We start from the raw sequence: 57,671 nt of genomic DNA on the forward strand, positions 1-57,671 counted from the left end.
GCATTTAATAGTACTAGCAATATGTACTACCACACTGTCCCTCACCCTGTCATAATCATCAAGGCCCGATAAACTAAACTCTTTCTTAATAAAATCATTAACATCTCTAATGTAATTTTCAGAAAAATCATTATCTCGCAATATATCTTCTATTTTCAAGATTGTCGGATGATTAACTTCCTCCTTCTTATGAGCAAGCTCACTCTTAAGAGATTTAACCTCCTTAAGCACATCTTCAATTGAAGACCCTTCTTCTTTCTTGATGCTTTGAAGTATTTTACGCTTTTCTTCCTCTACATTTATTTGTTGCTGCCCAATGTCATATCTAACATAACCTGATACCTCAATCCAATCCTTGCTAAATAAACCAAAAATTCCCCCGTAAGGTACGGTCTTATAGGTCATAACCCTAGCGTTCTTTCCATACTTTTTCTTAATAGTTTCTATGACCTCATTATAGGTTGGACCTCTTTCTGTAAAATATTGAACCATTATTCCTCAACCTCTACTGTCTTAAGCACATTAACCTTAACATTTTTGGGAACCTCTAACACAGAAATAACAACAATATCTGAAAGATCCCTACTTACTAAAACCCTTATTATAGGTCGTGCAGACTCACTTGAAAGTACAACAGGATAATACCCTTGTGATTGAACTTCATTTATAAGTTTAAAAAGCTCATAAATAAACTTCGTCCTCAAATTAGGATCAAGAGAGCTTATAAGGTCATTATTAGATTCAAACCTTGATTCAATTATTTTTTGTTCAAACTCTGGGTTTACTGTTATTACATTGAGCTCTGAATTAGAATCCAAATATCCACTAACTATTTGCCTTCCAATTGCTTGTCTGCATTTTTCAATCAAAAAGAACGTATCCTTGGTAATGCTTGTAAAGTCTGCTATTGTTTCAAAAATTGTAACTAAATTGCGAATTGAAACTTGTTCCTTTAAGAGACCCTGAAGTACTCTTTGAATTTCTCCGACTGAAAAATCCTTTAAAACTTCCTCAACAATTGCTCCATAGTCCTTCTTAAACACATCAAGAATATTCTGCACATCTTGACGAGTTAAGATTTCAAAAGCATGCCTCTTAATAAGCTCTGTCATATGGGTAGCGATAATGGAAGGTGGATCAACTACGGTATAACCCAACTTTTCAGCCTCCTCTCTTCCATCATCATTTACCCAAAGAGAAGGCAGTCCAAACGAAGGGTCTTTTGTAAGCTCTCCCTCTATACCAGAATCAGAACTCACATTGATAACCAAAAATTTACCAAGCTTAATCTCCCCATGCCCAACTTCCACTCCTCTAAGTTTAAATGAATACTCATTAGACCTAAGGCGCATATTATCAACTATTCTAATCCTAGGTACAACTATTCCAAATTCAAGCGCAACCTCACGACGTATTTTTACGATACGATCAAGAAGTTCTGATGTTTTTGTATCATCCACTATCGGAACAAGATTATATCCGATCTCTAAAGATAGCGGATCCAGTGGGACAACAGGGGTAACTTCTCTTTCAGCATAACTTGATATCTTATCTTCTTCTGCCTTCTGCCTTTCATAAAATTCTTTATCTTTGGCTAGATTAGAAAGTGAATAAGCTAAAAATGCTATAGCTAAACTCAACAAAATTAGTATTAATGTAGGAAACCCCGGAAGAAATGCCAAAAATAATAAAAATCCAGATACAATCCAATAAATTCCTAAATAAGAAGTAAACTGCTCAATGACTTCTCCCCCGAAACTATCTTTAGCTATTGATCTAGTGACAATAAGTCCTGTTGCTGTTGAAATTAATAGCGCTGGTAGCTGAGACACAAGCCCATCTCCAACAGTTAAAGACACATAATTGTTGATAGCATCATTAAAATCAAGCCCTTGAAGAGTAACCCCTATTAAAAGCCCCCCAACAATATTTATAAGAGTTATTAAAAAACCAACCTTAACATTCCCTGAAACAAACTTAGAAGCACCATCCATAGCTCCATAAAAATTTACCTCTGCCTGTAAATCATTTTTCTGTCTTGTAGCTTCCTCTTCCGTTAAATTTCCAGAACTGTATGCAGAATCAATAGCCATCTGTTTCCCAGGAAGAGCATCAAGTGCAAAACGAGCAGCTACCTCCGCAACTCTCGTAGCGCCCTTAGTAATAACAATAAATTGGACCGCAATTATTATAAGAAATATTATAAATCCAACAACAAGACCTTGAGTCCCAGTACTCCCAATAACAAATGTTCCAAAAGCTCTTATCATTTGCCCATTAAAACCCACACCTTTCGTTAAAATTAATCTAGTAGAAGAAATATTTAAAACAAGACCAAAAATAGTCATGACAAGCAAAAGTGTTGGAAAAACCGAAAAATCAAGTGAACGCTTAGAATAAAGTACAATAAGAATAATTAAAAGACTCACCACCAAATTAACCGCAATCAAAGCATCCAAAACAAACGCAGGAAGCGGTAAAATAAACCCAACAACAACAAGTATTAAACCAACCGAAACTACTAGGTCCGACTTATTAGCCAAACCCAAATACCCCAATACAGTATTCCTTCTAGCATCCAATAATTCAACCCCTACTTAAATTTTTAGTAATAGAATATACTTTCACAAGTATCTTTGAAACAATTTCCCAATATTCTCTTGGAATTTCTTCATTAACCTTAACCTTAACATAAAGAGCTCTAGCAAGTGTTTTATTCTCTATGATAGGAATACCGCTATCTCTGGCAATTTTTTTAATTGTAAACGCAACCTCATCCTGCCCCTTTGCAAGCACCTTTGGTGCCAACATAGTATTACTATCCCATTTAATAGCAACAGAAAAATGCTCTGGATTAGTAATAACCACATCTGCCTGGGGAACCGTTACATTCAAATTAGAATTTAAAATCTCTCTCATCCTCTCCCTCATTCTAGAACGAAGTAGAGGATCACCTTCCATCTCCTTTTTCTCCTGCTTTACCTCTTCCTTAGTCATCTTCAAACTTTCAACATAACGAGTCCTTTGGAACGCATAATCTAATACACTAACAACCATTAATACCATTATTGAAAAAAAACATATTTTATAGGCAAGAGCCAAAACAACAGAAATACCACCTTCAAGACTATACTCAGACATTCTTGAAATCCTACCTACATTGCTTCTCAGAATAACGTAATATATGAAGGATATTATAACAACTTTCGATAAACTTTTAAACAAATTAAAAAAAGCATCAAATGAAGCAAACGAATTCTTTATCCACTTTGAAAACTTCGGACTCACTCTATCCCATTTAGGAGTTATAGGCTTAAAAGTAATTAAAAACCCAACTTGAACAACATTAACAAAAAAATTCACTACGAATGCTATTAAAAGAAATACCATTGCATACCCAAGCATTGCCTTAAAATACGCAAAATTTAGCGAATAAATACTCAAAGACATTATCTCTGGAAGTTTACTGGCTTGCCATCCGAATACGCTTATTAGGTCTTGCGCCACATAGGGCAGCATAAAAAAGAACGCTGCTAGCATTATAAAAAGACTAATTACTGAGTTAATTTCATTTGATTTTAATACCTGTCCTTCTTCCCTTGCTTTCTGCTTCTTCTGGTCAGTAGGTAATTCCGTCCTACCATCATCTTCTGAAGCAAAAAAATTAAGAGGAATATACCAACTTTTACCTAATAATTTTTCTCTGGAACTCATTTTAAAACCCCAGAAAATAAATTTAAAACATTCCCCATAGATTCTATAGCAAGCTCAATTACTCTCTTAACAGATATTGCCAAGCTTGGAAAACTGACATATAAAATAAGAAGCCCTAAGCACAAAGAAATTGAAAAGCTAAGCATTAATAAATTCATCTGAGGAGAAGTCTTTGAAAGTATTCCCAAAATCAAATAAAGCAACAAAAGAACTCCTAATATAGGCAAAGAAATTATTAAAGCTTTTTCAAAAAGAATGGAGAAAGAAGAAAGAAGTAATGTAATAAATTCATAATTTTTCAAATTAACCAGATTCTCAATTCTAACATTTAAAACAGAATCATGAACTCCAACAAAAAAGAAACGCATCAAAATATCACTCGATAAAAATAAAAGTAAAAAAAAGTATGTAAATATCTGAGATATTACCAAACTATCCTCTTCTGCAAATACATCAAAAATATTTGCATAAGCAAGTCCCATTTGATTTGAGAAAAAAAATCCTAACAAGTGAAAAACATTAAAAATTATACTTACAAAAAAAGCCTGAATAAGACCTAGAATGGCCTCTCCTAACAATATCAAAACAAATGAAAACAAATTATCCAAAGGATAATCAACACTTATCTTACCTACAAGGATAATGGAGAGAATTAAGGAAAAGAAAAAATTTAGATAACCTACTCTTATGGTTGAAAAGAGAGGAGAAAATCTTAAAAAAAGAAAAACCCTAACGAATACGGGCAAAACAGCAAAGGACTTCAAAACTAGGAAATTCATATCCATATTCTAACTTCAATCATATATTTGGTATTTGATTAAATACCGCAAAAGTAAACTGCATAAGTTTTTTCAAGATCCAAGGGCCAAAAATAACAAGAGTTAACAATATTATGATAATTTTAGGTATAAAACTCAGGGTTTGATCTTGAATCGATGTAACTGCCTGAAAAATTGAAACCAAAAACCCAACTACAAGTGCTGTAATCAGCATCGGAGCTGATAGAATAATGATATTCTCAATAGAGATTCTAATTAGATAAATAATTTGACCAGTTGTCATTTAACCCTCATATAAAGCTTTTAATGAGCCCCCCTGTAATTAAAGTCCACCCATCTACCATGACAAAAAGAATAAGCTTAAATGGCAAAGAGATCATCACAGGGGGTAACATTATCATCCCCATTGCCATTAGGACCGAAGCCACAATAATATCTATTACTATGAATGGCAAAAATATTAAAATCCCCATTTTAAAAGCAACTCTCAGTTCATGTAAAACAAAAGCTGCAATCAAAACATGAGTTGGAACTTCACTAAAATTTTTAGGCTTTGGATAATTGCTCATACTCATAAATAACCTAATCTCTTCATGCCTACCACCAGACATCTGCTTGTACATAAAACTCCTAAGTGGAATAATTCCTTTATCATAAAACTCATGGAAAGTTATTTTAGAATCCTTAAGAGGTAAATAAGCACTCTCGTATATAATGTTAAAAGTCGGCCACATGGTAAAAAGAGTTAAAAACAAAGCTAGTCCCATTATTACCTGATTCGGGGGCGACTGCTGTAGCGACAACGCTCTTCTGATGAAATCCAATACTATTGCTATTCTTAAAAAAGAAGTCATTAGGACTAAAAAAGCTGGAGAGAGAGTCATTATAGCTAATATCAATAAAAGCTGCAAGGGAAAAACTATTCCACCACCTGTAGAGCTTCCAAAATCAACAAACGGAAAATTTAAACCAGTAGTAGTTTGCAAAGACTTAGTCTGAGCAAATGAAAAACTCGCAATTCCAAAAAATAATAAAAGAATTATTTTATTTCTCAAAAACAACCTCTAAAACTTTTTCAGCCTATCTTGTTTACTTTTCAAAGAAGTCTCAATATCTTTTTCTAATTCCGTATAATCAGCCTTATCCAGCAATTCTTCATCATCTTTCCCTGTCTTTAATATCCTGTTAAATATTGTGCTGAAAGAATTTTTATCCCTAAGATCTTCATCCTTGACAAATTCAGGTTCCAAATCATTTATCTCCTCACCCTGTCTTATCTCTCTTAATAAAACAGAAGAACTGCTAGAAACCAGAAATACGTAAACATTACCCAGTACACTAATAATCCTTATAGAACTTTTAGTATCTATCTCATAAAAAGCAAGCTCTTTGATAAAGTCTGACTTTCTATTACTCACTACTCTCCTACGACTAAAAATCACTCTCTTAAATATAAGAACACAAAAAACAAAGAAAGATAGAAACAATAATATCTTAACTAAATCCGTAATGTTAAAAAGAGATATATCTTGTATGCTGTCTCCACTAGACCTAGTCTCGTTATCTTCAAATATAGGCAAATCAGCCTCATTTTCTAAACCAGAAAAAACAACATCCGAGCCAACCCCCTCCTCCTGTGCAAACAAACCGCCGGAAAACAAAATAAAGACTAAAATCAAAAATTTAAATAAAGACTTAATCATTTTTAATTTTGATTATTTCGGTAATTCTAACCCCAAAATTCTCATCAATTACAACCACCTCTCCTTTAGCTATCACCTTTCCATTTACCAAAATATCAACAGGTTCTCCCGCAAGCTTATCAAGAGTAATAATAGTACCCTCAGACATGCCAAGTATGTCCTTAATCTTCCGCTCAGTCCTACCAAGCTCAACAGTAACCTGCATAGAAACATCCATTAAAAGTCCAAAATTACTAGGATCAACTCCCTCTGGTAAAGTATCAATCAAATCAGGAAGCTTAACTCCCTTTATCTCAGGTTTTTCCTCTTCCTTAAAGTCATTTTCACCTACACCCATAAATTACCCCTTCATTAAGCTTAATAACATCATTTATTTAAATTATTCAATTTCCTCTGTAAGTTCTTTCAATAAATCAAAATCCTTCACATCACCAACTTTTTCTGTAATCTGAACAGAAATCTTATTTCCCACAAGACCCATTCTACATCTGAACTTCTGTTTGGTTCCTACCTTTAAACTTAAATCTTTATTTATCAAAGAATTTTCAAGATTAATAACATCTCCTTTTTCCAAAGACAATATCTCTCTTACCTTAAGCCTAACCTCTCCCATCTCTGCTATTAAAGGCATTCCCGTATTCTCAAGTTTTTCCCTTAATGCATCAAGATTCTCACTAGTAGTACCCACCCCAATTAAAGAATGCCAATATCTTGTTGAAAGTTTAGAAACAATAGGCTCTATTGTAATGTAGGGCAAACAGAAATTCATAAGCCCCTCAACCTTACCTATTTTAACCTCAAGGGTCACTAAAATAATCATCTCTGTTGGGGGCACTATTTGAGCAAACTGAGGATTAACTTCTATATGCCCAAAACGGGGCCTGAGATCAACCACCTGAGACCAAGCCTCTCGCATATTAGCAAGTATACGAATAATAACACTCTCCATCACGGACTGTTCTATCTCAGTCAAATCCCTACTTTTATCCTTAATAGTATCTCCATCTCCACCAAAAAGCCTATCAACTATTGCAAATGCAATAGTTGGATCAACCTCAAATATAGCGGATCCCTTTAAAGGATCCATATTAATTATTGCCAAAGTAGTAGGATTTGGAATAGACCTAATAAACTCCTCATAAGTCAGCTGATCAACGGAGGCAACATGCACATGCACCATTTTCCTTAAAAGAGCCGACAAGGAAGTCGTAGTATATCTCGCAAAAGCCTCATGAAAACTTGATACCGTTCTCACTTGTTCCTTAGAAAACTTATCCGGCCTCTTAAAATCATAAATCTTAACCTTCTGTTTCTTGCCCATAGGGCTAGATATAACATTAGAAAGCGCATCGTCTGATGACAAACTTTCAGATGAATTAATAGATTCTAAGAGACTATCTATATCATCTTGAGACAACGCCCCTGGATTACTCGCCATTTAAATTCCTCTTAAAATTACATATCAAATATATCGATTTGTGTTAATGCAATCTCTTTTATTTCACCATTTCTTAACACACTATTAATCCTAGCTTTAATTTCAGCTTTAATCTGACTTTCATTCTTTATCTCTTGTGCTGTTCTTTGGCTAAAATATTCCCTAATAATATCCTTTAACCTTACCTTCTGTCTTCCAAGTTCATTTAAAATATTCACATTATTCTCAGCATACCCCAAGGCAAGCTTTATCACAAAAGTCTTAGGAGGGGTATCAAGAGTAGTCCCTCTAATTTCATCTATGCTCTCATACCATATAAGCATAGGAGGTTTGCCTAAATATTCATTAGAGAAAATTGGAAAATCATTAGGCGTTCCACTTTGACTTAATACCATCTTAGACACAAAATAAGAAACTATGATCATAATCACAACAGTCAACAACCCTATCGCTATTACCTGCAAAATTTTTATTATAATATTTGGAACCAGGGCTCCCCCCCTCCCTTCCGCGCCACCCCCAACATCCATACGATCATCTTCCTTCTCAGGCATATTCCCTCCTATAAATTCCTTAATTCATTCCAATTTATCACAAATTAATACCTTTAGTGGCACTTAAAGCAGAATCACTTGTAATTAAAATATCTATTCTCCTATTGTATGCCCTACCCTCAGGTGTATCATCTGTAGCAACTGGCCTACTGCCCGCCAGCCCAGACACCTCGAATTTGCTCTCAATATTTTTCATCCTAGACTGATCAGTGTAATTCAAAATCTGCTCTAACATATTCACAGCCCTTGCCGCTGAGAGTTCCCAATTACTTTTCCAAATTTCATTCACTCCGGTATCAATGTTGTCCGTATGTCCTTCTATTTTAAAATTATATCCTTGCCCTTCTAAATACCCAATAAAAGACGCTATCTTTTGTATAGTTTCTCTATTTTCATCAAGCTTAACCTCAGCACTGGCTGTATCAAAAAAAGAATCTGCTAAAAGAGAAACAACAACTCCCCGCTCAAGACGCCTAACAATAATACTCTTGGATTGAATTTTCTCAATAAATTCAATCATAGATTTATTCTTAGCAGTCTGAGAGGCTTGCTTATTCTTAGCAGTAGAAGGCAAAGACATAAAACTGTTACTTAAATAAGAAAGCTTATCAATATCTAAGGTCTTCCCTCCCTTAAAAAAACCAGAACCCGTAAAAGAGGCCGACATTATCTTTACTATGTTTTCTTTAAAGACAACATCACTTAAAGAAAACATAGTAACAAAAAAAACAAGAAGCAGGGTAACCATATCCCCATAAGTCAACATGTAATCAGGAGCGCCCTCTTCACATTTCGAACGCTTCTTAACCCGCAATGCCATCATTCACCCCCAAGAACATTTCCAACTTGATTTCTATCTTTAGGAGTCAAGAATGTCACCAATTTTTGTTCCAGAATTCTAGGATTATCCCCTGCCTGAATTGACAAAATACCCTCTACTATCATTGTCTTAACTGCTGCCTCTTCAGAATCTATAGATTCCAATTTAATCTGGACAGGAATAAACATTAAATTTGCCATTATTGTACCATAAAGAGTTGTAATAAGAGCAACCGCCATAGAAGAACCAAGCGCAGATTTATCTTCTAAATTCCCAAGAAGGGCTATAAGACCAATAAGAGTGCCTGTCATTCCAAAAGCAGGCGCAAGCTTTGCCCAGGTTCCAAAAAGATTAGAACCCATCTTATGTCTCTCCTGCATTTGATCCAACTCAAGATAAAGCATGGTTCTAATTATTTCAGGATCAGCACCATCAACAACAAGTCTCATCCCAGACTTAAAAAATGGATCACTAATCTGTTCAAGTTCATCATCAAGAGATAAAAGCCCTTCTTTCCTAGCCTTTTCCGAAAGCTCCACCAAAGTCTTTATATTAGAAGCCTTAGCAAAAGAACTCTTCTTAAAGAAAAATCCCAAATAAGTAGGAATCCTCTTAACAGCAATAACTTCTGAAGAAGCCATAAGAGCAGAAAAGGATCCAACAACTGTAATAAAGACAGAACTTAAATCCCAAAAAACCCCTAATCCCGTCGGAGTAAATGCCATAGAAATCAGAATAGCTCCAAATCCAACCCCCCAACCAAGTATACTAGCCAAATTCACAGCCCAACTCCCTCATTTCCTTGTGTAACTTTACCCAAAAAAGTAACTTCTTTTCTATATATCTTAATTCTATCCACTACCTCTTCCACACTCTCCTTTACAACTAACTTCTTACCATTCATCAGCAAGATTGTAGTATCAGGATTAGACTCAATACTTTCAATATGATAAGGATTTAAGTAATAACCTTCCCCGTTTAATTTAGTTACATAAATCATAAGCCAAACCACTAAGCCTTAAGTCTTACAAGTTCCTGAAGCAACTGATCTGAGGTAGTAATAGTTTTAGCATTGGCCTGAAAACCCCTCTGAGTGACTATCATATCAGTAAATTGCTCAGCAAGATCAACATTAGCCATCTCCAAGACCCCTGATCTTATAACTCCCAATCCCGCAAAGCCAGTCTCTCCCACCCTAGCCTGTCCCGAATTACTCGTCTCAACAAAGTTAGTATCACCCGATTTAGCAAGTCCCCCAGGATTAACAAACGATGCAAGAGCAATTTTCCCAATGTCTCTCCTAATGCCATTCGAATAAACCCCCGTTATTACCCCATTTTGATCTATCTCATAGTTCTCCATATATCCCATACCATACCCATCCTGCACAATAGCCTTTGTTGTGCTTGCATCAGCAAACTGAGTAATAGAATTAGTATAACTGCCTACATTGCCAAGCCTAAGATTAACAGTTTGCTCCCCCCCAATCTCCCCAATATTAGCACCAGGCACAACAAAAGTTACGGGAAATTCAAGCAAATCCCCCTCCTGACCTACCTGCCCATTTAAAGAAAGCAAAGCACCCTCATTATTAAAACCTAACGAAAAGCTAGAGTTTTCCTCCCCATTGACTAAAACCGTAGCATTCCATACATTAGGAACAGCTGGATCCCTTACAACCCTAAGTTCCACAACACTAGTGTTCCCAAAGCCATCATAAACCGTCTTATTAACAACCCAAGTACCCCGAGCAACATCTAACTCACTAGCACCTTCTCCAATCACAGGTAACCTTTTATCAAGATTGCAGGCAAAAGTAATATACTCAGTAGCCCTAGCCCCTTCTTTATCCCCAATAGGGATAACTAAATCCTCAACATCAGAAGACGTATTAATAACCTGCTGCCCCCCAAGCATCCTTGACATCCATCCCTGAATCCTCATTCCATTTGCAGGATTTACAAGATTACGATCAGAATCAATATCAAATGCACCAGCCCTCGTATAAAAAGAATCATTGCCTTCTCTTAAAATAAAAAACCCATTACCACTAACCCCAAGGTCAGAAGCTTTCTGAGTACTTTGAAAAGATCCTTGAGTATGAATAGTATCTACTGTAGCAACACTCATACCAAGCCCAACTTGCTTCGGATTAGTCCCCCCTCGAACATCAGAAGGACGAGATGCCCCAGAGATACTTTGGGATATCATATCTTGAAAATTAACTCTTCCCTTCTTAAAGCCAACCGTATTCACGTTTGCAATATTATTACCAACAACATCCATCCTAGTTTGATGATTCTGAAGCCCAGAAACACCAGAATACAAAGATCTCATCATACAATTATTCCTCCAACCCTATTGATAAAATACTTTCATAAGTATAATATTTTCCATCTACCATGATTCCCGGATTTACTCCGGTTTTAACACTAGTAACCTTACCCCTAATAACCTCTCCACCAGCATGCTCAAACTCAACTACTTTGCCTAATAAATCCAAATCTTTACTCAAATTAAGCGCAGAGGAAAGCTTTTCAAAAGATTTACTCATATTCGTCATCTGTTCGAGAGTAGAAAACTGGGCCATTTGAGCTATAAATTCCTTGTCCTTCATTGGATCAGTGGGATCCTGATACCTAAGCTGCGTGATAAGAAGCTTCAAGAAATCATCCCTCCCAAGATTAACACCCTTAGAGCCCCTCTCCATACCAGGACTATTTAATCCCCCAGTCCTACTTGTACTAATCAAACCAGAAATACCATTAATCGTACTCACTCATCCCCCTAAACAACAAAATTAATATTCTTCTCTAAATCATCAGAAATTTCAATATCATCTTCAAGTCTAAACACCTTGCTTTCATTAAAAGATAATCCTCGATCCGAGCCCCCATCCTTAAACCCCGAGAAAACACCAGAATCACCCGCAAGAGAAAGACTCAAACTGGTATTAAAACCATTGTCATCCAGCATCTTACTGATCGAATACATATTCTGCTCAAAAAGAGCCCTTACATTTTGATTATCAACTATTATTCTACCCAATAGATTATTCCCAGAGTCAAGATTTAAATTAATCCGTATGCTACCAAGTTCCCTAGGCTTTATAATCAATCTAATCTCCCCCGTGTCATTCGATTTTAACACAATCTTAGCTTTATCCACAATATTGTGATTCACCTTTAAATTCCACTCTGACATTAAATCACCACCAATGTTGCCACCTAAAGACTCTTTAACATATTTTGTCGTACTAGAACCATAAAGATCACCAACGAAGTCCCCCATCCCGTTATATGCCTCTTTAAGGCTATACTTGCCAACAGAATGCTCGCCATCAACAACCCGAAATTTGGATTCCACACTAAGTAATTCTTTAAAACTGCCATTCTTCTTAAAATTCTTAACATCAACGTTAATAACACTTCCCTTCATATCTCCTCTTTCAAGATCAAAATCCCTATGCTCAGAATCAAGAGGCACACTCAGTACATCAAACCCCAAAGGAGACCCAACGCCCCCAAAAACATCAATATCAAACAAAATATTTTCAATATTCTTTATTATTTCTTTCTGATTAACAGACTCATCACCAAACAAATTTTGATCCAAAGATCTAAAATTTTCAAAATCAGACAAATTGCCCATCTTTTTTATTAAAGACTTCAAATCAGATACAAAACCATCATCACCAAGTTTCTCAAAAGCAAAAACCTTATTCAAAGACATCTTTTTAAATTTTTTATCTATAAGGCCATTGTCCTTTAAAAACCTCAAAAAATCCAAGACAGAACCCCTTACCCTATCTGCACCCTTCACCTGTGAAAAAATAAGATCTAAAAACTTAACTTTACCCTTACCCAAAGAACCCTCTAAACTTATCGGACCCAATCCCCTACTCGACAAATTAAGTCTATTTAAGTCAACTTCACCTAAAACACTCACAAATCACTCCAATGAACTCACGGACATCTTCCTCATCAATACAGCGGCCCTTTTAGCATCCATAAGGGATAACCAATAAGGAACAATAGAAGCCCTTCCATCTTTCCTAGCAATATCTTCCACTTTACGCATATAAGATATGGCGACTTCATCACCAAGCTCTTCAAGCCTTTCTACCGCATCCTCCGGCGGCATGTTTACCAAGTATAGAGCAGCCTGCACAAAATTCGCATCCTCGTCTTTATACTTATCAACAATGTCATCAATAACCTTCTGCTTCAAATCTAAATCTCTCTGCTTTTGGTTAAGCTCTGCTTCAAGCTTATTCAAGTTATCCTCTCTTATCCTCAACTCTTCTCTTAATTTTTCAACCTGTTGACTCTTAATATCAATAGCTTCCCTTTCCTTTATCATCCTGATCTCATCAAGATTAATATTTGCATCTTCAAAAGACTGTATGTCCTCTCCAAAAAGTAAATTCTTTACATACATCGGAAAATAATCCCTAGTTTTATATAATCCAAACAAATCAATCAAAAAAACCGAAAATCCCATTAAAGCAACAATCAAAAAAAGCCAAAAAAACACCCTAGATAAAAATGACAAAACACTATTCATCGCCATCCCCTAACTTCCTACAAATCTCATACCCAACATACTCATCCAAAAACGAACTCTCGCTCTTTTCCCTCCTCCTAATTATAGTATCATTTAAAATTTTTATTAATATTTTAACCTTCTTTTCCTCTCCATACTTTTCTAAATAAGTATCATAGTGTTTTTTGTACTCATGCTTAAACTTTACAAGTTTTTTTAATTCTTCTTTCTTTTTTTTGTTTAAATAATCCAAATAATCTCCCTTACAAAGAACATCCATATTGCCTAATATCTTCACATAATCAGGAATTGCATCCACAAACTTTTCTATTTTTGAAATATTAGTATTTATATCTATTAAATTAAACTCACTACGCTTCTTATCATAAGTTTTAACAACCAATATTTTTCCAAATCTTTCCTTCTTAAGTATTAAATTATTCAAGCTAATAACTCTCTTATTTCATTATCCAAATTTTCAAAATCAAATTCTTCCTGCATGCCCTGAGACACAAAATCAATAATTTTTGGATATTTTGAAATCGCCAGATCAACTTCCTTATTAGATCCCTTAAGATAAATCCCTGTTTTAATCAAATCTTCATAATTTTTATAAATTGACAACAGGTTTCTAACCTTACATATCAACTTCTGTTTCTCAAAATTTACTATTCTATGAAGAGATCTTGAAGTAGAATTTAAAATATTAACGGAAGGGTATACTCCTCTATCAGACAAATCTCTATCCAAAATAATATGCCCATCCAAGACAGCTTTCATGCCGTCAGCTATTGGTTCTGTAAGGTCATCCCCCTCAACAAGAACAGTATAAAAACCCGTAATGCTTCCCTTTCCATTAAGCCCTGAACGCTCAAGTAAAATAGGAATTTCCACAAAAACGGAAGGGGGATACCCTTTAGCAGCAGGTGGCTCTCCTATAGAAAGGCCTATTTCTCTTCTTGCATTTGCAAACCTTGTAATTGAATCAAATAGCAGAATAACATCTAAACCTCTATCCCTGAAATACTCAGCCACTAGTGTTGCAGTGTAGGCTCCCTTATATCTTGAAATAGGAGATTCATCAGACGTTGAGACAACTAAAACACTTTTCCCTAAGCGCTCTTCTCCTAACTCATATTTAATAAATTCATTAAGCTCTCGTCCCCTCTCTCCAATAAACGCAATAACATTAACATCTGCCTTTGAATTCTTGGCAATCATACCAAGCAATGTAGACTTACCCACACCAGCACCAGAGAAAATACCCACACGCTGCCCTTTAGCAATTGGTAAAAATCCATCAAGCGCCCTTACTCCGGTAATTATTTGTTCAGCAAAAACGCCCCTACTTAAGGGATTGATGCTCTTAAAGCCCAATTCTTTATAATACTTGCCACGAAAATGCCCCTTATTATCAATAGGCCTGCCAAGCGAATCAATAACTCTTCCAAGCAACTCATCACCAAGATTAATCTGGAGTCTTTTATTTAAGGAATAAACCCTATCTCCAACCTCAACCCCATCAAAGCTCTCATAAGCCATAAGACTAACCAAAGATCCATTAAAGCCCAACACCTCAGCATATATCTCCCGTCCATTTCTCTGCACAATCAGACACAAATCCCCTATTCCACACTTTGGACCTGAGCTTTCAACTAAAAGACCCTTAATCTTTCTTATCTTACCAACAAGAGAGATAGACTCCACATCATCTAATATTCTTGAATAATTCTTAAAGAATCCGTCCAACAATACATCCCCAAGAAGAGAGGCTTAAGAAAAATTCTTAAGCCTCTCTTCTATCCTGTCAAGTTGAGATGAAATACGAGCATCAATTTCTCCAAAATCAGTTTCAATAACACATCCTCCCTTGCCTATATTTATATCCTCAACAACTTCCAAATTTTCTATAAAATCAAACTTAGAAACAAACTCAGTCTTTTCATGACTAACAATATCTACATCATCAAGATTAACTCTAATAATAATATTAGTTTTATTTTTTACCTTCTTTAAAGCCTCATTCACATTTTCTATAACCACACTCTTTTGCGTATCTACAATTTTCTTAACCACTTTAACTGCAATCTGCATAACAAGTTTCATTATCTGATCCCCTGAGGATTCAAGAATTTCTTTTCTCTTTGCAACCAAAGCAGCTATCATACTGTTTAATTTTCCTACCAATTTATCAAAATCCTCACAGCCCCTACTAAATCCTACTTCATACCCCTCTTTCCTCCCCTTAGCAGTTGCAACCTCAAGCTCACCTTTCAACTTATCCTCATACTCTTTAACTATTTTTTCAATCTCAGAATTAACCTCTTTCTCAATCTCCTCTTTCCTGCCCTCAGCCTCCCTTTGCAATACCTCAGCCTTCTCATTCGCTAAGCCCACTATCCTACTAGCCTGTTCATTAGCTTCTTTAAGAATCCTAGAAGACTCCTCCTCTACTTCCCTCCTAGCAACCTCACGGCCATTACTAATCTCTTCCTGCAGTTTCACTCTCTTATTCATTAAACCCTCAAGCTCGCTTCTAAGACTAGCAACTTGATTGTCAATATTAAAAACTTCACTTTCCTTTTTTCTAACTTCCAAAGACTCAAAAACAGGATTTGCAATCTCAACAAATTCTAACTTCACCGCATTTGCAATCTCTTTTGATTTATATAAAATCTTAGGCAAACAAAGCTCCTTTGCTAAACAAGTACATCTTCTTCACCTCCTCTAGAAATTACTATTTCACCCTGTTCTTCCAATTTTCTAATCAAAGAAACGATCTTCTGTTGAGATTCTTCCACATCCTTACGCCTAGTGGGCCCCAAAAATTCCATATCTTCCTTAAGCATTCCAGCAGCTCTCTTAGACATGTTTTTAAAAATCTTCTCCTGCACAGGCACATCAACAGATTTTAAAGCCTTTGCCAATTCCTGCCCATCTATTTCCCTTAAAACCCTCTGTATTGACCTATCATCAAGAAGAACAATATCTTCAAATACAAACATCTTCTTCTTTATCTCCTCCGCAAGCTCAGGATCCTCCTCCTCAAGAGATTCAATAATAAATTTCTCTGTCTTCCTATCCGCCATATTAATTATCTCAACAACATTATCAACCCCACCAGCTGAGGTATAATCTTCTGAGGATAAAGAAGCCAGCTTTTTCTCAAGAACCCTCTCAACTTCTCTTACCACTTCAGGAGAAGTTCTATCCATCAACGCGATTCTTCTTGCAACATTAGTCTGGATTTCAGTAGGAAGACTTGACAAAATAAACGAAGCTTTTTGGGGATCAAGATACGAAAGTATTAAAGCAATCGTTTGCGGATGTTCCTGCTGTATGAAATTTAAAATATTAGCAGGATCAGCTCGCCTAATAAACTCAAAAGGTCTTGATTGTAAAGCAGAACCCAAATTATTAATAATATCTACAGCCTTCTGTGTACCAAGAGATTTCTCAAGAAGCTCCCTAGCATAATCTATACCACCCTTTTGAATAAACTCTTGGGCCATCATCAATTCTTTAAATTCCAAAAGAACGCTATCCTTAAGTTCAGAGGTAATAGTATCAAGCTTTGCTATCTCAAAAGTTAAAGATTCTATCTCTTCCTGAGAGAGATACTTAAACACCCTAGATGAAATCTCAGAACCTATTGAAACCAACAAAATAGCCGCTTTCTGTTTCCCCGTTAAAGTAGATATATCAAGTTCTTCTTTTTCACTTCTCTCTTCCATAAACCTCATTGCCCTTTATACATTCTTAAAAATCCACGTTCTAATTAGTTTAGCAACATCCTCTGGCTTCTCTCTCGCCAACAGTTCCGCATTATTCTGTAGCTCATCGCCCTCTCTAAGTCCGCCAACAACATCATCAACTCCAATATCATCTCCATCCATTAATGCCTGCTGTCGTCTTAAATGAGCCTGTTTTGCAAATTCTTCTTCTCGAAGACGCCTTCTCCTCTCAAGTTCTCTAGAAACAACAAAGAAAACCGTAAAGATTACTATCAATAATGCAATTATCACACTTAGTATATACAAAAAATACTTAAAATTTTCATTAGCAAAGTAGTCCTCATCTATTTTTCTAAATTCACTCAATCTATCAAATGCAATATTCCTAACCGTAATAGAATCACCCCTTTCGGGTTTATATTCAAAAGAACTCTGTAAAACATCTGTAATATTTTTCAAAGATTCATCGGAAATAGGCTTATATTCTCTTTTACGAATACCATTCTCTATTACAAAATTCCCAGATTTATCATAAACAAAATCCCAAATGCCATCCACAAAAATACCAAGAGAAACTCCCGCAACCCTAGCAGGCTCTTTCTCATTTAAAGATTTCTTCTCATTAAGAGCAACATTCTTTGTCTCCTTAAACTCATTCGACTTGCCAATAATATCACTTAAATCCTGATACTCAGGCGGAGTATTACCCTCCTGCCCAGGCGGCCCCCATGGACTATAACCCTGTCCCTGATACTCCCTTTTATGCACCTGGGAAGAGATCACAGTAGAATCGCTAATTTTTCTTGTATTATAAGAAACTTTTGGATCCTGAGGCTGAAGCTCAATAGGAGAATACTCTTTAGACTCCGTAGTCTGACGTGAAGTGTCCAACTTCACATTAACCCTTGCGACCATAAACCTATCAACAGACAAAACCCTACTTAATGCAAAATCAATTTCATCCCTTAACATAGATTCATACTTTAATTTAAGTTTCCTTTCCTTTTCTGCTAAATCAATTCTATCAACTCCATCCAAATTGGAAAAATCATTTAATATATTCCCCTTATTGTCAACAATAGCAATGTTATCTGATTCAAGTCCCTCAACAGCATACTGAATCAACTTAACAAGTCCCTCTACCTTCTTACGGTTAGTAACAATATCTGAACCAGGCTTGGGAGTAATTCTAACAGAAGCCTTAACTGCTTCCTGTGCTTCCTTAAAAAGAGCTTTCTCAGGCATTACAAGACTAATGCTAACAGCATCAACATCATCAAGAGCAACAATATGTTGCTCTACAGCCCTCGTAATTGATCTTCTAAGATTAATGTTTCTTTCAAAATCCGTAATGGTCCATCTATCGATATCAAAAAGAGACCAAGGGTCCATATGAACAGGTACAAGCTCCTCCCTAACAAGAATTGCCCTCATCCTCTTAGATATACCTTCATCTGTCAGGTAAATCTTTCCGTCAGCAGTAATAGTATACGCAACACCCTCCCTATCAAGTCTTTGAACTATTCTATCTAACAAATATTGATCTTTAATCCCAACGCCAAAAAGAGCAACACTCTGAGCCTTAGTAGAAAAACCCACCAAAAAAATGAATGCAAAAATTACAAATAAAGCAATAACTCCAAAGGCTATCCTTTGAATTACGCTGGCTTTTCTAAAAACCGTTCCCAAAGATGCAAAAAAATTAGTAACAAAATTGCCCAAATCGTGTAGCTCCTTAGCGAATGTTAATTATGTCTTGATAAGCCCTAATACCTTTTTCAACAACAGCCTTTGCGATACTCAAATTCATATTAGCCTTAGCCATTGCAATAATGATATCATGAACATCAACTTTGCCCGGCTCCACAATAGCCTTCTCCGTCATCCTAGAAACATCCAACTGGCTATCGTTCACCCTAGATATTGCATCAAAAAACACGTCCTTAAAAGTTCCAGGCAGCCCACCTCCTTTAACTTCAAGGCCAGTAGAATTTAATTTAAAGTGTAAAGGGTCCTTACGCACCAAATGAACCCCATTGTCATCCATAAAAAAAGAATCAACTCTCATTCTCTAACCCCCTAACTTTGCAATATTGCTAGCGCATTCCTAAACATCGACTTACTACTATTAATAACAGTAGAATTTGCCTCATAAGCACGAGAAGCGGAAATCATATCCACCATCTCTTCAACTACATTAACATTAGGAAGCTCTACATACCCCTTCCGCTCACCAAAACTTATCGCATCAGGATGCGTTGGATCATACTTCAACTTTAAAGGAGCTTTATCCTTTTCAACACCAGCGACCCTCACACCTTGCCCAATTCCATTATCAAGATACTCAGGCACAAAAGGACCCTTCCAATATGGATTTCTAACCCTTGAAGAGAAAATCACCCTCTGCCTTCTATAAGCCCCCCCTTCAGAGGTTCTAGTAGTCCCTACATTGGCAATATTATTCGAGATAACATCTATCCTTAATCTCTGTGCCGTCAAACCCGTCGAAGCAGTATTAATACTTGAAAACAACCCCATAAATTATATTCCTCAAGATAATAGCCTATTTTATTACAATATTCACACTTTTAAAATAATGAGCCTGAATATTTGTAAACAAGTTATACATCATCTGATTCTGGACAAGGCTTTTAATCTCAGAATCAATATTGACATTATTGCCGTTATTATTAAAAGTAGAAGCATAATCAAGCATTCTATGTGGCTTTATATCTAAATACCCCAACTCTCTGGCTCCTTCTAAGTGCTTTTCATTGCTCTTTGCTAGGGACAAGCTGGGAACAATTTCGTCCACAAGAGCTCGCTTAAGCTCGGCTTCAAAAGTGACCCCACTTCTCTTAAAATTTGGAGTATCCACATTCGCAATATTATCAGACACTACATCCTGCCTTAAACTGAGCACATTCAAGTATCTATGTGTCAAATCAACTGACCTTTCAAAATCAACCAAATCAATACCCTCTACTTAAAACAACCTTTACCTATATTATATAATAATTTAAGTCTTTTTTTTCCTTAATCTCTATTTTTTCATTGACATAGTTCAAGTCTATTTCAATTTTTTTCAACTTGCTACCGGGTGCCTCAAAAAAAAGATCAGCAAGAACTTTTTCCATAACTCCATGCAGTCTTCTTGCTCCAAGATTTTCACCTTCAAGATTCATATTAAAGGTAAGCTCAGCTATTCTCTCAATTGCCTCTTCACTAAACTTCAAGGTTAAGTTATATATCTTAAACATCTCAATATATTGTCTTATTAAAGAATTCTTAGTTTCCTTTAAAATATTTTTAAAGTCATCGATACTCAGGCTTTTAAGCTCAACTTTGATTGGAAATCTACCCTGAAGTTCGGGTATTAAATCAGAAGGCTTTGATAAATTAAAGGCCCCTGCTGCGATAAACAAAATATGAGAAGTGTCTACTATTCCATATCTCGTATTGACTTTAGAACCCTCGACAATTGGCAATATATCTCTTTGAACTCCCTCTCTGGAAACATCATTTCCACCTCTATTCTTAGTAGCTATCTTATCAATCTCATCAATAAAAATAATTCCCATATTCTCCACCCTCGATTTTGCAATCTCTACAATGTTCTCATTATCAACCAATTTTTCAAGCTCTTCAGATAAAATGATTTCCCTAGCTTTTTTTACTTTTACCTCCCTCTTCTTTTTCCTATCAAATATATTATTAATCAACCCCCCAAGACTCATGTCAATCTCTTCAAAATTACCACCAGAAAATATTTCTATTGTTGAAACGGGCATTTTACCTGAGACATAAATATCAATCAGATCCTCATCAAGAGATCCACTTCTTAACTGCTTTCTAAATTTATCTCTTACTTTCTCACCAATCTTCTTTTCCTCTTCATCCTCAGAATTCTCAGGCACCTTAAAAAGCTTGTCAATTATTCTCTCCTCTGCACGCTTACTTGCCTCTTCGCGCACAGAATCATACATTTCCTCTTTTACCATACTAACAGCAATACTCATTAAATCTCGAACCATAGATTCAACATCACGCCCCACATAACCTACCTCAGTATACTTAGTAGCCTCAACCTTAATAAAAGGGGCCTTAATAAGCTTAGAAAGCCTCCTTGCAATTTCAGTTTTACCAATTCCAGTTGAACCAATCATAATAATATTTTTAGGCATAACATCATCTCTTATCTCTTTGGGAAGCTTAGATCTTATGTATCTATTAACAAGAGCTATTGAAACTAATTTTTTAGCCTCAGATTGTCCTATTATGTACTTATCCAATTCTGCAACAATCTCCTTAGGAATTATATTATGCTTTTCAAATTTATCCATTAACCAATCTCCTCAAGAACAATATTTGAATTCGTGTATATACACACCCTTGCCGCCACCTTTAAAGACTTAAAAGCAATCTCAACAGCACTTAATTTTTTATCTTCCATATAAGCAAGCGCCGCCGAGTATGCAAAATTTCCTCCACTGCCTATAGAGATGACATCCTCCTCAGGCTCAACAACATCACCAGTACCCGAAATTAATAAAATATTATCAGAGTCCGCAACAAGCATCATTGCTTCAAGCTTGTGTAATATTCTGTCAGACCTCCAATCTTTTGCAAGATCTACAGCAGCTCTTTTAATATCAATAATCCCATCTTCTCTAGCTTTTATCTTCTCTTCAAATTTCTCAAAAAGAGTAATAGCATCAGAAGTTGAACCTGCAAACCCTGCCAAAATCTTACCACCAAGTAATTTTCTTATTTTTATAGCATTGGACTTTAAAACAGTATGCCCAAAAGTCACCTGCCCATCTGCAGCCACCACGGTCTTTCCCTTTCTTTTTATTGCAATCACTGTAGTTCCGTTAAAATTCATACTAAACCCCCTATTTAGATACTTCATTCAATAACTTTTTAACAAGCATACTAGATACATTCTTACACTCAAAATAATCCCCAGGGTCATCGTCGCTAACTGCAGGCTCATTGTGTTGAGCATTAAGTATCTTATAAAGATCTGGTATTCCCTTAATCTCCTGAGCTCCACTTTCATACAAAGCCTTAGAGCCCTCCCCAGAATAATCGATATTGTATACATAAACATCAAGACCTAAATCAAGTCCAATATTGGCAGTAATTAAAGCACCAGATTTTATCGGTGCGTATGTTACAAAAATAGAATCTGAGAGGCCTGATATTATTCTATTTCTCTTCGCAAAAAAATAATTTTTCATTTTTTCATAGGGTAAAGTTTCAGTAATTATTCCTCCTCCATTTTCTAAAAGCTCGGAGACATATCTTCTATTTTGCTTTGGATAAATATTATCAATGTCGGTTGCAATAACAGCGTAAGTTTTTTTCTTATTCTTTATTGCACCAAGATGAGCTTCAATATCAGCACCTATTGCAAATCCAGATATTACCTCTACATTATTTCTAGCAAGGTGATATGTCAACTCTCTGATTTTATTTGCTAAAGCCCTATTGATTCGTCTTGAACCCACTACAGCCCAGGACACAGCATCAGAATCTGGAAGGTCTCCCTTATAATAAATAACAAATGGTGGATCGTAAATTCTTTTAAGCTTTAAAGGATAGTCCCTATCTCCTAAAAAAGAGACCTTTGCGCCTGTTCTATTAATAACCCTATGTTGCAGCTCTATCAACTTCAAATCTGGGAATTTATGTACTTTCCTGAAGTCTCTAGACAAATAGCAAGAAATATCGCTTATGGTTAATTTAAAAACATCATCTAAACCAAAATTATTAAAAATCTTAAGTTTTTCTTCTCCCCTTAAAAACCTTAAACTATCTATGTAGAGTAGTTTAATCATAAATCTATTTAAAATTACTCATTACTCTGTTGACTCCCTCTATTTGCTCCTCTGTTAAAGCCTTACCTTTTGCTTTTTCATAAAACAATAAAGCATTACTAAAATCACCAAGAGAATAGTAATTTGAGCCTCTTAACATAAAAAATTCAAAGTAATTTTCTCCCATAGCTTCAAGTTTACTTAAATACCCCTTGGCATCCACTTGCTTATCAAGATCATAAACATACATAGTAGAGAGAGAAAAAAGAGCCTCTTTAAAATCATTTTTAATAGAAATCGACTTTAAAAAAGAATTTTCTGCAAGGTTTAAATATTCCCCAACCTTTTCTCCACTTTTTATTTCTTTAGCCAAGTTGTAGGAAGATACTCCTACATAAAAATGAGACAAATGATTACCCGGACTATATTCTAAATTTTTATTAAAATACTCAATGGCAGGTCCGTATTGTCCAAGTTTAATAAGTTCAAGTCCGATTAAACTAAAGAACCTAGACTTCTTATCAATAGAATTTAATATATTTAAAATATTTTTCTCTTCTCTATCAATAAATTCCTTATAAACTTCAATTTTCTCCAAAGGACTCCCTCCTGCTACCTCTATCTCTCTTATCCTAAGACCAAGATTCGTCTTCTCCTTAGATCCACTCCCACAAGAGATAACCAAAAATAACAAGAATGAAATCAACTTCTTCATTCAATCATCACCACTTTTTTTATTCAAATTTCTTAAAAATGTTGGAACATCAATGTCATCCTCAAAATAATTAACATTTTTGGACTTTGCTATAAAGCTTTCGCTCATTCCATAAGAATTTCCCGTATTGTCCTGATTCCCTGACATCAAACTATCAAATTCTTTTGAACTTAAAGTATTGTTCTCAGTAGCACCAGACAAGTCTTTTTGCTTTTTAGAAGAAAAGCCAGTGGCAACAACAGTAACGTAAATTTCATCATCAAGGTTCGAATTAATAGCATGTCCATAAATAACAGTAGCTTCATCATCAACACTAGCAGTAATGATTCCCATGATCTCCTCAAGCTCAAGCAATGAGAAATCCTCCCCCCCCGTTACATTAACAAGAAGCCCCTTAGACCCCTCAATTCTAACTTCTTCAAGTAAAGGATTACTAATAGCGGAAGTAGCTGCATCAACTGCCCTATTCTCTCCCTTGCCATAACCAATACCCATTAAAGCATCTCCCTGACCCTGCATAATACTCTTAACATCAGCAAAGTCAATATTAACCTCTCCATGCTCAATAATAAGACCAGCAATTCCCTGAACACCCATCCTTAAAACATCATCTGCTCTTTTAAAAGCATCCTTAATAGTGGTCCGCTTATCAACAACAGTTAAAAGTTTTTGATTTGGAATAATTATTAAGGTATCAACCGATTTTCTCAAATTATTTATCCCCTGCTCAGCGAGTCTCATTTTTTTAGGTCCCTCAAATTTAAAAGGCTTAGTAACAACCCCAACAGTTAAAATTCCAAGTTCTTTTGCCATCTGAGCAATTACAGGAGCCGCTCCCGTTCCAGTTCCTCCCCCCATTCCAGCAGTAATGAATACCATGTCAGCGCCGGCTAAATGATTTTTAATAATATCAATATCTTCCTCGGCCGCAGCCTGCCCAATTTCAGGTTTCCCACCAGCCCCAAGCCCCGCAGTAACTTTGGCACCAAGAGCAATTTTTATCGGAGCAATTGAAGTCTGAAGTGCTTGAAGATCAGTATTTGCCACAATAAATTCAACATCCCTTACTCCATACTCAATCATACGATTAACAGCATTACTACCGCCTCCACCTGCGCCAATTACCTTAAGGACCGTAGGACTTGCAGCAGAGTCAAATCTCCTTGAATGACTGTCAATAATATTATAATCTTTCATTAAATTTCCTCCATGGCCGGTCAAAACCACTCTTTCAAAAACCAACCTTTTAACTTTGAAGATATTTTATTTTGCTTCTTGGATTTACTATTTCCTTTCTTTAATTTATTGAATTTTTGTTGTTCGTGCTTATAAAGAACAAGCCCAAGGGCTGAAGCAAATTTAGGATCAACATACTCCTCGCTTACCCCATTAATATTCATCGGAAACCCTATTCTTGACGGGTATTTAAACACCTCTTCCATTAAATTAGAAATACCGGGAAATAATGCACCCCCACCCGTTAACACAATACCTCCATTGATCTTATTGTAAAGCCCCTTCTTCATTACTTCGACTTTAATCATTTCAAAAATCTCACTTAACCTTGAATTAATAATAATAGCCAATTCTTTCCTACTTTTCTCCTGAGGGGGCCTAGTTCCAAGGTTAGGAATAACAACGCTCTCCATCTGGCTTTCAAGTACAGAAATGTGAGCAACACCCGCTGTTATCTTAATATTCTCAGCAACATCCTCAGGTACCTTCCAAACCTGGGCAATGTCGAGAGTTACTCTATTCGCACCAATAGGCACCACACCCGTATAATAAGGAGAACCATCGACATAAAGAATTACATCTGTCGTCCCTTTGCCCATATCAATAAATAAAACTCCCATCTCCCTCTCTTCCTTAGATAAAGTGGCATATGAGGATGCTAAGCTTCCAAGAACAATCTCATCAACAGAAAATCCAGCACGATTCACACATCTAACTAAATTTTGACTTGAAGAACTAGAACCTGTAATAATATGGACTTCACCCTCAAGCCGAATTCCCATCATATCTATCGGATTCTTTATATGAGGAATCCCATCTACAATAAACTCCTGAGGAACTACATGCAAAATCTCCCTATCCATCGGGATTACAATAGCCTTAGCAGCTTCAATAACACGATCAACATCCTCTTCATTAATCTCTCTGGTTTTTGAATTTATTGCAACAACGCCGCGAGAATTAGTACCCTCAATGCTACTACCTGACATAGAAACAGAAAGATCAGAAATATCACATCCAGAGATGAGTTCTGCAGCTTCAATAGAATTAGAAATCGAATCAAGCGCAGCCTCTATGTTTATAAGAACCCCCTTCCTAACGCCCCTTGATACACTAGTGCCTATCCCTACTATTTCCAATTGGTTATTTAAATTTATCTCAGCAACAACAGTGCAAATCTTTGAAGTCCCAACATCCAACCCCACTATCAAATTCCTAGACACTAATTTTCTCCTAACAAAATGATATCACCACTTCTTAAATCAACAGTATCGGTGCTTCCTTTAAGCAAATCAGCTATCATTAATACCCTATGCATTGAACTAATTAAGTTCATATCAGCAGTTATCAATATCTTATTATATATATTTTTCATATACAAAGTTATCTTGTAATCATAGAAATTCAATTTCAAAAAATTGATCTCTGATATTAAATTATACAAAGTATTATGATTTATTTTAATATAATTAAGTTGCTTTATAACAGTAACCATCCTATCTTCTAAAAAATCACCTACTTCATTTTCACCTAGACGCAATCCACTAATTATAGGCAAATCATAAATTAAATCTTTACACTTTTCTAAAATTACACCCTCTGAGTCAATGAAATAATAAATGAAGCCACCATCAATATTTTCATAAGTAACAGCAACAGGAATCCTCTTTTCGATATTAATACTGATTTTATTAGGAAATCTAAGCTTAACCCTTGCACTCTTTACTCTTAAATCTTTCTTAATATTTGCCTCATAAGCATTAGTATCGGCTTCATAATAATAAGTATTAGGCTTAATACCTGAAATCTTTATTATATCTTCTTGAGAAATATGAATATCATCATTAAAGCTAATATACCTAATTAAAAAATAAGGCGAAACAAAAATAATAAAAACAATCTCAAGCAATATAAGAGAAACTACTATATAAATGTACCTTAACAAAAATCTTTTATAAACCATCATAGTAAAGATTGAACTAATTCTTCTATAATCCCCCCAAGATTTACCCGGTCTCAATATCTCTAGCAACATTTGCAATCAAACCAGAAAGTGCCATTGTAATAACAATAGAGGAGCCACCTGAGGAGAAAAATGGCAAATTTATTCCTGTAGGTGGCAGGAGCCCAACTGCAATTAAAATATTCATAATACTTTGAAGGAAGATTACAAGACTTGATATGAAAGCAATAAAAAACTTAAACCTAGTCTTAGCATAAATAGCAACAAAATACCCAAGATAGAAAAATAAAAAAAACAGTACAATTGCAATGCAAACTCCCAAAAACCCCAGTTCTTCTCCAAGAACTGAGAAAATGAAATCCGAGTTAGCCTCTGGTAGTTTTCCAAGCTTTATCTCTCCCATGCCAAGGCCCTTACCCCAAATACCTCCACTCTTTAAAGCATTAAAAGACGCAATTATCTGGTATCCCTTTCCCGAAGGATCTTCATAAGGATTTAGAAAAGCAAAAATTCTGGCAACTCTATAAGGCTCAAACATTAAAAAAAGAACAGAAATTGGCAAAAACGTAAACAAGATAGAAAACATATACCCAACTGCCATCTCAGAAACAAACAAGATAATAAAAAAAAGAATAGCAAAATAAATAGCCGTTGAATAATCATTTTGCAAAATTATAAGCAACCAAAAACTGGAAAAAACCAGCATGGGCTTAATCCAATAAGAAATATTGTTGTCTGATTTTAATCTAAATTTACTCAAATAACTTGAGAGATAGATTGTAAAAGATAATTTAAAAATCTCTGAAGGCTGTATACTAACTCCCCCAAAAAATATCCATCTTTTTGCACCAGAAATACTAGGAGACAGAAAGGTCGCTAAAACCAAAGCAAAGGTTATAAGCAGTACAATAGACACTGTTTTTCTTAAAAAATCTAGAGAAATTCTTTCAAAAACAAAAAATGTAACAAAACTCAAAAAAAGGTACTTAAGGCGCATTAAAAATAAAAAATTAGGCTCTCCTGTAAGCTCCAAACTTAAAAAGAAAGAAGACGTATAAAATACAATAAGCCCATAAGAAACAAGTGACCACAAAATAAGCAAATAGTAATTTTTAAGCAAACTTTTATCTATAAACATGGCAATAAATTTTAACTCATCTAATCTTAAGAGTACTTAAAGCAAGTATAGCGAATATTAAACCTATTATCCAAAATCTAATAACAACCTGCATTTCAGACCACCCAAGCTCTTCAAAATGGTGATGAAGTGGTGCCATTTTAAATATTCTTTTTCCAGTCCTCTTATACACAGCTACCTGAATAATTACAGACAAAGTCTCGACCACAAAAACCCCTGCAAGAATTGCAAAAAGAATTTCACTTTTCAAAATTAAAGCAACCATTCCAAGGATTGCCCCAATTGACAAACTACCAGTATCTCCCATCATTATTTTGGCAGGATAAGCATTAAACCATAAGAACCCAAAACTACCCCCAAGCAAAGCTCCAAGAAATATTACAAGTTCTTCAGATCCCTTAATATTTGGAATATTTAAATAAGATGCAAAATCCGCTCTACTTGCAAGATAAGCAATTATTATTAAAGCTCCTGTTATAACTATGCTAAGCCCAATGGCAAGCCCATCAAGTCCATCTGTTAAATTAAAAGAATTAGACGCAGATATTAAAACAAACATTCCAAACGGTATATACAAAAGACCTAAATCTAACTTGAAAGACTTAATAAATGGGAAATAAATTATACTGACATGCACACTTCCAAAATAATAAAGAATACTGACTGACACAAAAGAGAACAGAATTTGACCGTAAATTTTAAACCTAGCATTAAGTCCATCTGTATTTTTTCTCTTTATCTTTAAAAGATCATCCACAAACCCCAAACATGCAAAGCTAATCATTACAAAAAGAATAATTAAAAAGTAAATATTTAAAGGATTAGCCCAAAATAACAAAGAAGCTAAAACACAAGAAAAAATGAGAATACCCCCCATGGTAGGAATTCCCACCTTTTCATTCAAATGGCGCTTTGGGCCTTCTTCTCTTAAGATTTGATCTAACTTCAATTTCTTAAGTTTTAAGATAATAAAGGGACCAACAAACAAGGCAAGTAAAAATGCAAAAATGGTGGCATAAGCTGTCCTGAAAGTAATATACTTAAGCAGTCTTAATCCTAGAAGATAAAACATAAAACCTCATTAATCCCTAAATGTAGTCAAGAATCCTTTCAAGTCTATTTGACCTTGATCCCTTAATAACAATAAAGCACTGAGTCTCTAAATTCTTAACAAAATAATCAATAAAATTTTCAAAACTATTAAAATAATACAAATTACTTAGGTCTAAATTCTTATTCCTCTTTATTTCTTGATATTCTTCTCCAATTAAAAAAACTTTCTCAAAATCCATCAGAATAATCTCCTGTACTACTGTTTTATGTGCTTCATACGAAAATTTTCCAAGTTCTTTAAAAGCACCAAGAACAATAATTTTCTTACCTTCAATATCAAGATCCATAATCATCTTCTTTAAAGCCATAAAGGAACCTAAATTGCCATTATAAGAATCATTTAATACCAAATAATCCTTTACCCTTATAAGCTCTGCTCTCCCTCTTTGGAAATCAGTATTCATAAGTCCCCTTCTAATTTCATCTTCATTAAGCCCAAGCAGCAAAGCTAGGTTGATGCAAGATATTGCATTAAAAATGTTATGCCTACCTGGCATCAAAATAGAATAATTAAAGCCCTTGTAATTAAAATCACAAGACAATTTCTCATTCAATATTGAAAATGATCCTATTTGCAGCCTATCAAACTCAAAGTATAAAATTTTACTCCCTGGGCTCCTAAAATTAGCTATTTTTTTCAAATCAGGATGATAAGGGCAGCTCTCATTCAGAATTACTATCCTCGTGCTCTTAGTAATAATTCTGGCCTTCTCAGAAGCAACAATATCTAGGTTTTCAAAAGCCTGCATGTGTGCATAACTTATGTTTGTAATAACAACGATTTCAGGATTCAATATCTCAGAGAGGAGACTCATTTCTCCAATATAGCTAATCCCAACTTCAAAAACAGCATATTCCTCATCTCCCCTAGTTCTTAAGATACTAAGGGGAAGTCCAATATCTGAATTTAAATTCCCCCAAGTCTTACAAGTTTTATACCTTGCAGACAATACACTGTAAAGCATTTCCTTTGTTGTAGTTTTTCCATTGCTACCAGTAACAGCTATTCTTTTGAAATTTGTTTTCTTAATAAAATATGATGCCATCCTTTGCAAGAAAGCTATTACATCACTAGTTAGCAAAAATCCTAAATCATCTCTCTTTTTTAAATGCTCAACACAGGCAAGTTCATAATCCCTAGAACAAACAAAACATTTAACGCCAATATCAATCAAATAATCAACAAAAGAAAATCCATCTACTCTATCTCCCTTATATGCAAAATAAAGACTATCGCTACTGTTCTCCGCATTTATTTCACGACTATCAATTGAATAAAAGGATAAAACCCTTTGCATGCTACTCGAATGGCCAATAAATTTAACATCCTCTGAAGAATTTAGAATATCCTCAACTTTTATATGCACTAAACACTCCTCATTTAAGGAATCTGTTACTCAATAACATTTATGTTCTTATTTTCCTGTTTCTCTAAATCTAAATAATCTTGACTAAGTTCTTCTATCCTCTCAATGTTTTCCAGTTCATATATCACAGTCAATAATCTAAGATTATCATCAACAATATTACTTTGCTCTTGATTTAAATCCTCAAATTCTCTCAATTTCACAACATATCTAAAATTAAGATAAATGTTAAGACATGCAACTACTGTTAATATCAAAATCAATAAATAATATAGCTTCAATTTTCCCCATTTTACCTATCTATTCTTTTTACAGCTCTAAGCTTAGCGCTCCTTGATGCACTATTAAATTTCTTCTCTTTCAAACTTGGAATTATAGGTTTTTTAGTCAACACAGAATACAAATTTTTATCCAAATTTTTAAAAAATTCTTTTACAATTTTATCCTCTAATGAATGAAATGTAATAATAGCTAAAATTCCATCCTTTGCTAGTTTCTCTAACCATAGTGGCAAACTTCTCTTCAATCTGAAAAGTTCATCGTTGACATGAATTCTTAATGCCTGAAACGTTTTAGTTGCTGGATTTATTTTAAAATTGACCCTAGGATAACTTCTTTCAATTATATTCTGTAGTTCTAGGGCAGTCTTTATTTTCCCCACTTTCCTACTTTCTAAAATAGATTTTACAATTCTTCTAGAATAATGCTCACCGCCAAGTTCATAGATTAAATTTTCAAGTTTTTCTTTGCTAAAAGTGTTTACAATGTCACAAGCAGTAAGACTTAAAGAACTAGGATCAAGTCTCATATCCAATACCTCATCCTTAAGAAAAGAAAACCCCCTTCCGCTTTCCCTGTAATGAAACATGGAAACACCAAGATCAACTAAAATAAAACTAGTGTTACGCTTTAAAGGGTATTCACAAAAAAAATCATCAAACCAAGTGTTAAAATACGAAATCCTATCTTTAAATTCTTCCAGAAAGTTTCTCGCTCTATTTAAAATGGTAACATCTCTCTCAATGCCAACTACACTTATGTTTTCATATTTCCTTAATACCTCACCTGAATGCCCACCTTCCCCTAGGGTACAATCAATGAAAATAGATTCATCACCCACACAAACAGAATCCAAAAGACTGACCACCTCGTCAAGAAGCACAGGGGCATGAAGCGCAACATCACCCATTAATAACAAACCTATAAGTTAACTTATTCCCCGTCTCATAAACATCTCCATACTTGATTGTAATTTCGTTCTTTCCCTTAGCAAACTCAAGATTATTTATTTCAATAATCCCATCATTCTTCTTTATGTTAAAAAAAGATGAATTGTAGTCATTGCCCCCAGAAACAACATATGAATTATTTTTCAAAAATATACTTTGAAATTTAACACGAAAAACACTTTTATTATTAAAAAACACTTCAAAGTAATAAATACCCTTAAGGATATTTAAAGCATTGACATTCCCCTTAGAAAAATTTAAAACAAGACCATAGTTCCCAAATTCCACATCTAAATTTACATTTCTCTGCAATTCAAGTATCGTATCATCTTTGTCCTTTAGCAGGACATTACTCAAAGAAAAGGAAGTGCCTACAGTTAAATTAGCTCTATTCTTGATTACAAATAATGGGTTGATTATATGCCCTCTATGTTGATCAATAACTACAACATCAAAGATTTTGTTACCGTCTATGAAAAAAATTCTCTCGTTTTTATAAATAAAATCACCGAAAAATTCTAAATTAAGAGCCGAATCTTTGTCAAAAACAATTAGAATACTATTCTCGTATTCTCTTTCCTTGTTTTTGGAATATAAAACTTTATAGTTGTTTGAAAAAACAGAAATATTTGTATCTACAGACTTAAGCTTTATGCCAATACCTAAATCATCATTTGCAAGCTCGCCAAAATCCCTAACTAAATCAAATTTTTCACCCTTCCCGAACTCCAAAAACGAATACAGATTAGCAAAGCTAAAAAGAAAAAGAAATATAATCTTCATGGCAATTACAATCCCAAATACCTTAAACCACCATCATCGCTAAAGTACAAAACTCCCCCATCAAATTCAACATATGAAGCTATCCCATCGCTAAAAAATATGTTATCAAACATCTTAAAAGAATTTTCAGAATAGGTTCTTACATTTATTATCCTAGCATCTAAATCATAAAAATATATTCTATAAATTGCACAAAGAGAATCATATGAAGCTTTTAAAACATAATTTTTATTATCAACTTTAAAAAGTTTACCGTTCTCAATATTAATTATTAAAAATGAATCTTTAGTTTCAATGAATAAATTATAAAAATCATCAACTCTTAAAAAGGGATTAAAATTTTTCATTTCTAAATTACCTAAACGTATTACCCGATCGTACTTATTATCCAAATTAATTATCTCTAAAGAATGCCCTTCATCTTCCCTTATCACACACAAATACTTACTATCTAAGCTCAACTTAACACACAAAACCGGGAACCTAATATCTGGGACATCACCGCTATAAATCAAATTACCCTGCTTGTATGTATAAACCTTACCATCAGATAATCCTAGAGATAAGACATCTTTTTTATAATCAATACTTAATATTGACGCTATGAACTTTAAAGACAAAATCTTATCTCCACTGGGCCCATAAACCTCTAACTCTTTATATAAATCATTTAAAGCAAAAATGGCATTATCTTTCGCAAAAACAAAACCTTTAAATTTAAACGAAAATAAAAATTTATTAGTTCCCCTGAGGAACACGGAATAATGATCTTTAAATTTAGAAATCACATAGTAATAATCTGAAAAACTTACTAAATGATCATTTAAAACTCTGTAACGGCCCTTATTAGAATCTAGTTTTATAACCTTTCCTCCAATAAAGGCACTATCACTTGAAGAAATATCAACAAAATCATGAAGGCTCCTCTCAAAATGCTTAAACTTATAAAATGTAGAAACAGTGGTAGTTGTTTTTAGTAAAAAATTAACCACTACTGTTAAGAATAATAAAAAAATTAATAATAAAAGAAACCTTATTTTTTTATACTCAATTGCGCTTTCTTCATTAAAATTCAAAATTATTAGTATCCTTCCTTATTACTCTGATTTGTTCAAATCCGACTGAAACTTGGCAGACCAAACATCATAAAATTTTGAAAACTTTTCAGCTATCTCCTTTTGGGAAGTGACAATAGCTAGAATCTTTCCGGCTTGAATATAACTCAAGGCCTGTTTTGAAAACACGTAAGCTTTACTTGATTCATATCTAACTTTTAAAAGAAATGCCCCCTCCTCTAAAAGCTCTAAAGACTTAATAAGATGGGCTAATTGAACCTTATAAAAAGGACTATCAATAACCAGGTTTTTTGCTAAATTCTTAAAATCAATAAAATTCTTCACAAAAACAATAAATTTAAGATATACATCTTCAAGGAAAAAAATTGACTTAGAATCGCCTTTGTTAAAATATCTTCCCAAATCAATAAGATAGCCTAATTTTCTAACAATTAAAAACCGCTCTTTAGGGTCCAGATCAACTACAGACCCTCTTGCAATAAGCTCACTGGGAGAAGCAAGTAAAACAGGACTTACAAATAAAGAAAAATCGTTAATGAAGTTAAAAAGATTTTTTTTAAAATTATAGTTAACCTTCAATCTAGGTCTTGTATAAAAATAATTTAAAGAGATAATATAACTTAAAGCATTCAAATTTAAATTGATAAAATTAATTGTCGCTTCAGAATCAAGCGATAGCTTCCCAGATCCTTTGATTTCTCTTATATCATTGAATGTTTGCAAAATAAGATTATCAATGAATAAAATTTTTTGATAATCCTTACTATCAACTAAATCCATAAATACCCATTCACACTCGACTACTATTTTTCAAAAGAGCCTCTGCATGTTTAATGCTGCTGTCATTAATATCCCCACTAAGCATCCTAGCAATCTCTGAAACTCGATCATTTCCTTTCAACAGAGTAGCACTAACACAAGTACCACTTTTACTGCATTCCTTTTTTATTAAAACATGATAATCTGCAAGACTTGCAATATTGGCAAGATGAGTTACAACAAATATTTGAATATTATCAGATAAATTTTTTAAATACTTACCCAAACTAACACCAGCCTCTCCCCCTATCCCAGAATCAATCTCATCAAATATTACAAGCCTATCTTCGCTAACATTTTGTACACTCTTAATAGCCAACATTATCCTTGAAAGCTCACCCCCAGAAGCAATTCTATAAATTGGCTGCGCCTTTAACCCAAGATTACTAGAAATTGAAAACTCTACCTCATCAATACCCGTCAAGCTCATTTTCTTTTCCGATACTGAAGCAAAAAATTTTGCATTACCCATATTAAGCCTGTGTAATATTTCTGTTACTCCAGAAGAAAAGCTTAAGGCAGCCCCTTTCCTAGCTTTTGAAATATTACCCGCCAACTTTTCCACCAGGCGTAACAAGTCATTCAATCTTTGCTCCCTATCTAGCCTTTCAGTTTCAAAATTAAGAGACGAATGCACAACAGTACCACACCTTTCTCTCAATTCTATGACATCTTCAATATTTGGTCCATACTTTTTTTTGAGGCGAAAAATGTCATATAACCTGCTCTCTATTTCTTCAACCTCTCTCTCATCATAAGTCATATCAAGCAGGAGCTGACTATAAGCCTGCCCAATATCCTCAAGCTCATAATAAGAATTCTTAAGACGCTTCTCAAGCTCATAATAAGCACTGTTCATCCCAGATAGATATTCAGAGTCACAAATTACCCTTTTTATCTCACCCAAAGCAGAAGCCTTTTCGCTCAAAGTTAAGACATTCTTTAAGTTTAACAGCGTACTGCACAAAGCTTCATGATTTCGAAGCTCATCTAACCTGAGCTTTAAACTCTCCTCTTCCCCTATTCTGGGACTTAAAGAATCTATATCCTTAAGTATACTTTCACATTCTTCTTTACTTTCTTTATGCGATTTTTCTTCCGAAATAAAATTATCATAATCATGTAAAAATTTAATGTAATCCTCGTAAACTAATTTATATTCTTCCAAATAAGCATTCAAATTAGCATAATTATCTAAAATTTTTAGATTATTTGATGGATTTCTCAAAATTAAATATTGTTGATTTTGAGAGTGAACCTCAACCAGCATGTCAAAAACCGGTTTTAAGACTACGCTAGAAATAGGCTCATTGTTAATATAGTAATTACTCAAAAAAGTGTCTGAAGACTTAGCTATAATTACCCTCTTTATGACAATAAAATCGTCTACTGGTAATCCCTTAGAAAGCAAATAATCTCTAGATTCTTTATTTGCCACAAACTTAGCAAGCAAAACACACTCTCCCTCTTTATCCATAATGACGTTATCTTTAAGTTTTCCACCAAACAAATAATAAATTGAAGACAACAGCAAACTCTTCCCACTGCCAGACTCACCCGTAAATACTACTAAGCCCTTGCTAAGATCAATAAATACCTCTTTAATTAAAACAAAATTTCTTATAAATAGCTCAACCAACATATAAAACTCAAAAATAAAATATTAAAATGCTTCGTCTTATAATAACTTATTTTTAAGTCTTTTCACAAAAGTATCCGTACAAAAAGACGCAAACCGAAGGCTTTTATTTGCGAGATTTACTTCAAAAACAATGCCAACTTCAAACTTTCCAAGATTAACCCCATCAATAAAAATTGATGCTGGTTTTAGGGTACATTTTTTTTGAAATGAAAGCGTAACCTTACTCCCAACTGAGAAAACAAAGGAACGATTATAAACCGAATGCGGAGAAATGGGAGTTAAAATGAAAGCTTTAAGATCTGATTCTAAAATAGAGCCCCCTGCAGAGAAAGAATATCCGGTTGACCCCGTAGGGGTCGCAAATATTATCCCATCACTTCTGTATGAAAGAAAATCTTCTGAGTTAACCTTAAGATCTACACAAATTAACTTATTAAGAATACTTGAACGAATAATCACATCATTTAAAGCATACTTAGTAAATAAAGCGTGCCCACTCTCATAAGCACTCACACTAAGCAAATATTTCTCATGAATAACTAAAGAATTATTGAAAAATTTATCTATGACTTCCCTAAAATCTTTGGGCTTTATGTCTGCTAAAAACCCTACTTTGCCCAGATTGATTGAAATAATTGGAATATCAATATCATTTTCTAACAACAAACTACTGGCCAATAAAACCGTGCCATCGCCCCCCAAGGTTATTGCAAAAATCAAACCAGTACCCGCTGACAACCCCAAAGATTTACCAGCTCCCATTAACAAACTTAAAACACCATATTTATCTTTTAGATATTTTTGTATCTCGCAACCAAGAAACTCAGCATGCAAATTTGAGTAATTAACATAAATTAAAACCCTATCCTCCATTACTCTCCTTGTATGGAATCTCTTCAAACTCAACCTTGTCAAATATCTGCTCAATATCAATTAATACTAAATACTCACTCTCAAAATTTTCCTCTCTATCGACTTTAACAACACCAGATATATACTTTCTGTCCAAAGTCTGCAAAGTAGCAGGAGGTTCCTGCACCCTAGATTCATCAAAACTAATAACTTTTAAAACTTTATCCACAAATATGCCTAAAAGCTTTCCCTTAATATTTACTATTAAATAACCTGTTAAAATTTTATCTTCCTCTGTCTGGCAAATAGAAGGAATGTTGAACCTAACATTTAAATTTATTAAAGGAATAATATCCCCTCTGAGATTGTAAATACCTGTAATGTACTCAGGAACATTGGGTATCGCATATATGCTCTCCAGAGGCACCTTGATCACCTCCCTAATATGATCTATTGTAACCCCATAGCTTTCCCTTCCTATTTTAAAACACGCAATCTGAAGCTGAGATCTTCTTTCTCTAACTTTTTCTCTTCCAAACATACCCACACCCTTAACATTATCTAAACTACTCGCTCCTAATGCATGAAGCCCTTAGATAAAAAATAAACTTCAAATGAATTCTTTCTCACAGCTTTAGGCCTAATCTTCCTAACAAGTCTAAAACACCTCTTAAGCATAAAAAAAATCTGTTCCTCCTCTCCCCCCTGAAAAACCTTAATTAATAAATTTCCGCCCACCACCAACACTTCAGAAGCTAGATCCACTACTCTACTACTCAGATTAAAAGAATTGCTCGTATCAACCAATCTGTTACCGGTAGTTCTAGGAGCTACATCACTTAACACCAAACTGTAAGGAGCAAAAGATTTAATTTTTTGCAAAACACTATCAAGATGAATATCACCCTTTATAAAACAAAAATCACTACTAAAATTAAGACCCACCTCATCAAGATCAACGGCAACAAGCATTCCCCCTTGCAACTTACCATAAGCATACTGAGAAAAACTGCCAGGAGATGCCCCAATATCCAATATGTTACCAGAAGAAAACAAGGAAAACCTCTTGTCAATTTCTATCAACTTATAAACAGACCTAGCAAGGTATCCTTCCCTCCTGGCCCTCCTAGAATACTCATCGTTAATATCATACATACAACTCTCACCGCAGCTATGCTTCTATTATAATTCTTATTATGAAAAATAAATTATTTTTAGAAAATATTGAAAAGAACATTAATGTCGTGTTTTCAAATGAATATTTTCTAAATCTCTTTAAAGACACAGATTTAGAGCTAAAGCTTAATATAAGAGGGAAAACCTTAAGGAACATTCAAGCTCCAGCCGTTGAGATAATCAAACGAGGAGGGAAGAGAATAAGACCAATGCTAATGGTTGCCCTGGCGTATGCGATGGGGTATGACCCCAGCGCCACTGAAAATTTATACAAGTTAAGCTTGTTACTTGAGTTGCCTCATTCCGGAAGCTTAATTGTTGATGATATTGAAGACGGCGCCTTGCAAAGAAGAGGAGGGCCTTCTATTCACTTGATTTATGGAATAGATTCCAGCATTAATACTGCAAATCTAATTTATTTCCTGCCAATGAGTCTATTAAGGAACTCCAATTTAAAAGAAAGCCAAAAATTATTAATTTATGAAAATTTTTTCACAACTCTTGCAGCTCTTCACCTAGGACAAGGAATAGACATTGAATTTCACAACACAACGCGCGCTCCAAGCATCAAGGAGTATATCTCTTTAGTAGAGCTTAAGACAAGCTCTCTTTTTGGAATGGCAGGGTTTTTAGCTGGAATACTTACAAATAACGAAAATAAGTCTAAAAGTCTTTATAATACCTTCTTAAGATTCGGAACCTATTTCCAAATAATGGATGATATTAAGAATATTAAAAATGGAATTGAGGGTAAAGATTTTGGGGATGATTTAATTGAAGGAAAGAAAAGCCTTCCCTTAATATACTTCTTAAGAGAAAAAAAATTTGACAAAAATATAATTAAAACACTAGATAAAATTAAAAAAACACCCATAAATGAATCAAGAGAAGACATATTGGAATTTAGTAATATGATTAACTCATCAAACGCCACAAAAAAAGCTTTAAAACTTGCCATGTGGTATTTCAATAAATTTATAGAAGAACTAAATTCATATAAACTTATCAGCGAGTACCAAGACGTAATACTAGAAATTTTAAACGAAATAAAAGAGGATAGCCTATGAAAAAATTTATAATAATTCTAACCCTTACGAATATCTTTATTTCCATTTACGCAAACATGCCTGTAGAAGATTCGGAAGAGGATAACATCGATGAGCTTTACAAAGAATCAATTTTATTAAAAAATTTAAAAAAATATGATGAATCTAAATCATTATTGATGGAAATCATAAACAAGGACCCAAAACAAGCTGATGCGTACTTATTGCTCTCGGAACTAGAATATCTGATGGGAAATTGGCTAGACGCAATTGAGCAAACAAAAACTTATCTAAAGATAATTGACTTCACGGATACATCAAATTATCTTGACATTTCATGGGCATACTTCCTAATAGGAGAGTCTAGCAACTCAATGGGTTACATAATAGACTTTATCCAAAAAAATCAAAAGTTGTTAACTACTAACACATACGTACTCATTGACACCATATTAAAAAAAGGTCTTTATCATTTCATTGAGGATGAAGATTCGATATTTAATCTAATAATTAACACTATTTTCCAAATAGAAACACATGACGATACGCTATACACACTCTTTCTACATAACCTAGATATTGTAAAACAACTACCTTTTTATCTCTTTAATAAAATCAAAATAAAAAAGTTAGAATCACAAATGAGAGCCCTAAAGCAAATTAAAAATTCAACAAATGGCATGACTAAAATTTCTTATTTTTCCTAAAAAGGGAAATCAATACATTGATCAATATGGCCATATAAAATGGAAAAGAGAGAGCAAAATAAGAATTTACATAATCCTGAAAATTAAAGAAATTATATTCAATAAACACTATCAAGAATGAAATTGGAAAAATGAGCCACGGGCTTGCAAATGAAATATATAATATACAAACGGCAAGCCAACCATTATTTAATCCCAAATTGTGAGAATAAGCATTAAGACTTATCGCAAGAAATGAACCTGCCACACTCGCTGAGAGTGCAGATATTAAGATAGCAAAAGACTTAAAGCAATTACTAGTTCTCTCGCCCAATACATTCTCACAACCCCCCGCGCGTATTAACTCAAAAACTACCCTAACTCTTGAAAAATTTATTATATATATACTGAGTCCTAAAAAGACGAAAAAAAATATAACAAAGAAAGAAATAATAAAACTATTTGATAGATCCAAACTAAATCCTGGCATAAAATCAAAATTAAACCTCATCAAGAAGCTAACTAAAAAATAACATAATATATTAATACCTATGCCTGATATGAAAATGTCATATCCCTTAGCTACAAGAAAAGACAAAAACCCGCCAAAAATAAAACTAACAATAAGCGATGTAACAATTGAAATAAAAATTCCATACCCCAAATAAATAAGAAGAGATGTTAAGAAAACAGACAAAAAAGAAATTCCTTCAATGGATATATTTAAAAGACCTATTTTTTCCGTATAAAGCGCTCCAAGTGCTAAATATGAAAATATTAGAGAATGCATGAAAATAATAAGCATTATTTTTTACCCGAATTAATTAAAAATAATGAGAAAAAAATAGAGACAGCCTGATATAATCCAATAAAATCATACTTGAAAGAATAATGTATTTTAAGGTAACTATTAAACTCATTCAGCATTGCAAAAAATAAGCTAAAGAACAATACATAAATATAATTAAACCCCGAAATTACGGCCACAATAAAGCCACTCCAACCAAGTCCCATAGTTAACCCTAAAAATAAATAATTTTTAAAAAATATGACAAACATTGCACCTACAAGCCCATTAAGAAAAGCACTGGCAAATACCGTGCAAAATTTATACTTAAACTCATTAATGCCAAAAAATTTACCCAACATCTTCCTGTCACTCAATATTTCAAGCCTTAATCCTAAAATAGTCCGCTTGTGTATAAATACATAAAACCCCCAAACCAAAATCCCAAACAAAAGTAAATATGGCAAAGAAGTATCAAGAGTGAATATCTTAGCAACGCTCTTCGCTTGATTCAAAAATTCATTTGAACCTAATAGCTTTGATATAAACCCATCTACCAATCTTTGATTCCCATAAGAAATCAAAAGACCCGTAAGAATCTCATTTACCCCAAAAAAGAATGTTAAAAAAAAAGGAATAATCCCTATAAGGCCAACCAAAAACGAACTTAATATCATTACTAACACAAAATTAAAATACGTAAGCCCAAACAATTCACAAAACACATAAGCTAGATAAGCACCAAAATAAACTTGCCCTTCATGCCCAAGATTTAAGCTATTACTTCTAGCACAGGTAGAAATCCCTGTCGCAATCAACAGGAGCAATATAAAATTCCAAGATATTGCCTTGATATAAGACAGACCAAAAAATCCATCAAAAAAATAACTAATAACCAATGCAATAAATGAAAAAGCCAAGAACACATACTTAGGTGATCTCATATGAATAGCAGTTCCTTTAAGTTTGCTTTATTAATATGCTCTCTTCTCATTCTCAACAAAACCTCGCCAGCCTTAATTGCTAAAACATCATCAGATAGAAGAAGTAACTCATCTAAATTAGGAGTGATTAACAGCACGGGTTTACGCTTGGCAAAATTACGAATAAAAATGGTTACCTCATTATATGCCCTATAATCCAGATTGCTAAGAGGCGAAAAACAAATCAAAACACTCTTTGTAATGTACTTTTCCCTGAAAAGAGCCAGTTTTTTTAAAGTTCCTCCTGAAAATAAAAAAGACTTAGAATAAAAAGTTTTAACTATCTTATCATCTCCATATCCCATATCTTTTCTAAAAAATTCCTTAAGCTTTTTAACAGTAGATTCTTTAATAAAAAGCTCGTTCTCAAAACTCATTATTTTCGCTAAAAAACTATCTAGTATAGTACTATTATCAGAAAATAAATTTGCAATACCTAAAGGTAAAAATCCAGCCTTTAGTTCGTAAACATCAATACTTTCGTACCTCTTACCGTTCATTTTTATACATCCCACAAATGGAATTTCTCCTAAAAATAACTTCTCCCACGTTTTTATTGCTGCCTCTTCTGCAATAATTCCAAAAACTCCTCTTCTTTTTAAAGAAAAATTAATATCATACTTCCAAAAATCTTCAAAAAATAAACTAAATTTCATAAAATCCTCATCTGATTTATCATAATTAACCTTTGTAAAAACAAATTTATCCGTTGCCATTTCAAGTTTGTTAAGTATCGTCTCCCTGTTTGTTGTCCTGAAACATTTCCCATCTTTTAAAATAACAAATTCATCGCTAAAGTTTATGGCACTCCCAATTTCCCTATGAGTGATAAAAAGAGAAGTAATACCCGTCTTCTTAAGATGGCTAAGGAGCTTAATAAACTCCTTAGCCTCTTTTTGAGAAAAATAAGCTACACTTTCATCAAAAATAATAACCTTTGCATTGCTCTTAAGAGAAGAAATGATAAGCAGAAGATATACCTCTTTAATATTTAAATCCCGTATTCTTTTATCCAGATTAAAATCAATATTATAAAACTGTCTAATCCACTTATAATACCTGTAGGTCCTAGACTTATTCATTAAAACAAAAAACTTAGAACCAAACCAGTAAATATTAAGATACTCCCATACTCTTAAATTCATATTAAGTTTTGGTATCTGAGACACAAGATAAACACCATTACTCTTTGCCTCATCCACATTCCAACTCTTCTGTATTCTATTGTCTACAAACACATCCCCACTATCAAAATGAGCAGCACCAGCTATGATTTTAGATAAAGTGCTCTTCCCCTCTCCATTTCTACCAACAACAGTCAAAATCTTAGCTTCTTCAATCTTTAAATTAACATTATCTAAAATGGGTCTCTCAATATCTGGGAAAGATTTTACTATGTTTTTAAACTCTATCATAACATCATTCTAAATCTATCTTTATCCCAACATCGCTCATCACTTTTATCTTATCTTCAAGTTTTTTCTTAATCTCAGAACTAATGTTTTCTAAATAAAATTTATTTAGAAAATTAAATGAAACGCCCCTATCTTTAAGCCCAAGCACTTCATACGTGCCGTATTTAATCTCTCCTCTTAAAGCTTTATCTAACACTTTTTCTACATAAAATCTATGATTTGTAACACCCGAGCCAATAATATTGTCTTTATTATTCAAATAATCTTCACTATCAAATAGAACGGCAAAAACATTGTGCTCACGTACTGCTGACAGCACCCCACCAACAGCAGTTCCCACAATAGGAAGAACTACAGAAACTTTTGAATTTAAAATTAAGGAATCTGCTAAAGCCTTTACCTTACTACTGTCGTACCAGTTCCCTAAAGTTCTAAAGAAAACTTCTGAATCTAAAACTTCTTTAATTCCATTCTTAAAATAAGGGTAAATATAATCATTCATAACAGGGTATTCTTGCCCAGCAATCAAGGCTACATTTTTGCTTGACAAATCGAAGTTTTTTAAAAATAGACCCACATAATAACCTAGGATATAGGCCTCCTCTGCTACATTATAAGACAGGGAATATACTTGAGGGTTAGTATTTTTTACCAAAGAATCAAAAATTAAGAATTTAGTATGGGGATGATTTTTTGAAATCGTATCAACAATTCCCTGCATTGAATTATTCGCTGTTATTAAAAAATCATATTCCTGATGCTTTAATAGCTTTTCAAGCAATTCTGTCCATTCGCCCTGATTAAACCCAGCCTCAAATAGCTTAACTTCAATGTCTCCTCTACTCTTTTGAAATTCAACCAAAAAATCATACATTTCTCTGTAGGAAGGAGCACCACTAATAACACCAGGAATAAATAAAGCAAGCTTTTTCCCTGTTGAAGTTTTAAGCTCCCTAACTTTAAAAAAGTTAATATATACAAACAGAAATAAACAAACCAATGAAGTAAAAATCCAAAAAATTCTAAGCAACAGGAACCTACTCACAAAAATGAAACACCTTTGCCTCGCAAATCATAACGTCTAGCTTGATATCATTAGCACAAAAAGGCACAAAATTAAAAATTTGAAAATCAAAGCAAACGCCAACCTTTAAAAAGAAGCCTCTTTGTAGAAAGATATCATAAAATCCTCCACCACGTCCAACTCTATGTCCTGTTTTACTCGAAAATGCAAGGCCTGGAACCAACACAACAGAATACTTATCGCTGTTAAACTCAATACAAGAGACAGGCTCTAACAAATCAAACTTGCCTATCTTAAGAGAAGAGTCTCCAAAATATCTAAAAAAACTCATGATACGTCTATCTAAAATTTTTGGCAAAAAAACCTCAAAGTTTAAACTCAATAAAGCATTTAACAATCCGTGTATTTGAACCTCAAATTGCATGGGATAGTAAGATAAAACCTGAGAAATATTTACGCTTTTAATGAATTCTAACAAATTTAGGGAAATATCATCACTAAATTTGGCTCTTTTGGCTACTTCATAAGTTTTTAAAAAAACTATCATCCTGTCTCTAATTTCTTGCTTTAACAAAGCCTTGTTCATAAAACCTAAAATTCTCTAGGCTTTAACAAGTAAAATTCATCAACTCTTAAATTACTAGGAACATCGCCATGAGTACGGGCTAAATACATTTTGAAGGAATGAATTGTTTTAAAAAATTTCCTCATTAGGGACTCTCTATTATTTTTATAATCTTTGAAAAAATTTGAAATAGACCCATGGACAATTAATTTTTCAGAAACGTCAGCTGAATTTCTTACAACATCTTCTATGAAAAAAAACATATTTGCTAAAAAAATAAAATTATTAAAAAGGATTCCTATCCTGCCTTTCAGATAGTTAATATCATTAATCATATCGACCCTATCTCCTAAAGTATGATTTTCGTCTTCTAAGCTCCACTTTGAATATATAACATTAAATCTAGAATCTTTTGCTAGATTCTCATACAAAAAGTCAAACCTAAAACCACCCTCAATATACCTTGAAAATATATAGTTCGCACTCCTATTACTCAAAGAAGTAAAATTTTTACGAGATTTCTCTTTAAAAGATTGTATTACGTTTTTAGGTATAGGATCGCTAGTTTTGCTCAAAAAGGAATTATTATCCCAAATTAAGACACTAGTACCTCCTGAAACCAAATATTCATCTTTGTTGTAATGTCTAAGAATACCCTCAAAAACACTTACAAAATAACTATTGTAGTATTCACCGTTAACATAAAATTTTGACGGTGAATCTGTGACAAAAAAATAATTATCAATATTGACAGAAAGCGAAGATCCTCTGACAACTTCATAAATAACAACCTCCAAACTTCCCTTAAATAGGTATACCTTCGCGTCCTGCACGTCTTTAAGAGAGGAATAAAAAATAAGACCATTCGTATTGGAATAAAGAGTCAAATCCGACGAAACACCATTTATTCCATACAAACTTACCTTAACTTTTGCATTGTCTCCAACTTCAATAAAATCATACTCAAAAATCTCATCTCCCAAGTCTAATTTGACAGGAACAGTATTCCTTAAAACACTAACCCTACCCTCCATTTCTTTAATGAATGCCACCTGAGAGAACAACGCCATCTTGGATAGTAACAAAAAAATGATAGCATATAGTTTTAAAATAAAATTCTCCTGCCGTCCAGCACTTATAAGTTAATTATATCCTTTTTTCGAAAGATTTTTAACTTTAAAAAAATGAAAACACATTGTGTTCTGCCTGATTGCAAAAATGATATTTTGTGCTAGATTTCCCTTCATGGGGACTCGGAGAAGGATAAGGCTGCAGCTGGTATAGTGGGCATTGTGTGGAGGGGTTTGTTTATGATAAAGGGAAAAATTGTCACTTTTGGCTTTATCGGCATTTGCTCTTACCGCACGGGTAATTGTACTGACGCGCCTTCTCGGAGGGGAAGAAAACGTGAGGGGGAAGAAAATGTGAGGGTTTTAAAGTCCCAGAGCCCGTTGGGAGGAAGAGGCACAAGGGTGTTGATACTGAACTGGCAATGGTTGAGTATGCTGTGTACTAAAAGTACTATCAATAAAGTAGGAGTATTGATTACTTAAGGGCTGAACTGTCTTGAAGTAAGTGATGCTACCGATGGTAAGGATTTTTGTTATGATGAAAAAAAACAAGTTGTTATTTTTGGTTTTGTCGGCGTTTGTCTTGTCTATGTCTTCATGTAAGACCCACAATGTTTATCATTGCAAGCCACCTCAAGAAGATGACGGTGGGGCTTCTAAAATTTCAAAGCCCGCTGGAGAAAGAAGGTAGGAGCGTCGGCTAAAAGCTGAAAAACACGTGTACCGGGAGTACTAAATATAAAATATAAGTGGGGTGCCTGTTGCTTGGGGCTAAAGGTTGTCTTGGGCGACAGGTTCTGCTTAGTGGAAAGGATTTGTTTATGATGAAAAGAAACAGGTTACTGTTTTTGTTGGCATTTGTTATCTCTCTAGCTTCATGCGAGACCCGTAATATTTATACTTGCAAGCCACTTCAAGAAGATGATGGTGGGGCTTCTAAAATTTCAAAGCCCGCTGGTGTAAGAAGGTAGAGATGATGTCAAGATAAATGGCGCTTGTGTGCCGAAATACTATTAAGACATAAGAGCATCGGTTACAAGGCTTTGACTTGTCTTACACAAACGATGCTACTACATAGTAAAAAGGATTTATTTATGATGGAAAGAAACAAGCTATTGTTTTTAGTTTTATCTCTACTTGCTCTGTCTCTGTTCTCATGTGAGACTGTATATAATGTCTACACTTGCGAAACACCTCAGGAATATAGTGGGGCTTCTAGAATTTCAGGACCCGTTGGAGAGAGAAGGTAGGGTGTTGTTGTAAGGATGATGGCGCTTGTGTGTCAAAAATAGTGTTAAGAATAAGAGCATCGGCTACAAAGGGATTCAATTATCTTGCGTAACCGATGCTTTATAAATAAAAAGGGTGTGTTTATGATGAGGGGAGACTAATGGGCTGTCGTTTTGATTTTGTACAAGCTTGAGCTTGTAGGACACTATCTTAGACAGGCAGAGACATATCTACAGACTTCTGGAACCCTTTTGGAGAAAAAGTAGAGTTATTAATGTTGGATTTGTGGCGGTTATATAATAAAATGAAGGTATTATTGAGAAACAAGGGCGTTGGTTACTTAAGACGGAGTCGCCTTGTCCTAGGTAGCAAGTGTTGCTCAATAACAAAGGATGTGTTTATGTTAAAAAAAAGCAAGTTAATTTTGATTTCGTCCCTGCTTACTTTCTCTCTAGTATCATGCGAAACTACTCCAGAAGAAAGAAAATGCGATGATTACAAAATCTTAAAGCCCTCTGGGAATAAGAAGCACAGTATTGGTGCTGCGCCATTGGCAGTTGTATAATTATGGATAATGAACTAGAAGTATCATTAAGAAACAAAGTTGTTGATTGCTTAAAGGCTGGCTTGCCCTGGGTGATCGATGCTGCACAATAACAAGGATGTGTTTATGATGAGAAAAGGCAAACTATTATCTTTGATTTTGTCCCTGCTTACTCTCTCTCTAGTGTCATGCGAAACTCCTCCAGAAGACGCTAAGAGTGAAAATGCTAGGATTTCGAAAAGAGACGGAATTGGGCAACCTGAAGTCTTGCAGAGAGATATTGAAGATGTTAAAAATGAGGTCATAAAAGAAAGGGGAAACCTTTTTTATTCTAAAGAATTTAACGAAGCTGAAAAGACTGAAAAAGAAATGAAAGAGAAATTTAAGAAAGGAAATACTCAAGAAGGAAATGAAATTGCTATAAAAACACTGGAAAGGTATAGAAGCATTGCAAGGGATACAACAGAGAAAAAAGAAAAGATAAGCTATCTTAGAGAAAATATCGAAAAATATCTAAACGACGCTGAAGCAAACGAAGCATACATATGGATACCGTTAGAAGTTGATGAGGTAAATAATTTATATTTCGAGGCAGCTAGAAAATACAAGGTCTACGATATCGAAAATTCTCTTGGCATGTATAGCAAAGCCTTCAATAAGGCTCAGCAAACGGCTAAGAAAGCAAAGGAGTCAAGGGCTCTTAAGGAGACAGACGAGCGGATGTATAAACAATTGAAAGCACTTGAAGCCGCTTCCAATTTATCTGTCTACAATAATAGCAAGCTTATTAAGCCTTCTCCATGGAATGGAAGAGCGCTCATTAAAGACAAGGGAGCGTATATGAATCTTTTAGATTTAGAAGGTGGTATTTATTTGCTGGGAAAAGTCGATTTTCCATTGGTACTTGCCTATGAAGAAGAAGCTGAGGAGATAAAGAGATCGGATTCGAACAAATTTAAAACACTACAACTCATTGAGAAATCTAGGCAACTATGGGAGCAGGGCCTTGAGGCTAAAAACCTTAATAATCTTAGGCTTGCAAATGAGCTGTTTCTAGATTCTGCAAGGTACTTGGAAGCTTACCAAAGTCATGCAAGTAAAGATCTCTATATAGTTAAAATTGGTAACACTCTGTGGGGGATTTCTAAGAAGTTGTACCAAGATCCTTATTTGTGGCCGAAAATTTGGTTTGCAAACAGACAAAAGATACAAAATCCAGATCTAATACATAAGGATTGGAAAATCATAATTCCTTCTTAAGCAAAAGTAAAAGAAGAGAGCAAGTTTTTACTTGTTTTCTTCTTTCGAATCTAATAGAATTAGCTTAGTAAACTTATACAAAAGAGAGCGAAGATGAAAGGGTTGGTATTAGCGGGGATTTTTTTCTTTTCTTGTTATACTGCAAGTTTAGAGAGGCTTACAAAAGAGACTCCTTATGGTATTTATTTAAGAGAAGCTCAAAAGGCAATGAATTCAAATGACTACCAATCTGCTTTGAATGTGTACGGGAAAATGATTGAAAACCACAAGGATAATGCTGGCGCAGTTGCCACTGGAAAGTACGAAATAGCATTTATAAACTACACTATAGGTAAGAAGGAAGTAGCAAAAACTTTATTTGAAGAATTAATAAAATCCGGCATCAAAACACCCAAGTGGATCCTACCATTATCCAAAAAGATGATAGAAAAAATAAACTAACACTTTCTAATACACACTTCTACTATTGCTGCAATAATATCCCGTAAATTGTAATATCCTTTCTTTTAGCCGAGTTGATTACATCCTCATAAACTATAGGGCCCCTAGGATATTCATGAGGTGGGGCATCTCCTAATACAATAATGAGTCTGTTCTCTGCCTTCCAATCAAACTGAGTAACAGCAGCATTAATTCCTTCAAACACTGCCTCGGGATAATCCCCTCCACCCCCTACATTAACATACTTAAGAATATTATTTAAATATTCCTTGGTATTAAAATCAAAAGATCTTGTTAAAAAATCTTCAAGATAATCCTTATAAAATACAAGACCTACTCTATAAGACTTAAACTTTTCAAGTTGAGGTTCTACTATTTCAAAAAGATGCTCTTTTAAAATCTCAATATGACTCTTCATACTCTCAGTAGCGTCAATAACAAAAACAAGATCTAATTCAGCAAGTGAGTCTTCTGACCTTTCTAAAATATCCTTTATCTTTTCAATGGTATCCATTCCTTTATCTGCAGCAACAACATCATCAGAAAATCTCAAAAATGCCTCTCTTAAGCCATCAAGCCCCACCCTCCCTTCTGCTTGAGTATCTTTAAAAAATAACTCATAAGCATTATCTTTATACTGACCTAAATAATCATTGTATTTTTTCTCAAAAGTTCTAATTGAAAACCAAAAAGGCTCTTTTTTCCTCTTAAGAGTTTCTAAATCAATATCACCGCTTCTTGTCGAAAAATTAGGAAAACCATATTTTAAGCGCTTAGGTATCAATATGTGAAAAGCCTCTCCAAATTTTCTATTAGGAACAGGAGTAGAAGATGTTAGCGATAAAAGCTCCCTATTTCTAATAACTCTACCATTTAAAATTCTAATCTCATCCCCATTAATCTTGTTGTAGCTCAATGTTCTAAACGAATAAGTAGAAACATCCTTACTCTTGTCTGGAATTTCAAAAGATTCTGTTAAAATGACAGACTTAACTTTTGGTTTTTTTCTAATAAAAAGATGAAATCCATCTTCATGAGCCTCTACATACACATCATCAATAGCAATATTTAAATAATCATCCATTAAAGAAAATAAATCAAAAACAATAAGTAAGAAAATAACAAAGTAAGTTCTTTTCATGTAAGTTCCCTATAAATAAATTAGGCAAACCTATGCCCAAAGTCCAACAAATCTTAAAGATTATCAGCCAAATTATCATAAAACAAGATGTTAGACCCAAAGAAATTATTTTTAAAAACACTCCTAAGATTTAAACTAGCAAGGTCCTTCCTAGCACTCTTAACCATATCAACATCTCGATTTAACAGGTCAAATATCCTAGAAGATTTAGTCAAATTAGCAATCCCCGAATCAAAAAGCTCATTATCTTTAACAATGCCAACACCAGTTCTATCACCAAGAGACGCTCTTATCTCAACAACTCCAAGGTTATTATAATTCTCAATTTCTTTTATCAATAAAGCCTTATGATAATTATTATCATTAGGCCTAAAGCCCAAAATACTAGACTTTTCTACATCTAAATTCTCTAATATCCTTACATAGTAACTCCTAGAAGCCACAAAATCACCCATTTTATAAAGAACAGACGCAATTAACCCTAAAACTTCATTATTGTTTGAAAATCCAGACATGTTCTCAACTTTAAACAAATAGTCTAATGCCTCCTTGTAGTTATCCTCCTTATAACTAAGTAACGCCACCTTATAATAAACATCCGGAGAATTGACCCCTTCATTTATTGCCTCATTATAAGAAGAAATCGCTTCCTTAAATCCTTTCAAAGACCTAAGAATATCCCCTTGCTTTTCGTATACCAAAGAAAGCTCCCTATTCCCTCTGATAAGACTATTTTTCTTATAAAAATCATAATCGTTTAAAGCCAGGCCAATAATGTTGCTTGCCTTAAGAGAGTCATCTTGCTTTTCATAAATATCTGCCAAAATTCTATAAGCTATTATTTTGTCAGCAGAATTCTCAATTAAATTTTCTTGCCTAAAGCCATTTAATGCTGTTAACAAATATCCCTCTGCTTTTTTAAAATCACCTATGTAATAAGAATACCTGCCATTTTCAAAGAGAGCCTTATTATAACTAGGATTATTAGTTAAAATCCTTCTGAGAATATATTCAATCTCTGAATTCAGATTAATATCATTTAAAGCATCAAAAACAGCTTTTCCATCTCCGGATTTAAAATTAGCAAACTCTTTATTCAACAAATTCATTTGAGCACTGAAATACCTCAAATTCCTAGATAAATTATTTACCCTCTTGTTGTAAACAGTAAAGTCAATATACCTATCTATTAATTGTTTAACATACCTAGTATAAACTACCTCATCAACGTCTAATCCTTCATTTGCCTTAATGAAAGAATTTACATTCTCCATTTCCTTATCAGCACCCGCCTCAATATAGGCATTGAAAAGCTTAAATAAGATTTCCTTCTCATTCCCATGCCTCGACAGAAGAATAGTATAACTATTGATACTATCCCTGTAATACCTAGGATCTGCTTGAGCCCACCTAAAATAATTATCACCCTTAGTCATTAATGCTTCGCGGTCGTAAATATCATAAGATATGATCTCATCAAGAATCGAATCGGCCTCAGAATACTCCCCAAGTCTCATTTTCATAATGGCATAAGATACATACCCATTCTTATTAAACCTTTTTCGTCTTCTCCTAGAGGCATCTGCAGAAAAAGGATCAATAGTAAACAATTCCTCGTACTTCTCCTCAGCGCTATCAAAATCCCTTATACTTTCAAAAGCCTGTGCATAAGCCAAAAACCATCCATCATTAGGCTTCATGTAGTACGCATCTTTGAAAGTAGATTTAGCGAGATCCCTTCTATTTTCATAAATATAAGATATGCCCTCCCTATACTTTATATCAGATGCAACATAAAAAAACGCAACATCAACCAAAATATAAAAAGTCACAAAAGTTAGAGAAACAAGTAATAAAGATATCTTAAGTATCGGCACTAAAGCTTTTGAAATCCTATAGCCAAGCTCCTGTTCAAGCCTACTAAATTCCTCTGCTTTATAATAAATGACAGGCAACTTAACAGAACGACCAACAATATCGCCAACAAACTTGGCAATAAACTTAAGTCCTTTCCTATTTTGTTCAACAAGATCAATCAAGGCCTCAAGCTTATACCTGGAAACATTATCTTTCGTTAAAGCCTCAGCCACAGCAATTCTTAAATTTCTAGGGTAAGAGTTTAAATGTTCAAGAAACAAAGGATAATTAATTGTAAAATTACGATCCTGGGCCCCTTCTTCCTGATCATCCTCTAAAAAGCTAAAATCATCTGAAAGATTATCAAAATCACCCTCTTCATCAGAATCAACACCAATGTTAAAAACACCAGAGCCAATATCATCAGCAACTTCACCTGCATCAGAAATTCTCGACCCACTCAGATTATCAACTATATCATCAAGTTCAAAATCATCATCAAAGATATCACTGTCCCTACCCGAAGATTCATCACCCAAGTCCTCAGTAGCCTTAGTAACAAGAGACTCGTTAGAATACAACGACTCGGTATCTAGACCACCATTTGCATCATCCACACTAATGGAATTATCATCAAGAACCCTTTCAAAATCTTCTTCAAGCTGCGCCCCCCCCCAAACATCCAGTTCATCCCCTGTACCATCAAATTCAGCGTTAATCTCTAATTTTTGAGAATCCTCCGAGCCCGCACCATCTTCTTCGTCCAGTCTGCCCCGTTCTTCACTATCAAGTGCGTCAAGGATGAAGTCTAAATCAACTTCCCTTTCTTGCTCCTCTTCTGCACCAAAAAAAGACTTCTCCTCCTCCCAAGGTACAATACTCTCCCCCTCATCCCTTGGAGGTTCAATTTCCATCCTTATCCCAAAAGGCTCTTTTCTAGCCCTCTCACCGGAAATATTATCCAATACCTCCCTTTTAAACTTTTTTACTTTCTCTACATCAGGCATATTACAATAAAACCCTAATTCAAATCATTATATATTTTAGCTCCCTCTTCATGAAGAACCACAAAACGTTTTTCTAAGTCATCAGCAATCCTTGAACTTAAAATTTCCTTTGTAGGCTCTAGCCCCTCCTGATCTAATTCCCTTAATATTAAATTCCTATAATCAAGCATATCTATAACTTCTGTTACATTATAAACAAGAGTATCTTCCTTAAAAATATCATGTGACATTTCCTCATCTGTTGAAACTTCAAGAATATTGCCATTAATACCAACCATCACAAAATAATCAAAAATCTTAAAATAATTCCCAATTTCTGCAATTATCTTCTTAGTCTCAGGCCTTCCTTTTCTGTATCTGGTAGCTGTCGGGAAGATAAGAATGACATATCCACTGCTCTTCTTGTCAGAAATAAATTTCATGGAATTGGCGTTAAAAGTCCTTCTCTCCCTAATCTTCTCAGTATCGACTCCAATAAATGAATGCGGCGGGTAAATAAATATTACGCTATAACCTAAAGATAAACTTTTAACAAATAAATCATCTTTAAAAAGCTTAACACCAGCCACAGGAATAACATGATTCGCTACTTCTGTACAGTTCATCTTGTTTAGTAAGAACTGAAAACAAGGAAAGTCAAAGTTGCTGTAATGCTCCATCAATATGATAGATGACTTCCCAGATTTGGTCTTTTCATAAAGTTCTAAAATATGCTGCATACCAACAATAGTAGAGCTATCCCTCAGAAGTCTTTTAATCATTTTATCAGCCAAATTCCTACTAGCAGAATTTGCTTCATGATAAGAACTACTCAAACAATCTACATTTTCAATAGCTTTAAATTGACTAAGGAACTCACTCTCAATATCCTTGAAATACTTGTTAAAACTCTCATTTTGTATAAACATAAAAACTCACCCTTTAAATTTCTTTAAAAAAAGAACACATCAACAAACCATGTATATAACCTATACCATTATACTTTATTTGCCTGTTAAATTAAAATAAAATTCATTTAAGCCTTTCAACAAAAGTCATTTATAATAGAGTAAAATACAAATGACAAAAAATTTAAGGAGAACGCTTTATGAAACACAAAGTAATAATTCTTTTATCTTTTTTTGTTTTACTCTTATCCTCATGTACTGGCGATGAACACAAAGACAAGATAACATTCAGAGTCACAAATGACAGTGAGCCTACTTCACTTGATCCTCAGCTCTCTACTGATACCGCTGCTTCTAATATTATCTCAAATATACTCTTAGGGTTAACAGTAAGGGATGCACAAACTGGAGGATACAAACCAGGACTTGCTCACTCTTGGGACATATCTAGTGATGGGCTTACCTACACATTTTATTTAAGAGAAGGTCTCATTTGGAGTGACGGCGTACCTATTACCGCTGAGGGTATTAGAAAGTCATACATCAGAATCCTTAACAAGGATACTGCTTCTCAATATGTTGACATGGTTAAATCAGTAATAAAAAATGCTCAGGAGTACTTCGATGGTCTTGTACTTGACTCTGAGGTAGGGGTTAAGGCTTTAAACGACACTACCCTTGAGATAACTCTTGCTAATCCTAGACCCTACTTCCTTGATATGCTAACACACACAACATACATGCCTGTGCCAGTTCATGTTATTGAAAAACATGGTAATAAGTGGACTGATCCTGAAAACATGGTGGTAAGTGGGCCCTTTAAACTGAAGGAAAAACTCGTAAATGACAAAATAGTTATTGCAAAAAATGATAAATACTACAATGCTAGCAATGTTGAGATTGATGAAGTCGTATTTTATACAGCAACCGCAAATACTGCTTACAACATGTACATAAATGACGAACTCGATTTCCTCATGAAAGTAGGCACTGAATACTTAGAAGAAGCTAGAATAAGGGATGACTACTATTCCTTCCCCTACAATGCAGTAAGCTATGTGGCATTTAATACTACTATTAAACCCCTTGATAATCCAAAGGTTAGAGAGGCATTAACTCTTGCTATTGATAGGGTCGCCTTAACAAAAAGCATAGGCAAGGGGCGATCAGCCCCTACAAGAAACCTGACTCCATCGTTTGAAAACTATTCTTATGGCAAGGAACTTACACTATTTGACCCACAAAGAGCAAAGCAACTCCTGGCTGAGGCTGGCTTCCCTGAGGGTAAGGACTTCCCTACTCTTAAATACAAAGTTACAAAAAGTGATGGTCCTAAATTATTTGAAGAATTCCTACAAGAACAATTTAAAAAGATATTAAATATTGATATTGAAATTGAGACTGAAGAATGGACAACATTCCTTACCAGCAGAAGATTGGGTAACTACCAAATGTCAGACATGGGATGGGCAGGTGACTATTCAGATCCACTGACTTTCCTTGAGAGTTTATTTACAACTGAATATCATACCTTCGGTGCTTATGGGTATTCAAACAAAGAGTATGACTCCCTTGTAAAGAAATCCGATCTTGAACAAGATCCTATTAAACGTCAAGATATCTTAAGAAAGGCTGAGGAAATAATTGTAGAGCAGGACTTCCCTGTTGCTCCCCTATCAATTGTTAAATCTCACTACCTCTTCAGAGATGATAAATGGTCTGGTTGGACTCCTAATATTGCAGGTAAATATCTCTATGAAGACATAAAGGTTAAAAAATAGATAATACAAATGTATCCCATTTAAAAAACAGAATTTAAAAATCGATTATTTGTACTTACAACTGTCGTCTTCATGTAACTACATGAAAGATAAAGTAACCCACCTTGCTCAAGATATATCATAAACTCTATACTCATAAAACGCAAAATAAAGTATAATCTAACACTGAAAAATAATAAAATGAAATACAAATGACAAAAAATTTAAGGAGAACGCTTTATGAAACACAAAGTAATAATTCTTTTATCTTTCTTTGTTTTACTCTTATCCTCATGTACTGGCGATGAACACAAAGACAAGATAACATTCAGAGTCACAAATGACAGTGAGCCCGATTCGCTTGATCCTCATCTCTCTACTTCTGTTCAAGCATTCAACATCCTAATAAATGTATTCTTAGGGTTAACAGTAAGGGATGCACAAACTGGAGGATACAAACCAGGACTTGCTCACTCTTGGGACATATCTAGTGATGGGCTTACCTACACATTTTATTTAAGAGAAGGTCTCATTTGGAGTGACGGCGTACCTATTACCGCTGAGGGTATTAGAAAGTCATACATCAGAATCCTTAACAAGGATACTGCTTCTCAATATGTTGACATGGTTAAATCAGTAATAAAAAATGCTCAGGAGTACTTCGATGGTCTTGTACTTGACTCTGAGGTAGGGGTTAAGGCTTTAAACGACACTACCCTTGAGATAACTCTTGCTAATCCTAGACCCTACTTCCTTGATATGCTAACACACACAACATACATGCCTGTGCCAGTTCATGTTATTGAAAAACATGGTAATAAGTGGACTGATCCTGAAAACATGGTGGTAAGTGGGCCCTTTAAACTGAAGGAAAAACTCGTAAATGACAAAATAGTTATTGCAAAAAATGATAAATACTACAATGCTAGCAATGTTGAGATTGATGAAGTCGTATTTTATACAGCAACCGCAAATACTGCTTACAACATGTACATAAATGACGAACTCGATTTCCTCATGAAAGTAGGCACTGAATACTTAGAAGAAGCTAGAATAAGGGATGACTACTATTCCTTCCCTATCAACAGAGTAAGCTATGTGGCATTTAATACTACTATTAAACCTCTTGATAATCCAAAGGTTAGAGAGGCATTAACTCTTGCTATTGATAGGGTCGCTTTAAATAAGATTGCCTTAAAGAATCAATCAGCCCCTACAAGAAACCTGACTCCATCGTTTGAAAACTATTCTTATGGCAAGGAACTTACACTATTTGACCCACAAAGAGCAAAGCAACTCCTGGCTGAGGCTGGCTTCCCTGAGGGTAAGGACTTCCCTACTCTTAAATACAAAACTTCAAAACGTGATGGTATGGGAATAACTGCAGAGTTTTTACAAGAACAATTTAAAAAGATATTAAATATTGATATTGAAATTGAGACTGAAGAATGGACAACATTCCTTACCAGCAGAAAACTGGGTAACTATCAAATGTCACACATGGGGTGGGCAGGTGACTATTCAGATCCACTGACTTTCCTTGAGAGTTTATTTACAACTGAATATCATACCTTCGGTGCTTATGGGTATTCAAACAAAGAGTATGACTCCCTTGTAAAGAAATCCGATCTTGAACAAGATCCTATTAAACGTCAAGATATCTTAAGAAAGGCTGAGGAAATAATTGTAGAGCAGGACTTCCCTGTTGCTCCCATATCAATTGTTAAGTCTTACTACCTCTTCAGAGATG

Annotated in this window: 63 protein-coding genes (2 of these 63 only partly in view); 10 read left to right on the forward strand and 53 right to left on the reverse strand. The window is 34.3% G+C overall.

What is annotated here, in order from left to right; translation table 11 throughout:
* The 44 genes in view from flhF to LSO06_RS01585 are tightly spaced (at most 52 nt apart) and all read right to left on the reverse strand, a layout consistent with a single transcriptional unit that may run on beyond the window.
* Nucleotides 1-492, reverse strand: partial view of a flagellar biosynthesis GTPase FlhF gene (gene flhF / locus LSO06_RS01370; RefSeq protein ID WP_231760299.1) — the start only. It extends 675 nt beyond the left edge of the window; the window shows 492 of its 1,167 coding nt (coding positions 1-492); it begins with the start codon at nt 490-492; its stop codon lies off the left edge, out of view.
* On the reverse strand, nt 492-2,582 hold the full coding sequence (gene flhA, locus LSO06_RS01375) for a flagellar biosynthesis protein FlhA (RefSeq protein ID WP_231760300.1): 2,091 nt from the start codon (nt 2,580-2,582) through the stop codon (nt 492-494). The genes flhF and flhA overlap by 1 nt, the downstream gene beginning before the upstream one ends.
* A gap of 4 nt (nt 2,583-2,586) precedes the next feature.
* Nucleotides 2,587-3,714: a flagellar biosynthesis protein FlhB gene (gene flhB, locus LSO06_RS01380; RefSeq protein ID WP_231760301.1), complete on the reverse strand. Its 1,128-nt coding sequence runs from the start codon at nt 3,712-3,714 to the stop codon at nt 2,587-2,589.
* Nucleotides 3,711-4,499 (reverse strand): flagellar biosynthetic protein FliR, encoded by a 789-nt coding sequence (fliR, locus tag LSO06_RS01385; protein ID WP_231760302.1) that lies wholly within the window; start codon nt 4,497-4,499, stop codon nt 3,711-3,713. Before fliR ends, flhB begins: the two co-directional genes overlap by 4 nt.
* 13 nt (nt 4,500-4,512) lie before the next feature.
* A complete protein-coding gene (gene fliQ / locus LSO06_RS01390) occupies nt 4,513-4,776 on the reverse strand; it encodes a flagellar biosynthesis protein FliQ (protein WP_231760303.1) in 264 nt (87 codons plus the stop codon).
* A gap of 7 nt (nt 4,777-4,783) precedes the next feature.
* On the reverse strand, nt 4,784-5,548 hold the full coding sequence (gene fliP, locus LSO06_RS01395; protein WP_231760304.1) for a flagellar type III secretion system pore protein FliP: 765 nt from the start codon (nt 5,546-5,548) through the stop codon (nt 4,784-4,786).
* Nucleotides 5,549-5,557: 9 nt separating this feature from the next.
* Complete coding sequence (locus LSO06_RS01400) at nt 5,558-6,196, reverse strand: flagellar biosynthesis protein FliZ (RefSeq protein ID WP_231760305.1); 639 nt, start codon at nt 6,194-6,196, stop codon at nt 5,558-5,560.
* A complete protein-coding gene (fliN, locus tag LSO06_RS01405) occupies nt 6,189-6,533 on the reverse strand; it encodes a flagellar motor switch protein FliN (protein ID WP_231760306.1) in 345 nt (114 codons plus the stop codon). Before fliN ends, LSO06_RS01400 begins: the two co-directional genes overlap by 8 nt.
* Before the next feature lie 42 nt (nt 6,534-6,575).
* Nucleotides 6,576-7,634: a flagellar motor switch protein FliM gene (gene fliM / locus LSO06_RS01410; protein WP_231760307.1), complete on the reverse strand. Its 1,059-nt coding sequence runs from the start codon at nt 7,632-7,634 to the stop codon at nt 6,576-6,578.
* Nucleotides 7,635-7,651: 17 nt separating this feature from the next.
* Nucleotides 7,652-8,188, reverse strand: coding sequence for a flagellar basal body-associated protein FliL (gene fliL / locus LSO06_RS01415; protein ID WP_231760308.1), 537 nt, complete (start codon nt 8,186-8,188; stop codon nt 7,652-7,654).
* Nucleotides 8,189-8,225: 37 nt separating this feature from the next.
* The gene (gene motB / locus LSO06_RS01420) at nt 8,226-9,008 is read right to left on the reverse strand and encodes a flagellar motor protein MotB (protein WP_231760309.1); all 783 of its coding nucleotides are present in this window, start codon (nt 9,006-9,008) and stop codon (nt 8,226-8,228) included.
* Nucleotides 9,008-9,790 carry a motility protein A gene (locus tag LSO06_RS01425; RefSeq protein WP_231760310.1) on the reverse strand — a complete coding sequence of 261 codons (783 nt, stop codon included), beginning with the start codon at nt 9,788-9,790 and terminating at the stop codon, nt 9,008-9,010. Before LSO06_RS01425 ends, motB begins: the two co-directional genes overlap by 1 nt.
* Nucleotides 9,787-10,008, reverse strand: coding sequence for a flagellar FlbD family protein (locus tag LSO06_RS01430; RefSeq protein WP_231760311.1), 222 nt, complete (start codon nt 10,006-10,008; stop codon nt 9,787-9,789). Before LSO06_RS01430 ends, LSO06_RS01425 begins: the two co-directional genes overlap by 4 nt.
* An 11-nt stretch (nt 10,009-10,019) precedes the next feature.
* The gene (gene flgE / locus LSO06_RS01435; protein ID WP_231760312.1) at nt 10,020-11,348 is read right to left on the reverse strand and encodes a flagellar hook protein FlgE; all 1,329 of its coding nucleotides are present in this window, start codon (nt 11,346-11,348) and stop codon (nt 10,020-10,022) included.
* A gap of 4 nt (nt 11,349-11,352) precedes the next feature.
* Nucleotides 11,353-11,760: a flagellar hook assembly protein FlgD gene (gene flgD / locus LSO06_RS01440; protein ID WP_370639793.1), complete on the reverse strand. Its 408-nt coding sequence runs from the start codon at nt 11,758-11,760 to the stop codon at nt 11,353-11,355.
* Nucleotides 11,761-11,795: 35 nt separating this feature from the next.
* Nucleotides 11,796-12,956, reverse strand: a complete 1,161-nt coding sequence (locus LSO06_RS01445; protein ID WP_231760313.1) for a flagellar hook-length control protein FliK — start codon at nt 12,954-12,956, stop codon at nt 11,796-11,798.
* Between the two features lie 3 nt (nt 12,957-12,959).
* The gene (locus tag LSO06_RS01450) at nt 12,960-13,574 is read right to left on the reverse strand and encodes a periplasmic-type flagellar collar protein FlbB (RefSeq protein WP_231760314.1); all 615 of its coding nucleotides are present in this window, start codon (nt 13,572-13,574) and stop codon (nt 12,960-12,962) included.
* The gene (locus LSO06_RS01455; RefSeq protein WP_231760315.1) at nt 13,567-13,998 is read right to left on the reverse strand and encodes a flagellar protein FlbA; all 432 of its coding nucleotides are present in this window, start codon (nt 13,996-13,998) and stop codon (nt 13,567-13,569) included. Before LSO06_RS01455 ends, LSO06_RS01450 begins: the two co-directional genes overlap by 8 nt.
* The gene (locus tag LSO06_RS01460) at nt 13,995-15,302 is read right to left on the reverse strand and encodes a FliI/YscN family ATPase (RefSeq protein ID WP_231760859.1); all 1,308 of its coding nucleotides are present in this window, start codon (nt 15,300-15,302) and stop codon (nt 13,995-13,997) included. Before LSO06_RS01460 ends, LSO06_RS01455 begins: the two co-directional genes overlap by 4 nt.
* A 24-nt stretch (nt 15,303-15,326) precedes the next feature.
* Nucleotides 15,327-16,238 (reverse strand): flagellar assembly protein FliH, encoded by a 912-nt coding sequence (gene fliH, locus LSO06_RS01465; RefSeq protein WP_231760316.1) that lies wholly within the window; start codon nt 16,236-16,238, stop codon nt 15,327-15,329.
* Between the two features lie 14 nt (nt 16,239-16,252).
* Nucleotides 16,253-17,287, reverse strand: a complete 1,035-nt coding sequence (gene fliG / locus LSO06_RS01470) for a flagellar motor switch protein FliG (RefSeq protein WP_231760860.1) — start codon at nt 17,285-17,287, stop codon at nt 16,253-16,255.
* Between the two features lie 15 nt (nt 17,288-17,302).
* A complete protein-coding gene (gene fliF, locus LSO06_RS01475; RefSeq protein WP_231760317.1) occupies nt 17,303-19,009 on the reverse strand; it encodes a flagellar basal-body MS-ring/collar protein FliF in 1,707 nt (568 codons plus the stop codon).
* A gap of 13 nt (nt 19,010-19,022) precedes the next feature.
* Nucleotides 19,023-19,355 carry a flagellar hook-basal body complex protein FliE gene (gene fliE, locus LSO06_RS01480; protein ID WP_231760318.1) on the reverse strand — a complete coding sequence of 111 codons (333 nt, stop codon included), beginning with the start codon at nt 19,353-19,355 and terminating at the stop codon, nt 19,023-19,025.
* A gap of 11 nt (nt 19,356-19,366) precedes the next feature.
* Nucleotides 19,367-19,825, reverse strand: coding sequence for a flagellar basal body rod protein FlgC (gene flgC / locus LSO06_RS01485; protein WP_231760319.1), 459 nt, complete (start codon nt 19,823-19,825; stop codon nt 19,367-19,369).
* A 25-nt stretch (nt 19,826-19,850) separates the two neighbouring features.
* Nucleotides 19,851-20,258 carry a flagellar basal body rod protein FlgB gene (flgB, locus tag LSO06_RS01490; RefSeq protein WP_231760320.1) on the reverse strand — a complete coding sequence of 136 codons (408 nt, stop codon included), beginning with the start codon at nt 20,256-20,258 and terminating at the stop codon, nt 19,851-19,853.
* A gap of 31 nt (nt 20,259-20,289) precedes the next feature.
* Complete coding sequence (hslU, locus tag LSO06_RS01495) at nt 20,290-21,630, reverse strand: HslU--HslV peptidase ATPase subunit (RefSeq protein WP_231760321.1); 1,341 nt, start codon at nt 21,628-21,630, stop codon at nt 20,290-20,292.
* Nucleotides 21,630-22,172, reverse strand: coding sequence for an ATP-dependent protease subunit HslV (hslV, locus tag LSO06_RS01500; protein ID WP_231760322.1), 543 nt, complete (start codon nt 22,170-22,172; stop codon nt 21,630-21,632). Before hslV ends, hslU begins: the two co-directional genes overlap by 1 nt.
* A gap of 10 nt (nt 22,173-22,182) precedes the next feature.
* A complete protein-coding gene (gene dprA, locus LSO06_RS01505) occupies nt 22,183-23,127 on the reverse strand; it encodes a DNA-processing protein DprA (RefSeq protein ID WP_231760861.1) in 945 nt (314 codons plus the stop codon).
* 7 nt (nt 23,128-23,134) lie between these two features.
* Nucleotides 23,135-23,824, reverse strand: coding sequence for a tetratricopeptide repeat protein (locus LSO06_RS01510; protein WP_231760323.1), 690 nt, complete (start codon nt 23,822-23,824; stop codon nt 23,135-23,137).
* Nucleotides 23,825-25,021 carry a cell division protein FtsZ gene (gene ftsZ / locus LSO06_RS01515; protein ID WP_231760324.1) on the reverse strand — a complete coding sequence of 399 codons (1,197 nt, stop codon included), beginning with the start codon at nt 25,019-25,021 and terminating at the stop codon, nt 23,825-23,827.
* A gap of 20 nt (nt 25,022-25,041) precedes the next feature.
* Complete coding sequence (gene ftsA, locus LSO06_RS01520) at nt 25,042-26,283, reverse strand: cell division protein FtsA (RefSeq protein ID WP_231760325.1); 1,242 nt, start codon at nt 26,281-26,283, stop codon at nt 25,042-25,044.
* Nucleotides 26,283-27,026 (reverse strand): cell division protein FtsQ/DivIB, encoded by a 744-nt coding sequence (locus LSO06_RS01525; RefSeq protein ID WP_306416571.1) that lies wholly within the window; start codon nt 27,024-27,026, stop codon nt 26,283-26,285. The genes ftsA and LSO06_RS01525 overlap by 1 nt, the downstream gene beginning before the upstream one ends.
* Before the next feature lie 40 nt (nt 27,027-27,066).
* Complete coding sequence (gene ftsW / locus LSO06_RS01530; protein WP_231760862.1) at nt 27,067-28,125, reverse strand: putative lipid II flippase FtsW; 1,059 nt, start codon at nt 28,123-28,125, stop codon at nt 27,067-27,069.
* 52 nt (nt 28,126-28,177) lie between these two features.
* Nucleotides 28,178-29,233 carry a phospho-N-acetylmuramoyl-pentapeptide-transferase gene (gene mraY / locus LSO06_RS01535; RefSeq protein WP_231760327.1) on the reverse strand — a complete coding sequence of 352 codons (1,056 nt, stop codon included), beginning with the start codon at nt 29,231-29,233 and terminating at the stop codon, nt 28,178-28,180.
* A gap of 16 nt (nt 29,234-29,249) precedes the next feature.
* Complete coding sequence (gene murF, locus LSO06_RS01540; RefSeq protein ID WP_231760328.1) at nt 29,250-30,641, reverse strand: UDP-N-acetylmuramoyl-tripeptide--D-alanyl-D-alanine ligase; 1,392 nt, start codon at nt 30,639-30,641, stop codon at nt 29,250-29,252.
* A 26-nt stretch (nt 30,642-30,667) separates the two neighbouring features.
* Complete coding sequence (locus LSO06_RS01545) at nt 30,668-30,904, reverse strand: hypothetical protein (RefSeq protein ID WP_231760329.1); 237 nt, start codon at nt 30,902-30,904, stop codon at nt 30,668-30,670.
* Nucleotides 30,905-30,933: 29 nt separating this feature from the next.
* Nucleotides 30,934-31,830, reverse strand: a complete 897-nt coding sequence (gene rsmH, locus LSO06_RS01550) for a 16S rRNA (cytosine(1402)-N(4))-methyltransferase RsmH (RefSeq protein WP_231760330.1) — start codon at nt 31,828-31,830, stop codon at nt 30,934-30,936.
* Nucleotides 31,823-32,653, reverse strand: coding sequence for a hypothetical protein (locus LSO06_RS01555; RefSeq protein WP_231760331.1), 831 nt, complete (start codon nt 32,651-32,653; stop codon nt 31,823-31,825). The genes rsmH and LSO06_RS01555 overlap by 8 nt, the downstream gene beginning before the upstream one ends.
* A 5-nt stretch (nt 32,654-32,658) precedes the next feature.
* The gene (locus tag LSO06_RS01560; RefSeq protein WP_231760332.1) at nt 32,659-33,729 is read right to left on the reverse strand and encodes a hypothetical protein; all 1,071 of its coding nucleotides are present in this window, start codon (nt 33,727-33,729) and stop codon (nt 32,659-32,661) included.
* A gap of 21 nt (nt 33,730-33,750) precedes the next feature.
* Nucleotides 33,751-34,509, reverse strand: a complete 759-nt coding sequence (locus LSO06_RS01565) for a hypothetical protein (RefSeq protein ID WP_231760333.1) — start codon at nt 34,507-34,509, stop codon at nt 33,751-33,753.
* 10 nt (nt 34,510-34,519) lie between these two features.
* A complete protein-coding gene (locus LSO06_RS01570; protein WP_231760334.1) occupies nt 34,520-36,190 on the reverse strand; it encodes a DNA repair protein RecN in 1,671 nt (556 codons plus the stop codon).
* Nucleotides 36,191-36,226: 36 nt separating this feature from the next.
* Nucleotides 36,227-37,063 (reverse strand): NAD(+)/NADH kinase, encoded by an 837-nt coding sequence (locus tag LSO06_RS01575; protein ID WP_231760863.1) that lies wholly within the window; start codon nt 37,061-37,063, stop codon nt 36,227-36,229.
* Nucleotides 37,053-37,583 carry a chemotaxis protein CheW gene (locus LSO06_RS01580; RefSeq protein WP_231760335.1) on the reverse strand — a complete coding sequence of 177 codons (531 nt, stop codon included), beginning with the start codon at nt 37,581-37,583 and terminating at the stop codon, nt 37,053-37,055. Before LSO06_RS01580 ends, LSO06_RS01575 begins: the two co-directional genes overlap by 11 nt.
* Nucleotides 37,584-37,618: 35 nt before the next feature.
* Complete coding sequence (locus LSO06_RS01585) at nt 37,619-38,197, reverse strand: RlmE family RNA methyltransferase (protein WP_231760336.1); 579 nt, start codon at nt 38,195-38,197, stop codon at nt 37,619-37,621.
* Nucleotides 38,198-38,238: 41 nt separating this feature from the next.
* Here LSO06_RS01585 and LSO06_RS01590 point away from each other — a divergent pair, with 41 nt between their 5' ends.
* On the forward strand, nt 38,239-39,285 hold the full coding sequence (locus tag LSO06_RS01590) for a polyprenyl synthetase family protein (protein ID WP_231760337.1): 1,047 nt from the start codon (nt 38,239-38,241) through the stop codon (nt 39,283-39,285).
* Nucleotides 39,282-39,971, forward strand: coding sequence for a tetratricopeptide repeat protein (locus tag LSO06_RS01595; protein ID WP_231760338.1), 690 nt, complete (start codon nt 39,282-39,284; stop codon nt 39,969-39,971). Before LSO06_RS01590 ends, LSO06_RS01595 begins: the two co-directional genes overlap by 4 nt.
* Here LSO06_RS01595 and LSO06_RS01600 read toward each other — a convergent pair.
* Genes LSO06_RS01600 through LSO06_RS01625 form a run of 6 tightly spaced genes read right to left on the reverse strand, consistent with a single transcriptional unit; the run spans nt 39,949 to nt 45,794 of the window.
* Nucleotides 39,949-40,755: an ABC transporter permease gene (locus LSO06_RS01600; RefSeq protein ID WP_231760339.1), complete on the reverse strand. Its 807-nt coding sequence runs from the start codon at nt 40,753-40,755 to the stop codon at nt 39,949-39,951. The genes LSO06_RS01595 and LSO06_RS01600 overlap by 23 nt on opposite strands.
* Nucleotides 40,755-41,681 (reverse strand): ABC transporter permease, encoded by a 927-nt coding sequence (locus LSO06_RS01605; RefSeq protein WP_231760340.1) that lies wholly within the window; start codon nt 41,679-41,681, stop codon nt 40,755-40,757. The genes LSO06_RS01600 and LSO06_RS01605 overlap by 1 nt, the downstream gene beginning before the upstream one ends.
* Nucleotides 41,678-43,135 carry an ATP-binding cassette domain-containing protein gene (locus LSO06_RS01610; RefSeq protein WP_231760341.1) on the reverse strand — a complete coding sequence of 486 codons (1,458 nt, stop codon included), beginning with the start codon at nt 43,133-43,135 and terminating at the stop codon, nt 41,678-41,680. The genes LSO06_RS01605 and LSO06_RS01610 overlap by 4 nt, the downstream gene beginning before the upstream one ends.
* 4 nt (nt 43,136-43,139) lie before the next feature.
* Nucleotides 43,140-44,180 (reverse strand): BMP family ABC transporter substrate-binding protein, encoded by a 1,041-nt coding sequence (locus tag LSO06_RS01615; RefSeq protein WP_231760342.1) that lies wholly within the window; start codon nt 44,178-44,180, stop codon nt 43,140-43,142.
* Nucleotides 44,173-44,745, reverse strand: a complete 573-nt coding sequence (locus tag LSO06_RS01620; protein ID WP_231760343.1) for a 5-formyltetrahydrofolate cyclo-ligase — start codon at nt 44,743-44,745, stop codon at nt 44,173-44,175. The genes LSO06_RS01615 and LSO06_RS01620 overlap by 8 nt, the downstream gene beginning before the upstream one ends.
* A gap of 5 nt (nt 44,746-44,750) precedes the next feature.
* A complete protein-coding gene (locus tag LSO06_RS01625) occupies nt 44,751-45,794 on the reverse strand; it encodes a hypothetical protein (RefSeq protein ID WP_231760344.1) in 1,044 nt (347 codons plus the stop codon).
* A gap of 535 nt (nt 45,795-46,329) precedes the next feature.
* On the opposite strand from LSO06_RS01625, the gene LSO06_RS01630 reads away from it, so the two are divergent.
* From LSO06_RS01630 to LSO06_RS01655, 6 genes are all read left to right on the forward strand, one after another.
* Nucleotides 46,330-46,485, forward strand: a complete 156-nt coding sequence (locus LSO06_RS01630; protein WP_231760345.1) for a hypothetical protein — start codon at nt 46,330-46,332, stop codon at nt 46,483-46,485.
* 70 nt (nt 46,486-46,555) lie between these two features.
* Nucleotides 46,556-46,765: a hypothetical protein gene (locus LSO06_RS01635; protein WP_231760346.1), complete on the forward strand. Its 210-nt coding sequence runs from the start codon at nt 46,556-46,558 to the stop codon at nt 46,763-46,765.
* A 123-nt stretch (nt 46,766-46,888) separates the two neighbouring features.
* Entirely contained in the window at nt 46,889-47,044 is a 156-nt protein-coding gene (locus LSO06_RS01640) for a hypothetical protein (protein WP_231760347.1), read from the forward strand.
* 284 nt (nt 47,045-47,328) lie between these two features.
* Complete coding sequence (locus tag LSO06_RS01645) at nt 47,329-47,589, forward strand: hypothetical protein (protein WP_231760348.1); 261 nt, start codon at nt 47,329-47,331, stop codon at nt 47,587-47,589.
* Between the two features lie 105 nt (nt 47,590-47,694).
* A complete protein-coding gene (locus LSO06_RS01650) occupies nt 47,695-48,828 on the forward strand; it encodes a LysM peptidoglycan-binding domain-containing protein (RefSeq protein WP_231760349.1) in 1,134 nt (377 codons plus the stop codon).
* Nucleotides 48,829-48,921: 93 nt separating this feature from the next.
* Nucleotides 48,922-49,269, forward strand: a complete 348-nt coding sequence (locus LSO06_RS01655; protein ID WP_231760350.1) for an outer membrane protein assembly factor BamD — start codon at nt 48,922-48,924, stop codon at nt 49,267-49,269.
* A gap of 22 nt (nt 49,270-49,291) precedes the next feature.
* Here LSO06_RS01655 and LSO06_RS01660 read toward each other — a convergent pair whose 3' ends face one another.
* From LSO06_RS01660 to LSO06_RS01670, 3 genes are read right to left on the reverse strand one after another with little or no spacing between them, the layout of a single operon-like run.
* The gene (locus LSO06_RS01660) at nt 49,292-50,410 is read right to left on the reverse strand and encodes a vWA domain-containing protein (RefSeq protein ID WP_231760351.1); all 1,119 of its coding nucleotides are present in this window, start codon (nt 50,408-50,410) and stop codon (nt 49,292-49,294) included.
* A 53-nt stretch (nt 50,411-50,463) separates the two neighbouring features.
* The gene (gene flcA, locus LSO06_RS01665; protein ID WP_231760352.1) at nt 50,464-53,274 is read right to left on the reverse strand and encodes a periplasmic flagellar collar protein FlcA; all 2,811 of its coding nucleotides are present in this window, start codon (nt 53,272-53,274) and stop codon (nt 50,464-50,466) included.
* A gap of 14 nt (nt 53,275-53,288) precedes the next feature.
* Nucleotides 53,289-54,182, reverse strand: a complete 894-nt coding sequence (locus tag LSO06_RS01670) for a 1-acyl-sn-glycerol-3-phosphate acyltransferase (protein WP_231760353.1) — start codon at nt 54,180-54,182, stop codon at nt 53,289-53,291.
* Nucleotides 54,183-54,361: 179 nt separating this feature from the next.
* Here LSO06_RS01670 and LSO06_RS01675 point away from each other — a divergent pair, with 179 nt between their 5' ends.
* Together LSO06_RS01675 and LSO06_RS01680 are read left to right on the forward strand one after the other, a co-directional pair.
* Complete coding sequence (locus tag LSO06_RS01675; protein WP_231760354.1) at nt 54,362-55,942, forward strand: peptide ABC transporter substrate-binding protein; 1,581 nt, start codon at nt 54,362-54,364, stop codon at nt 55,940-55,942.
* A gap of 219 nt (nt 55,943-56,161) precedes the next feature.
* On the forward strand, nt 56,162-57,671 hold the 5' portion of the coding sequence (locus LSO06_RS01680; protein WP_231760355.1) for a peptide ABC transporter substrate-binding protein. Its footprint extends 71 nt past the window's final position; only the first 1,510 of its 1,581 coding nucleotides appear in the window; its start codon is at nt 56,162-56,164; its stop codon lies beyond the right edge, outside the window.

It is taken from the genome of Borrelia sp. RT5S (assembly GCF_021165755.1).
Taxonomy (GTDB): domain Bacteria; phylum Spirochaetota; class Spirochaetia; order Borreliales; family Borreliaceae; genus Borrelia.

Coding starts and splice junctions, on each gene's coding strand:
- rsmH (WP_231760330.1), bottom strand. CDS start 31,830: ATGGGTGATGTTGCGCTTCATGCCCCTGTGCTTCTTGACGAGGTGGTC.
- LSO06_RS01605 (WP_231760340.1), bottom strand. CDS start 41,681: ATGAGATCACCTAAGTATGTGTTCTTGGCTTTTTCATTTATTGCATTG.
- LSO06_RS01630 (WP_231760345.1), top strand. CDS start 46,330: ATGATGAAAAAAAACAAGTTGTTATTTTTGGTTTTGTCGGCGTTTGTC.
- fliE (WP_231760318.1), bottom strand. CDS start 19,355: ATGAGAGTTGATTCTTTTTTTATGGATGACAATGGGGTTCATTTGGTG.
- flcA (WP_231760352.1), bottom strand. CDS start 53,274: ATGCCTGATGTAGAGAAAGTAAAAAAGTTTAAAAGGGAGGTATTGGAT.
- fliG (WP_231760860.1), bottom strand. CDS start 17,287: ATGGAAGAGAGAAGTGAAAAAGAAGAACTTGATATATCTACTTTAACG.
- LSO06_RS01430 (WP_231760311.1), bottom strand. CDS start 10,008: ATGATTTATGTAACTAAATTAAACGGGGAAGGTTATTACTTAAATCCT.
- flgC (WP_231760319.1), bottom strand. CDS start 19,825: ATGGGGTTGTTTTCAAGTATTAATACTGCTTCGACGGGTTTGACGGCA.
- LSO06_RS01555 (WP_231760331.1), bottom strand. CDS start 32,653: ATGAAGATTATATTTCTTTTTCTTTTTAGCTTTGCTAATCTGTATTCG.
- fliN (WP_231760306.1), bottom strand. CDS start 6,533: ATGGGTGTAGGTGAAAATGACTTTAAGGAAGAGGAAAAACCTGAGATA.
- fliQ (WP_231760303.1), bottom strand. CDS start 4,776: ATGACAACTGGTCAAATTATTTATCTAATTAGAATCTCTATTGAGAAT.
- LSO06_RS01595 (WP_231760338.1), top strand. CDS start 39,282: ATGAAAAAATTTATAATAATTCTAACCCTTACGAATATCTTTATTTCC.
- fliL (WP_231760308.1), bottom strand. CDS start 8,188: ATGCCTGAGAAGGAAGATGATCGTATGGATGTTGGGGGTGGCGCGGAA.
- LSO06_RS01625 (WP_231760344.1), bottom strand. CDS start 45,794: ATGGCGTTGTTCTCTCAGGTGGCATTCATTAAAGAAATGGAGGGTAGG.
- LSO06_RS01670 (WP_231760353.1), bottom strand. CDS start 54,182: ATGTTTATACAAAATGAGAGTTTTAACAAGTATTTCAAGGATATTGAG.
- LSO06_RS01510 (WP_231760323.1), bottom strand. CDS start 23,824: ATGAAGAAGTTGATTTCATTCTTGTTATTTTTGGTTATCTCTTGTGGG.
- motB (WP_231760309.1), bottom strand. CDS start 9,008: ATGGCATTGCGGGTTAAGAAGCGTTCGAAATGTGAAGAGGGCGCTCCT.
- LSO06_RS01650 (WP_231760349.1), top strand. CDS start 47,695: ATGATGAGAAAAGGCAAACTATTATCTTTGATTTTGTCCCTGCTTACT.
- LSO06_RS01585 (WP_231760336.1), bottom strand. CDS start 38,197: ATGTATGATATTAACGATGAGTATTCTAGGAGGGCCAGGAGGGAAGGA.
- mraY (WP_231760327.1), bottom strand. CDS start 29,233: ATGTTTTATCTTCTAGGATTAAGACTGCTTAAGTATATTACTTTCAGG.
- LSO06_RS01450 (WP_231760314.1), bottom strand. CDS start 13,574: ATGAATAGTGTTTTGTCATTTTTATCTAGGGTGTTTTTTTGGCTTTTT.
- hslU (WP_231760321.1), bottom strand. CDS start 21,630: ATGGATAAATTTGAAAAGCATAATATAATTCCTAAGGAGATTGTTGCA.
- LSO06_RS01675 (WP_231760354.1), top strand. CDS start 54,362: ATGAAACACAAAGTAATAATTCTTTTATCTTTTTTTGTTTTACTCTTA.
- LSO06_RS01570 (WP_231760334.1), bottom strand. CDS start 36,190: ATGTTGGTTGAGCTATTTATAAGAAATTTTGTTTTAATTAAAGAGGTA.
- LSO06_RS01600 (WP_231760339.1), bottom strand. CDS start 40,755: ATGCTTATTATTTTCATGCATTCTCTAATATTTTCATATTTAGCACTT.
- LSO06_RS01640 (WP_231760347.1), top strand. CDS start 46,889: ATGATGGAAAGAAACAAGCTATTGTTTTTAGTTTTATCTCTACTTGCT.
- LSO06_RS01645 (WP_231760348.1), top strand. CDS start 47,329: ATGAAGGTATTATTGAGAAACAAGGGCGTTGGTTACTTAAGACGGAGT.
- LSO06_RS01610 (WP_231760341.1), bottom strand. CDS start 43,135: ATGATAGAGTTTAAAAACATAGTAAAATCTTTCCCAGATATTGAGAGA.
- LSO06_RS01525 (WP_306416571.1), bottom strand. CDS start 27,026: ATGATGGTTTATAAAAGATTTTTGTTAAGGTACATTTATATAGTAGTT.
- LSO06_RS01660 (WP_231760351.1), bottom strand. CDS start 50,410: ATGAAAAGAACTTACTTTGTTATTTTCTTACTTATTGTTTTTGATTTA.
- flhB (WP_231760301.1), bottom strand. CDS start 3,714: ATGAGTTCCAGAGAAAAATTATTAGGTAAAAGTTGGTATATTCCTCTT.
- fliR (WP_231760302.1), bottom strand. CDS start 4,499: ATGGATATGAATTTCCTAGTTTTGAAGTCCTTTGCTGTTTTGCCCGTA.
- LSO06_RS01590 (WP_231760337.1), top strand. CDS start 38,239: ATGAAAAATAAATTATTTTTAGAAAATATTGAAAAGAACATTAATGTC.
- ftsZ (WP_231760324.1), bottom strand. CDS start 25,021: ATGAAAGATTATAATATTATTGACAGTCATTCAAGGAGATTTGACTCT.
- flgE (WP_231760312.1), bottom strand. CDS start 11,348: ATGATGAGATCTTTGTATTCTGGTGTTTCTGGGCTTCAGAATCATCAA.
- fliM (WP_231760307.1), bottom strand. CDS start 7,634: ATGGCGAGTAATCCAGGGGCGTTGTCTCAAGATGATATAGATAGTCTC.
- LSO06_RS01575 (WP_231760863.1), bottom strand. CDS start 37,063: ATGGAGGATAGGGTTTTAATTTATGTTAATTACTCAAATTTGCATGCT.
- LSO06_RS01655 (WP_231760350.1), top strand. CDS start 48,922: ATGAAAGGGTTGGTATTAGCGGGGATTTTTTTCTTTTCTTGTTATACT.
- LSO06_RS01565 (WP_231760333.1), bottom strand. CDS start 34,509: ATGGATTTAGTTGATAGTAAGGATTATCAAAAAATTTTATTCATTGAT.
- LSO06_RS01400 (WP_231760305.1), bottom strand. CDS start 6,196: ATGATTAAGTCTTTATTTAAATTTTTGATTTTAGTCTTTATTTTGTTT.
- hslV (WP_231760322.1), bottom strand. CDS start 22,172: ATGAATTTTAACGGAACTACAGTGATTGCAATAAAAAGAAAGGGAAAG.
- LSO06_RS01580 (WP_231760335.1), bottom strand. CDS start 37,583: ATGTTTGGAAGAGAAAAAGTTAGAGAAAGAAGATCTCAGCTTCAGATT.
- LSO06_RS01620 (WP_231760343.1), bottom strand. CDS start 44,745: ATGAACAAGGCTTTGTTAAAGCAAGAAATTAGAGACAGGATGATAGTT.